This is a genomic window from Pseudomonas sp. XP1 (assembly GCF_053557675.1).
Genome location: NZ_JBNRIJ010000021.1, coordinates 1 through 53,726 on the forward strand (window position 1 = coordinate 1; position 53,726 = coordinate 53,726).

Sequence of the window (53,726 nt, forward strand, 5' to 3'; positions counted from 1 at the left end):
GTGACCGTTACCGGCACCACCGGTGGTGACTTCGAGAAGCTGAACGTCAGCAGCACTGCAGCTGTGACCAAAGTTACCGACACCCTCGATAGCACCGGTCTGACCCTGACTGCCACTCCTACCGTCCAGGAAGGTGGCCAGATCACCTACACCGCCGCCTTGACCAACAAGGCCGGCACCGACATGACCATCAAGCTCAGCAATGGTGCCGTCATCAGCATCGAAGCGGGCAAGCTCTCCGGTAGCGTTACCGTTCCGGCGCCGACCGATGACGTCTATATCGATGCAGGCAACGTTTCGGCGAAGATCACCGAAACCAGCGGTGGCAACTTCGAGAAACTGAACGTCAGCGATACGGCGGCGGTCACTGCGGTGACGGATACCATCCAGACCACCACCCTGAGCATCAGCGGCACCGCCGCGGTTGCTGAAGGTGGCGATGCCACGTACGTGCTGAACCTGACCAACAAGGCCGAGACCGACGTCACCGTCAAACTGACCTACACCGGCACCGCGGCCGATGGCACTGACTACACCGGCGTGGCCACCGTGGTAATCAAGGCCAACAGCACGCAGGCAACGTTCACCATCCCGACCTTCAAGGACAGCGTCACCGAGGGCACCGAGCACTTCACGGTCAAGATCGATTCGGCCACCGGTGGCAACTTCGAGAAGCTCGACATCAGCTCCAGCGCCGGCAGCGTGACCACCCAGATCTTCGAGCCGGCCCCGGTTCTGGACCTGGATGGCAACGACTCCAGCGGCAAGACCGGTGCCGACTACCAGACCACCTTCACCGAGAACCAGCCGGGCAGTGGTGTGTCGATCGGTGATGTGGACGTCACCATCACCGACTTCGACAGCTCGAAGCTGACTGGCGCGACGGTCACCCTGACCAACCGCCAGCCGGGTGACGCGCTGAACCTGGGTAACAGTGTCAACGGCATCACGATCAACGCCAACAGTACCGACGGCAAGGTAGTCCTGACTCTGAGCGGCGCTGCATCGCTGGCCGACTATATCCAGGCGATCAAGAACATCACCTTCATAAACAGCAGCGAGAACCCGAGCACCACGCCTCGCATCATCACCGTGACGGTGACCGACGGCGTGAATACCTCGAACACCGCCACGACCACGGTGAATGTGATCGCAGTCAACGACGCACCGGTTGCCGCCGGCGGCGTCGTCACTGGCGTCGAAGACACGCCGCTGGTGCTGACCTGGAAGGACTTCAACATTTCCGACGTCGACAGTGCCCTGTCGAGCCTGGGTGTGACCTTCACCCAGCTGCCAGCAGGTTCCCTGCAGCTGTTCAACGGCACCGCCTGGGTCAACGTCGCCCAGAACCAGACCGTCAGCCAGGCCGACATCGCTGGCGGCAACCTGCGGTTCGTGCCGAAACCCAACGAGTCGGGTATCGACGGATATGGCGGAACGGGCGTCGGCAACAAGCAGGCCGACTATGCCCAGATCAAGTACAAGCCTACCGACGGTACCGCTGCTGGTAACGAGGCCACGCTGAAGGTCGATATCACGCCTGTAGCCGACAAGCCTGGCCTGAACATCGGCAGCAATACCCCAGATTCGCTTGGCCTGACCAAGGAAACCTGGAACAGCCTCACGGGCCTGGGCACCAACGGCAACGGCATTAGCGGTACTGCGCTGAAGAACGTGTTCGCCAACTCTGGCAGTGCCAGCAAGACCGAGCAGGTTGTCAGCGCCGACTCGGGCGGCAGCGTTGCCGCCGGAACTGGCTCCAAGACCTCCGGCCTTATCTACCTGGAAGCCGGCCAGACCTACACCTTCAGCGGCACAGCCGATGACAGCCTGCAGGTCTACATCGGCAAAACCAGCGTGGTCGGCGCCACTTGGGGGGCGGGCGGTACGATCTCCGGCAGCTTCTCGCCGCCTGTCAGCGGCTACTACACCCTCGAGATCTACCATGCCAACCAGTCCGGCCCGGGCAGCCTGGATATCAACGTCAAGGTCGGCAACGGCTCCGTGACCGACCTGAGCAGCTCGGCCATCCCGATGTACCCGAACGTTGCGGCGATGGGTAACGCCGGGCTTTCCGTATCCGATTTCCATGGCAGTGACGGCCAAGGTTACTACGACGGCTACAAGCTCAACGAAGGGCCGGAGAACGGCACCGTCAAGCTGGTTGGCATTTCCACCAACCTGACCGACACCGATGGCTCCGAGAGCCTGAGCGTCAAGCTGGACGGCATTCCGGCAGGTTCGGTGATCAGCGATGGCGCCGGCCATACCGTAACCGTCGGCGCCACTTCGGTTGACGTCACCGGCTGGAACCTCAACGGCCTGAGCATCAAGCCACCGGCGTACTACCAGGGCAGTTTCGATGTGAAGGTCACCTCGACCGCTACCGAAAGCGTGGGCGGCAGCAAAGCCTCCACCGAAGGTACGATCAAGGTAACCGTTTATCCGGACACCTACACCGCCAGCAACCTGACCACCGACAGCGACAGTTTCACCGGCACCGCCACCAGCGACATCATCGTTGCCGACATCAGTGGCTTGCACGTGACGCCGGGCCAGGACTACAACATTGCGTTCATCGTCGATACCTCAGGCAGCATGGGCAGCGCTGTCGATGCCGCGCGCAACTCGCTGAAGTCGGTGTTCGATACCTTGGCCAACAGCGTCAAGGGCGCACAGTCCGGCACAGTGAACATCCTGCTGGTGGACTTCTCCACCCAAGTGAACAGTACGGTTTCGGTCAACCTGGGCGACAAGAACGCGCTGAGCTCGCTCTACACTGCGCTCAATACGCTTTATTCCAGCGGCTCGACCAACTACGAGGATGCCTTCAAGACCACCGCCAACTGGTTCAAGCAATTGATGGACGCGGGCAACACCGGCAGCCGCCAGACGTTCTTCATCACCGACGGCCAGCCGAACGTGTACCAGACCGGCGAGTATGACCCCACGCTCATGAACTCAAGCTACACGCTGGATGCTGTGCTGAAGTCGATCAACTACAAATTGGGTGATGTGGTCACTAACAAGCTCGTGGGGAACAACAACCGATTCAGCATCGACGCCGCTGGCAACATGACCGCCGAGTACAAAACCGGAAGCGGCAACAACTGGAAAACCGACAGTTATGCAAGCGGACAGTTGCATGCTCAGGGAGATGGTACTTATGAGTTTTCCTACGCCACTTCCGACCGCTGGACCGACTACTATGCGGACCTCAATTCCCAGCAGAGCTTCCTATTGTTGTCCAAGCTGTCTGGCGTGGAGGCCATTGGCCTCAACAGCGCGGTCAACTTCAACGACCTGAAGCCTTACGACACCGATAGCAAGCCGCAGACCAATATCGACCCGAGCAAACTGGCGGAAGCGATCCTGGGCCACACCGAAGCCACCGTGCCAGGCAATGACACCGTCAACGGTGGTGACGGCAACGACATCATCTTCGGTGACCTGGTGAGCTTCGGTTCGGTCGCCGGCAACGGTGTCGAAGCCATACAGGGATATGTCGCAGGCCAGCTGGGTGTGGCCCTGGGTGATGTCGACGGTCGCGTGCTGCACAAGTACATCGTCGAGCATGTAAGCGAATTCGATGTCTCGCGCAGTAACGATGGCAACGACATTCTCAACGGTGGCGCGGGCAATGATCTTCTGTTCGGCCAAGGCGGCGACGACACTCTCGACGGTGGCAAGGGCAATGACATCCTGATCGGTGGCCTGGGCAAGGACACTCTGCTCGGCGGTGAAGGCAATGACATCCTGCTTGGCGGCAAGGGCGATGACACCATGACCGGTGGCAGCGGTGCCGACACCTTCGTATGGAAGGCTGGCGATACCGGCAAAGACGTGATCAAAGACTTCAAGGTGGCCGAAGGCGACCGTATCGACCTGAAGGACCTGCTCCAGGGAGAGAAGGGCAGCACCATCGACAACTACCTGAAGCTCACCACGGTGGAAGGCACGACGACGCTGCAGGTCAGCAGCGAAGGCAAGCTCAACGCCGCCGGTGGTATCGCCAACGCCGACGTGACCATCAAGCTGGAAGGGGTGAACTGGTCCAACACCACAATCAACTCGTTGATCAGCGGTGCTGACCCGACCATCATCATCCACAACAAGGACAGCTGATTGCTGATGCGCTAGCGGGCTGCTCTGCAGCCCGATCGCCGGCAAGCCAGCGATTGGCCGCTCAGCGGCCATGGCACTTTCCTGACATCCTGCGACAGCGCATACTCTGGCGCCGGGCCTGCGTGCCCGGTGATCTTTGCCTATGCTGCTGTCTACCACCAAGGAACCAATGTGACGAGGGACACTGCCATGTTCTACGTGCAACGCGACGACGCTGGCCAGTTGCTGCGGGTAGAAGCAGCCGCTTTTGACGAGTTCACCGAAATACTCCCCGCCGACCATGCCGATATCCAGGAATGGTTTGCCAATGACGATGTGGAAAACAGCCTCAACCAGCTCAAGCAAAGCGACCTCGACATGATCCGCGTGCTCGAGGACCTGATCGATGTGCTGACCGCCAAGGGTGTGTTCAAGATCACCGACCTGCCCGCTGGTGCGCAGGCCAAGCTGCTCAACCGTTCTAAAGCGCGCAAGGCGCTCAGCAGCCTGAACAACCTCATCGATGAAGAAGAGCAGAGCGGGTTGATCTGATTCGTACTGCCCGTGACAGCAGTGCTATGGTTATTCTTTATCGGTATTTAAAATAATTTTCTTATGACTATATAGTCGCCTCCACTGCGTACCCGTCGACCAATCGATGCGCCGCACGACTTGAACCCACACGGGAAATCCCCGTGCGTTTCTGATCGTTGCGCGCCGTTGAAGTCGCGCACTGCGTGGGAGTGAATAATGTCAGCCGCCTCGAACGCCTTGTCGATCACCGACAGCGCCCAGCCGCAACACTTCGAAATCCGCCCCTTCTCCGGTGCCGTAGGCGCCGAGATCATCGGCCTGGACTTGGCCAGACCGGTCAACGCCGAGGATTTCGCCCGTATCCATCGCGCCCACCTCGATCACCATGTGCTGGTGTTCCGCGACCAGCGCATCAGCCCCGACCAGCAAATCGCCTTCAGCCGCCGTTTTGGCCCATTGCAGATCCATGTGCTCAAGCAGTTCCTGCTCGCCGGCCACCCCGAGATCCTGATCGTTTCCAACATCATTGAAAACGGCCAGAACATCGGCCTGGGTGATGCCGGCAAGTTCTGGCATTCGGACCTGTCATACAAGGAACTGCCCAGCCTCGGCTCCATGCTGCATGCCCAGGAACTGCCCGACGAGGGCGGCGATACTCTGTTTGCCGACATGCACAAGGCCTGGGACGCCGTACCTGCAGCCCTGCGCAAGGTGATCGAGGGCCGTGATGCTGCGCACTCCTACACCGCCCGCTATGCCGAGACCAAATTCGAAGGCAACTGGCGCCCGACCCTGACCGCCGAGCAGCTGGCGCAGGTACAGGAAGTCATCCACCCGGTGGTGCGTACCCACCCGGAGAACGGCCGCAAGGCGCTGTTCGTCAGCGAAGGCTTCACCACTCGTATCGTCGGCCTGCCAAGCGACGAAAGCCGCGATGTGCTGCAACAGCTGTATGCCCTGAGCGTGCTGGAGCAGAACATCTACCGCCACCAGTGGCAGCCCCACGACCTGGTGTTCTGGGACAACCGCTCGCTGATCCACCTGGCAACCGGCTGCCCCGCACATCTGCGACGCAAGCTGTATCGCACCACCATCCAGGGCGATGCCCCGTTCTGACGACTGAGGAAACCCACCATGCGTAAATCCATCAGCCGCCTGGCGGCAAGCATCGGCTTGGGCGCAAGCCTGGTCGTAGGCAGCCTGGCGGCCCCCGCCGCGGCGCAAGCAGAAGGCAAGATTCGCATCGCCGAACAGTTCGGCATCGTGTATCTGCTGCTGAACGTAGTGCGTGACCAGCATCTGATCGAAAAACATGGCAAGGAGCAGGGCATCGACATCGAAGTCGATTGGGCTCAGCTGTCGGGTGGCTCGGCCATCAACGATGCACTGCTGTCCGGTTCGGTGGACATTGCCGGTGCCGGTGTTGGCCCATTGTTGACCGTGTGGGACCGCACCAAGGGCCGACAGAACGTCAAGGCCGTGGCCTCGCTGGGCAACTTCCCGTACTACCTGGTCAGCAGCAACCCCAACGTGAAGACCATTGCCGACCTCTCCGACAAGGACCGCATCGCCGTGCCGGCGGTAGGCGTTTCGGTGCAGTCGCGCTTCCTGCAGTATGCCGCTGCCCAGCAATGGGGCGACAAGGAATACAACCGCCTCGACAAGTACACCTTGGCCGTGCCGCACCCGGATGCCACTGCCGCGCTGCTGGCCGGCGGCACCGAACTTAACGGGCACTTCTCCAACCCGCCGTTCCAGGACCAGGTATTGGCCAACAAGAACGTGCACGTGGTGCTCAACAGCTACGACCTGCTCGGCCCCAACTCGCCGACCTTGCTGTTTGCCACCGAAAAATTCCGCAAGGACAACCCCAAGACCTACAAGGCCTTCGTCGATGCGCTGGCCGAAGCCGCGGACTTCGCCCAGAAGGACAAGGCAGCCGCCGCCGACACCTACATCCGCGTGACCAAGGCGAAGATCGATCGCGACACGCTGATCAAGCTGATCGACAACCCGCAGTACGAATTCACGGTCACGCCAAAAAACACCTACAAGCTGGCCGACTTCCTCTATCGGGTAGGCGCCATCAAGCACAAGCCGGAGTCGTGGAAGGACTACTTCTTCCAGGATGAACGGCCGCTGCAGGGGAGCTGACCGATCATGACCGCCCCATTGCCAGGCCACACGGCCAGCAACCTGAGCCGTGTCGCAACGCCACCTTTGCTCAAGGTGGATAACCTCAGCCTCGAGTACCGCACCGCGCAACGCGTGGTGCGGGCCACCCACCAAGTCAGCTTCGAAGTCGACCGTGCCGACCGCTTCGTGCTGCTCGGCCCTTCCGGCTGCGGCAAGTCCACCTTGCTCAAGGCCGTGGCCGGGTTCATCTCGCCCCAGGAGGGGCAGATACTGCTGCAAGGTCAGCCAGTCAGCGGCCCTGGCCCCGACCGCATCGTGGTGTTCCAGGAGTTCGACCAGCTGCCGCCATGGAAGACGGTGAAACAGAACGTCATGTTCCCTCTGCTGGTGTCGGGCCAGCTGAAACGCGCCGAGGCCGAGGAGCGGGCACTGCACTACCTGGACAAAGTCGGCCTGGCCGCCTTCGCCGATGCTTACCCGCACACCCTGTCGGGGGGTATGAAGGCGCGCGTGGCGATCGCCCGTGCCCTGGCCACGCAGCCGAAGATCCTGTTGATGGACGAACCGTTCGCAGCACTTGATGCGCTGACCCGGCGCAAGATGCAGGAAGAACTGCTGCTGCTGTGGGAGGAGGTACGTTTTACCCTGCTGTTCGTTACCCACTCCATCGAAGAGGCTCTGGTGGTCGGCAACCGCATCCTGCTGTTGTCCCCCCACCCGGGGCGGGTGCGTGCCGAAGTGCACAGCCACCAGTACGACCTGGGCAGCCTGGGTGGTAGCGAATTCCAGGCCAGTGCCCGACGCATCCATCGTTTGCTGTTCGATGAGGTGGGTGCCCCCGAACAGCCCGACGATCTTGGTTTCAACGATATCCGTATCGCCTACTGACAGGAGCTTCAGCCATGACCACTACACCTGTACGCCAGGAATACGAGGTGCAGCTGGAGCCTTTGCTCAGTGTGCCTGTGGAGCGCAACCTGCCGCTGGCACAGCGCCTGTGGCAGCACGGCTGGTTGCGCAAGGCGGTCATCCTGCTGGTGATCGCCGTGCTGTGGGAGGCCATTGCCCGCTACCAGGGCAACGATCTGTTGCTACCGACCTTCCTGCAGACGGCCACGGCGCTGTGGGACGGCATGGTCAGCGGTGAGTTGCCGGCCAAGGTTGGCGTGTCGCTGGTGATTCTGCTCAAGGGTTACCTGCTGGGGATCATTCTGGCCTTTGGCCTCACCAGCCTGGCGGTGTCGACCCAGCTTGGGCGCGATCTGTTAGGCACCCTGACCTCGATGTTCAACCCGTTGCCGGCGATTGCCTTGTTGCCGCTAGCCCTGCTGTGGTTCGGGCTGGGCGACAACAGCCTGATCTTCGTGCTGGTGCACTCGGTGCTATGGGCGCTGGCGCTGAATACCTATGCGGGCTTTCTTGGGGTGTCGGAAACCTTGCGCATGGCCGGGCGCAATTACGGCCTGAAGGGGCTGCGGCTGGTGCTGCATATCCTTGTACCTGCGGCGCTGCCGTCGATCCTGTCGGGGCTGAAGATCGGCTGGGCATTTGCCTGGCGAACCCTCATCGCTGCCGAGTTGGTGTTCGGGGCCAGCAGTGGCAAAGGCGGGTTGGGCTGGTACATCTTCCAGAACCGCAACGAGCTGTACACCGACAAGGTGTTTGCCGGGTTGGCGGTGGTGATCCTGATCGGCTTGCTGGTGGAAGGGCTGGTGTTCAATACCCTGGAGCGGCTGACGGTACGGCGCTGGGGAATGCAGCGTTGACCTGCACTGGCCTCATCGCCGGCAAGCCAGCTCCCGCAGGAAAGCCACAGCTTTCAAGGCTTGTGCATTACCTGTGGGAGATGGCTTGCCGGCGATAGGGCCGGTACAGGCTAAAAATTCTGGTACTGCGCCGCCGCATTGCTCAGGATCTTGCCGATCTCCTCACGCAAGCCGCCCGGCTGCTCCACCACCACCCCATCGCCATGGCTCAACAGCCACCAGCGCAGTGGCCAGCCGTCACTTACCGTGGCCTGCAACCGATGCCCGTGCTCCAACGCCGTCAGCTGCATGTCGCTACTCAACGGCGCAACCCGCAACTGCCGCGCCAGCGTATCGCTGATCCGCGCCACCAACTCCACCCCCTCACCCCGAGCCGGTTGCAGCGCATCGCCGCGCAGGTGCGTCAACAAGTCGAAATTGCCGCGCAAGTCGCCCACTGCGCTCGCCGACCAGTGCCAGCCAAACGGGATGCTCTTGTCATTGCGCTCCAGCGGAAATATCAGCGACAGCTCGTTGAGATCACGCTCGACAGTGCGTTTGCTGACAGTGAAGCCCACGTCACGCAGGCGCCAGACCAGTTCGGCGCTGGTAATGCCTGGGGAACGGCTGGGCAGCTGGCGCAGCAGCGCCCACTGCCGACTGAGGGTGGCGCGAGTGGTGGCGAACGGCAAAAGATAACGTCCTTGTCTAGGCTTGCCGCAATAGGATGGCGGCAGGCGTGGGTCATGGCAATTGGCCACAGCCTGCTCAGATCAAGGAAGTCGCATTTGGTTGCCTGGTGCCGAATCGTTCGCGACAGGTTTTGACGTTACGTCACGCAGAATCACGCCTCATCACAGCCGAAGGTTGGGGTTGTGTGTCGTTCAATGAGGATGAACATGTCTGCTGCCAGCAATATCCATTCGCTGCTTGCCCGCCTTCTGCCCGAGCGGGTCATTGCCCCGCCGGCCGCTGTCGGGAGGCGACAGCGACTGTTTGCCGGGATAGGGTTGCCCAGCCAACGTTCGCTGCTTGTCACCCGTCTGGACGAAGCCAGCGACTTGCAGGCGGTGTACGTCGACCTGCGCCGCCAGGCCTTGCAAGGCAACGTGGCGGCGCTCAACGACCTTGGCTGGATCTGGCTCAACGGCAAATACTGGCGTGCTGACACCGTGTTGGCCGGCCACCTGTTGCGCATGGCGGCCCTGCAAGGCAATGCCGCGGCGTGGTTCAACCTAGGGCAGCAACATTACTTCGGCAAAGGTATCGACCCCTCCTATGTACAGGCGGCGGAGTGCTACCGGCAGGCATTCGAGCGGGGCATGTTGCATGCTGCTGCCGCGCTGGGTGACCTGTACGAGGAAGAGGTGTGTGATGGCGGCCTGCAATGGCAAGTCGACCTGATACAGGCTTACCAGTGGTTCCTGCGCGGGGCTGAGCAGGGCGAAGCACGCTGCCGTTTCGAGGTGGGTTACCGGTTGATGCACGGGCTGTACGTGGAGGCTGATTTAAAGGCCGCGCTGTACTGGCTTGAGCTGGCGGCAGCTGCGGGGGTGGTGCAGGCGGCAGAAGAGCTGGCGGTGCACTTCAGCAGCCGTGACGAGGGCCGCTACCAGGAGTGGCGTGACCGGGCGGTGCAGATGGGCAGCACATTGGCCTTGACCATGAAGCTGGAAGACCAGATACAGCCCTGAATGCGCTGCTGCTTGTCCGGGCCCTTCGCGGGCTCGCCCGCTCCCACAGGTACCGCGCATGGCTTGAATCGTATGCATCACCTGTGGGAGCGGGTTTACCCGCGAAGAAGCCGGCACAGGCGGACCAAAAGCCCCAGCATGAAAAACAATTCATCCATCCCCACGGTTGACGACAGGGGGAGGCACAGGCGTATATTGATAGTTAGCAAACTATGAATATCCTTGGTTCCTTTCATGTCCCTTGATCTCCTGCGCCTGCAAGTGAGCAGTGGCGTGGTGGTTGCCGCTCGCCATTGGCGGCGCATCTGCCATACCGCGCTGACCGGTTACGGTATTTCCGAGGCCTGCGCCACGCCGTTGCTGATGATCGTGCGCCTGGGTGACGGTGTGCATCAGGTGGCCGTGGCCCAGGCCTCCGGCTTGGAAAGCCCTTCGCTGGTGCGTCTGCTCGACCAACTGTGCAAGGCTGGCCTGGTATGCCGCAGCGAAGACCCGCTGGATCGCCGCGCCAAGGCCCTGAGCCTGACCGCCGAAGGCCGCACCCTGGCCGAATCCATCGAAGCCGAACTGGTGCGCCTGCGCCGTGAGGTGCTGCATGGCATCGACCAGGCCGACCTGGAAGCCGCCTTGCGCGTGCTGCGTGCCTTCGAAGCCGCCGGCCTGGGCAACACAGGCGGGGCAGCATGAACGGTTTCTTCAGCTCGGTGCCCCCGGCCCGCGACTGGTTCTATGGCGTGCGTACCTTTGCCGCCTCCATGATCGCCCTGTACATCGCCCTGCTCATGCAGTTGCCGCGCCCGTATTGGGCCATGGCCACGGTGTACATCGTCTCCAGCCCGTTCCTTGGCCCCACCAGCTCCAAGGCCCTGTACCGTGCCTTAGGCACACTGCTCGGCGCTGGCGGGGCGATTTTCCTTGTACCACCGCTGGTGCAGTCGCCGTTGCTGTTGAGCATCGCCATCGCCCTGTGGACCGGCACCTTGCTGTTTCTTTCGCTGAACCTGCGCACCGCCAACAACTATGTGCTGATGCTGGCTGGCTACACCTTGCCGATGATTGCCCTGGCGGTGGTCGACAACCCGCTTGCTGTGTTCGACGTGGCGTCTTCCCGCGCCCAGGAAATCTGCCTGGGGATCGTCTGTGCGGCGGTGGTCGGAGCGATCTTCTGGCCACGCCGGCTGGCGCCAGTTGTAGTCGGTGCCACTGGTAGCTGGTTCACCGAGGCGATCCGCTACAGCGACACCTACCTGGCCCGCCAGGCCAGCGCAGACCAGGTTGGCGGCATGCGCGGGGGGATGGTCGCCACCTTCAACTCGCTGGAGCTGATGATCGGCCAGCTCGGCCATGAAGGTGCCGGTCCGCACACCCTGAAAAACGCACGCGAGTTGCGCGGGCGGATGATCCACCTGCTGCCCGTGATCGATGCCCTCGACGACGCCTTGGTCGCCCTCGAAGGCCGCGCCCCGGCACAGTTTGCCCAGTTGCAACCGTTGCTCGATGCCGCCCGCGAATGGCTCAAGGGCACCGTCGACAGCGCCTCCGTCGCCCGCTGGGCCGCCCTGCACGAACAGATCGAGCGCTTGCAGCCCGGCGCCGCTGCCCTCGACCAGCGTGCCGAACTGCTGCTGTCCAACGCCCTGTATCGCCTGACCGAATGGGCCGACCTGTGGCAGGACTGCTGCAGCCTGCAACATGCCCTGCGCAGCGACGATTCCAAACCCTGGCGCGCGGTGTACCGCCACTGGCGCCTGGGTCGTCTGACGGCGTTCTTCGACCGTGGCCTGATGCTGTATTCCGTGGCCTCCACCGTGCTGGCGATCATTGTCGCCTGCGGCCTGTGGATTGGTCTGGGCTGGAACGACGGCGCAAGCGCCGTGATCCTCGCCGCCGTGTCGTGCAGCTTCTTTGCCGCCATGGACGACCCGGCACCGCAGATCTACAAGTTCTTCTTCTGGACGCTGATGTCGGTCATTTTCTCCAGCCTGTACCTGTTCCTGGTGCTGCCCAACCTGCACGATTTCCCGATGCTGGTGCTGGCCTTCGCCGTGCCGTTCATCTGCGTCGGCACCCTGACCGTGCAGCCGCGCTTCTACCTGGGTACCTTGCTGACCATCGTCAACACTTCGACCTTCATCAGCATCCAGGGCGCCTACGATGCTGACTTCTTCACCTTCCTCAATTCCAACCTCGCCGGCCCCGTGGGGCTGCTGTTCGCCTTCATCTGGACCTTGGTGATGCGCCCGTTCGGCGTGGAGCTGGCAGCCAAGCGCATGACCCGCTTCGCCTGGCGCGACATCGTCGAAATGACCGAGCCGGCCACCTTGGCCGAGCACCGCCAGGTCGGCGTGCAGATGCTCGACCGCCTGATGCAGCATCTGCCGCGTCTGTCGCAAACCGGCCAGGACAGCGGCGTAGCACTGCGCGACCTGCGCGTGGGGTTGAACCTGCTCGACCTGCTGGCCTATATGCCGCGTGCCGGGCAGCAGGCTCGCGAGCGCCTGAACACGGTAGTCGAGGAAGTCGGCGCGCACTATGCCGCCTGCCTGCGCGCCGGCGAGCGCCTGCACGCCCCGGCCGCACTGCTGCGCAACATGGAGCGCGCGCGCCTGGCGCTGAACCTGGATGAGCTGTACGAGCGCGGCGATGCCCGTACCCACCTGCTGCACGCACTTAGCGGTCTGCGCCTGGCGCTGCTGCCGGGCGTGGAAGTGATGCTCGAACCAGCCGAACAACCGCAACTGCCCCCCGGCCTCGACGGAGCACCCCTGTGATTGGTGAACTGGATATCAGCGGGGTATTCCTGCCCACGCTGCTGGTGATGATGTTTGGCACCTACCTGCTGTTCCTCGGGGTGCACGCGGTGCTGGTGCGCCTGCATTTCTACCGCCTGGTCTGGCACCGGGCGTTGTTCAACGTTGCCCTGTATGCCGTGCTGCTTGGCGCGGTAGACCACTTTTGCCGAAACCTGATGCTGCCATGAAAAAACCTTTGCTGACCTTGGGCCGTGTGGTCCTGACCTTGCTGGTAGTGACCTTCGCCGCCGTGCTCGTGTGGCAGATGGTGGTGTATTACATGTTCGCCCCCTGGACTCGCGACGGCCACATCCGCGCCGACGTGATCCAGATCGCCCCGGACGTCTCCGGGCTGATCCAGAAGGTCGAGGTGCGTGACAACCAGACCGTCAAGCGCGGCGATGTGCTGTTCACCATCGATCAGGACCGTTTCACCCTGGCCCTGCGCCAGGCCAAGGCGACCCTCGGCGAACGCCAGGAAACCCTGGCCCAGGCTACCCGCGAAGCGCAGCGCAACCGCAAGCTGGGCAACCTGGTGGCCGCCGAGCAGCTGGAAGAAAGCCAGTCTCGCGAGGCCCGTGCCCGTTCCGCCGTCAGCGAAGCGCAGGTGGCCGTCGATACCGCCCAGCTCAACCTCGACCGCTCGGTGGTACGCAGCCCGGTGGACGGTTACCTGAACGACCGAGCACCGCGTAATCACGAATTCGTCACCGCCGGCCGCCCGGTGCTGTCGGTGGTCGACAGCGCCTCGTACCACGTCGATGGCTACTTCGAGGAAACCAAGCTTGGCGGTATCCACATCGGCGATGCCGTCGACATTCGTGTCATGGGCGACAACACCCGCCTGCGTGGTCATGTGCAAAGCTTCGCCGCCGGCATCGAAGACCGCGACCGCAGCAGTGGTGCCAACCTGTTGCCCAACGTCAACCCGGCATTCAGCTGGGTGCGCCTGGCCCAGCGTATTCCGGTGCGCATCGCCTTTGATGAGGTGCCGCAAGACTTCCGCATGATTGCCGGGCGAACCGCCACGGTGTCGATCATCGAGGGCCAGCGCCCATGAAACAGCTGATCCTGGCGGGGCTGTGCCTGTCGTTGGGGGCCTGCATGATGGTCGGCCCCGACTATGAACTGCCGAAGGACGCGGCGGTGCAACGCAGCGACCTCAACGGCCCGCTGCGCCAGGATGCCGACAGCGTGGTGTCGGCACCGGTGCCCGAGGACTGGTGGCAGCTGTACCAGGATCAACGGCTGAACGAGCTGGTGCGCCAGGCGCTGAGTGCCAACACCGAACTGCGCGTGGCTGCCGCAAATATTGCCAAGGCACGCGCCCAGGTCGAAGTGGCTGAGTCGCAAGGTGGCTTCAACGGTGGCGTCAAACTTGGCGCCCAACGCCTGCAGGAGTCGGGCGAGGCGTTCCTGCTGCCAGAGAAAGTGCCGGTGGCCAACATCGGCGAGGCTATCATCAGTGCCTCGTACCAGTTCGACCTGTGGGGTACCTTCAAGCGTGGCACCGAGGCGGCCAAGGCGAATGCCGACGCAGTGCAGGCCGCCGCCGATACTGCCCGCATCACCCTGGTGGCGGATGTGGTCAAGGCTTACACCCAGGTGTGCTCGGCCAACGAGGAATACCACATTGCCCGCGAGTCGCTCGATCTGCAGGAGCAAAGCGTGAAGCTCAACCAGCGCCTGCGTGATGCCGGGCGCGGCGATGAAACCCAGGTCACCCGCTCGCAGACCCAGTTCAAATCCTTGCGCGCAGAGCTGCCACGCTTCAAGGCCGAGCGCGAGACCGGCCTGTACACCCTGGCCGCTTTGTTGGCCAAACCGGTTGGCCAGCTACCTGCCGGCACTGCCGATTGTGCCGAGCTGCCGCACCTGAACCAGCTGGTCCCTGTTGGCGATGGCGCGGCGCTGCTCAAGCGCCGTCCCGACGTGCGCCAGGCCGAACGGCAGCTGGCCGCCGCCACCGCCTACATTGGCGTGGCCACCGGCGCTCTGTACCCTGACATCAGCATCGGCGCCCAGGTTGGTACGATTGGTATCCTCGAGAACCTTGGTGAGCCGTCGACCAACCGCTGGGGCTTCGGCCCGCAGATCAGCTGGACCATCCCCACCAACGGCACCCGCGCCCGCATTCGCATGGCCGAAGCCTCGACTCAGGCAGCCCTGGCGAATTTTGATGGAGTGGTGCTGAACGCAATTCGCGAGACCCAGACCCGCCTGGCGCAGTACAGCGCCCTGTTGGACCGACGTGACGCGCTGGCCGAGGCTGAGAAATCGGCCAAGGAAGCAGCGGACCAGACGCACCGCTATTACCAGGCTGGGCGTGAATCGTTCCTGGCCGACCTGCAGGCGACGCGCACCTACACCGACATGCGCGCGCAGCTGGCAGCGGCCAATAGCCAAGTGGCTCAGGGGCAGATTGGTGTGTTCCTGGCGTTGGGTGGGGGGTGGAAGGACACCGCCAAGCCTTGAGGCCCAATCGCCGGCAAGCCAGCTCCCACAGGTACTCCACCGCTTTTGAGACCTGTGGTCCACCTGTGATAGCCGGCTTGTGCATGCCTTGAAATTGGTACGGACCATGTGGAAGCTGGCTTGCCGGCGATCGGGGGCAAAGCCCTCGCCTAGGTTCTAGAGCTGTAAGACATTTCCGAACCAGAAAGCAAATGCTTCAGTTCGGACGCCCTGTCGAATTATCCTACAGCACCTGTCGGAAGGTGCTGTCTTGGCTGGAAAGTGTTCCCGGAATACTGTCGCGGGGTCGCCTCGCAAGGCGATCGGGCGTGAGACACCCGGATTTCATTCGGTAGCACCGCTTTATGGCGGTCGTGTGCGGACAAGCTTCGGCCTGGCCGGGGTTACCGTATGTCCCGTGTCTCACACCGTACACGACTGCCACCCAACTTCGTGAGACAAGGAGGAGAGCAGTTCAATCCCCCATACGGAGTTCCGCCATGAACAAGCTCGTCCCCGATCCACCAGTTACCGATCTGCTTCTGCTCGATCCTCCCGCACTCTCACTAATCGATCCACTCAGCCCCAAAGACTGCGAAGAGCTGATCAGCGCCATCACCCTGACCATCGACCACACCACCACAGTCCTGCTCGACAACCCTCCCGGCGACATGCGCAATGCCATGGGCATGAATATTCGATTGCTCTGCCGCCTGATCAATGCCGTGTGCGACCGCACCCATGCAACCCGCCACGATCAAAGAGCGACCCGATGAGCGATGATCCAAGAGACTCTGCAACCGCAGGTGTGGAAACCTTCGACTTGTTCCGCCTGCAGCCAAATGTGCCGTTCAGCCATGCTTTCTCGCAGCTATCTGTGCTGCTGGGCTGTATTCGCCACCTGACCACCGAAGCGGAAATGGAAAACGACCGCATTGCCGGTAGCGCTGCGCGGATACTAAGCGAGATGGCCAAGGCCTTGATCGATGATATGGAGCGGGGGATGAACAAGGTTCTTCAATAACCCTAAAAACCCCGGGGCCGCTGTGCGGCCCATCGCCGGCAAGCCAGCTCCCACACTTGTACGCCACTGCTATCGAGTCCTGTGACTTACCTGTGTGGCTTGCCGGCGATGAGGCCCAGACAGGTCAGCGCCTGCCACAGGCCTGATGAGTACTCTGTGGGAGCTGGCTTGCCGGCGATAGGGCCCTGACAGGCAAAGCCCCATCAAAGCCAAATTGCATCCCAATGCGGATAATCCCCCACCCTCGCGACCAATCCTGCCCGCTTCGGATTCATGACAATGTACCGCGCCACCGCCAGCACATTCTCCTCCCGGCGCAATGCTCGGTCATGAAATCCCTTCTGCCAGAGCTGGCCGCTTCGCCCTTGATACCTGTTGATCATCATGGTGCTGCGAGATTTCACCCTGCGCATCAAGCGCTTCAGGTTGCCCGGTCCAAGCTCGACCAGCCAATGAAAGTGATCAGGCATCACCACCCAGGCCAGCGATCTTACGGCACCTTCCTCTTCAGCCTGGCGCAACTCGGCAACCAGCAAGCGGGCCGAGTGAAAGTCATTGAATATTGGGGCCCGGTCAAGGGTTGTGCTGGTAAGCAGATACAATCGACTGGTTTCCGAAAAACGGCCAAGCCGTAACTGATCTGAGTGGGGGCGATCCATGTTCCCTGTCTCCTGATGGTTTGCTCCTCAGGCTAGTGGCTATGGATCTGCGAATAACCAATCAATTGGTACCCGGTGTTTCCAGTGACATCGGCGCAGCCTTCATCGCCGGCAAGCCAGCTCCCACCACGAGCGCATCTCCCTCAAGCCATGTGCAATACCTGTGGGCAGGCAACACAAGACAGAATCTCCCACAGGTTCAGCGCATTCCCCCTCTTCATCTGATTTGTAGCAAGATTTTTCATGAAATCCGCCCGGCACCCTTGAGCGAAGCTAAGTGGAAGTGAACAATGTTCTCTTTCGCATTCCCTTCGAGACTGGCCATGAAAACCCGTTCCCGTCTGCTTGCCTGGCTGCCGGTTATATTGCTCGGCCCGGTGCTGGCGCTGTGCAGCACCTTGGCGCAGGCCGAAGCCTCCGCCGAGGCCACCAAGGCCCTGCACCTGCTGGACTACATTGGCGCCGACTACCCGCCGACCGTACAAGACGGCAAGGTCATCGACGATGGCGAATACCGCGAGCAGCAAGAGTTCAGCGCGGTATTGGCCGAGCTGGTCAAAAGCTTGCCTGCAAACGCCGAGCAAGCTGCTCTGGAGCAAGGCATCCAGGCGTTGCGCCACGCCATCGACCAGCGTCAGGACGGCCCGGCTGTCGCCAAACAGGCCCGCCAATTGGGCGCTCGTCTGGCGGTGGCCTATGAGGTCAGCCAGGCTCCGGTGATTACCCCGGACCCGGCCCGCGGCGCTTCGTTGTACGCGCAAAACTGTTCGATCTGCCACGGCGACACCGGCGCTGGCGATGGCCCGGCCGGCGTGGGCCTTGAGCCTGCACCCGCCAACCTGCGCGATGTCTCCCGCCTCGACCAGTTGAGCCTGTTCGACCTCTACAACACCCTGGCCCTGGGCATCGATGGCACCGAGATGCCGTCCTTTGCCGACCAGTTGGACGACCGCCAGCGCTGGGACGTAGCCGCTTACATCGCCAGCTTCACCGCCAAGCCAGAAGCCGGCAAAGGCGACAAGACCTGGAACATTGGCGACTTGGCCCGCCAGACCCCGGCCGAAGTCGCCGCCAACGAAGGCCCTGCGGTCGTAGAAGCGTTTCGCGCCCAGCGCTCTCAACCGCCACAGGTCAAACGTGGCCCGGCGCAATTGCTCGAGTACACCGCGAGCACCTTGGACAAGAGCCTGGCGGCCTACCGCGCAGGTGATCACGACCAGGCTTATGACCTGTCAGTAGCGGCCTACCTGGAAGGCTTCGAACTGGTGGAAAGCTCGCTGGACAATATCGACACCCAGGCGCGCAAGGACACCGAAAAATCGCTGATGGCCTATCGTCAGTCGCTGCAGGACGGCATGCCCGTGGCCCAGGCCGAGCAACGCCTGAGCGAAGCCAAGGCCAAGCTCGAGCAGGCTTCCAAACTGCTCGGCAGCGATGGCCTGAGCTGGTCGCTGAGCTTTGTATCCGGCTTGCTGATCCTGCTGCGCGAAGGCCTGGAGGCGATTCTGGTGCTGGCGGCGATCCTGGCCTTCCTGCGCAATACCGGCCAGCAGTCGGCGGTGCGCAGCGTCAACATCGGATGGGGGTTGGCACTGGTGGCCGGTTTTGCAACCTGGGCCCTGGCAGCCTATGTGATCGACGTTGGTGGCGCTCAGCGCGAACTGCTGGAAGGTTGCACGGCGCTTTTCGCTGCGGTGATGGTGCTGTGGCTTGGCGTGTGGATGCACGACCGCCGCCATGCGGCCGCGTGGCAGGACTACATCAAGAGCAGCCTGGTCAGTGGTGGCGGACGTTTCGGTTTTGCCGTGCTGGCGTTCTTCTCGGTTTACCGCGAACTGTTCGAAGTGATCCTGTTCTACGAAACCCTGTGGCTGCAGGCCGGCCCAGCCGGGCACCAGGCGGTGCTGGCGGGCGGTGCCACGGCGCTTGTGCTGCTGGTGGGGTTGGCCTGGGTAATTCTGCGTGGTTCGGCCAAGCTGCCGCTGTCGCTGTTCTTCAGCATCAACGCAGCGCTGCTATGTGCCTTGTCGGTGGTGTTTGCCGGGCATGGCGTGAAGGCACTGCAAGAGGCCGGGGTACTTGGCACACGGCCGGTGGCGTTCTTCGAGTTCGACTGGCTGGGGATTCATGCTGACGCCTACTCGCTTTCGGCGCAGGCGCTGGCCTTGCTGGCCATCGTGTTCCTGTACGGGCGCTCGCGCCTGGCGGAAAGGCGCAGGGCAACGGCTAACTGATCGCCTGACAGGCTGGCGCGGCCCCCTGTGGCAGCGGGTTTACCCGCGAAGCAAGCGGCGCGGTGTATGGCACCGGCTTCGCCGGTATTCGCGGCTAAAGCCGCTCCCACAGGGACCGCGCGAGTTTCAAAGTTTGAGCAAGACCGCCATTCAAGCCGGCTGTGGCGCCTTGAGAATGTTCTGCAGCAGCTGGACACTTTCGACAGCGTCATGACCCAGGCTGGTCAGGTAGCCGCCATCGGGTTGATCGGTCAGCCCCTTTTCATGCAAGCGTTGCGCAGCAGCAACCAGAGCAGGGGAGGCGTTCTTGTGAATCTTGATGCCTTCCTGGCTGCTGTCGTGCTTGAACAGCGAAAGTACTTCCAGTTCAGCGATCAGATCGGGGGTAAAAGGCATGGCGACTCCTGACTTCCAGACAAGGATGACGGCACCGTTCTACGGTGCCTGATCTTCGAGTGTAGCCGGGTTATTCGTCCTCGCCTTGATCCATCTCAGGCGGCAGCTCCGGCAGCGCGCGCAGGGCATTCTCGTACCATTCGCCATTGAACGCGCGGTCCTCCACAAGCATGTTATCGATCTCGAAGGCCAGCACGTGGGCCATCAGGTTGAGAATGTCTTCACGCTCATAGCCAACCAGGGTCAGCTTGTTGAAGGTGGCCTTGGCCGCTGGCGGCTCGCCGCTTTCTATCTGGTTTTCGATGGCCTGGGTCAGCGTTGCCTCGGCGAAGGCTTCGTCGTCGTCATTGTCGATGTCGGTGGGCTCGCTCATGGCGGTACTCCTGTGATGTGGAGGCACAGTGTGCCACGCCCGTGGCGGCAATGCCCGGGCATTGACGGGGCGCATGACGCTGGTCAGGGGCGGGCGTACGGTCTATAAATGCCGGGCCAACCCCTTACGGCCTGGAGGCTGTTACCTCATGCTCAAGCTTCATGGATTCTCGGTCAGCAACTACTACAACATGGTCAAGCTGGCCCTGCTGGAAAAAGGCCTGCCCTTCGAGGAAGTCACCTTCTATGGCGGCCAGGCGCCACAGGCGCTGGAAGTGAGCCCGCGAGGCAAGGTCCCGGTGCTGCAGACCGAACACGGCTTCCTCAGCGAAACAAGCGTGATCCTCGACTATATCGAGCAGACTCAAGGCGGCAAGGCGCTGCTGCCGGCCGACCCGTTCGGGCAAGCCAAGGTGCGCGAGCTGCTCAAGGAAATCGAGCTGTACATCGAGCTGCCGGCGCGTACCTGCTATGCCGAGTCTTTCTTTGGTATGCAGGTCGAGCCACTGATAAAGGAGAAAGCCCGTGCCGACCTGCTGGCCGGTTTTGCCACGCTCAAGCGCAACGGCCGCTTCACGCCCTATGTGGCGGGTGAGCAACTGACCCTGGCAGACCTGATGTTCTGCTTCTCGGTCGATCTGGCCTGCGCGGTGGGCAAGAAGGTGCTGAACATCGACTTCCTGGCAGACTTCCCGCAGGCCAAGGCGTTGCTGCAGCTGATGGGCGACAACCCGCACATGGCGCGGATCGTGGCGGACAAGGAGGCGGCGATGCCGGCCTTCATGGAGATGATTCGCAGCGGTAAACGCTAAAAGCAAGGGCTGCTTCGCAGCCCATCGCCGGCAAGCCAGCTCCCACAGGTACAGTGCTTACCTTGAGGGTCACGCTATACCTGTGGGAGCTGGCTTGCCGGCGATCGAGGGCAAAGCCCTCGCCTTGAGGCCTTAACGCGAAGCCAGCAGCGCCTTGCCGCGGGCGACGGCCGCACGCACCTGCGCCGGCGCGGTACCACCAATGTGGTTACGGGCATTCACCGAGCCTTCCAGGGTCAGCACGGCAAACACGTCCTGCTCGATCTGGTCGCTGAACTGGCGCAGTTCGTCCAGGCTCATTTCGGCCAGGTCCTTGCCGGTGTCCACGCCATATTTCACCGCATGACCCACGATCTCGTGGCAGTCACGGAACGGCAGGCCACGGCGTACCAGGTAGTCGGCCAGGTCGGTGGCGGTGGAGAAACCGCGCAGGGCCGCTTCACGCATGATGGCGTGCTTGGGCTTGATTGCCGGGATCATGTCGGCAAAGGCACGCAGCGAGTCGCGCAGGGTGTCGGCGGCGTCGAACAGCGGTTCCTTGTCTTCCTGGTTGTCCTTGTTGTAGGCCAGCGGCTGGCCTTTCATCAGGGTCAGCAGGCCGGTCAGGGCACCAAACACGCGGCCGCTCTTGCCACGTACCAGTTCCGGCACGTCCGGGTTCTTTTTCTGCGGCATGATCGAGCTGCCAGTGCAGAAGCGGTCTGGCAGGTCGATGAACTGGAACTGCGCGCTGGTCCACAGCACCAGCTCTTCGGAGAAGCGCGACAGGTGCATCATCGCCACGCTGGCGGCGGCGCAGAATTCAATGGCGAAGTCGCGGTCCGACACGCCGTCCAGCGAGTTGCCGGCCACGGCTTCGAAGCCCAGCAGCTTGCAGGTGAGTTCGCGGTCGATCGGGTAGGTGGTGCCTGCCAGCGCGGCGCTGCCCAGGGGCATGCGGTTGGCACGCTTGCGGCAGTCGACCAGGCGCTCATAGTCGCGGCTGAGCATCTCGAACCAGGCCAGCAGGTGATGGCCGAAGGTGACCGGCTGGGCCGTCTGCAGGTGGGTGAAACCGGGCATGATGGTTTCGGCTTCACGCTCGGCCTGCTCCAGCAGGCCCTGTTGCAGGCGGGTGATTTCGGCCAGGATCAGGTCGATTTCATCGCGCAGCCAAAGGCGAATGTCGGTGGCCACCTGGTCGTTGCGGCTACGGCCGGTGTGCAGCTTCTTGCCGGTGATGCCGATACGGTCGGTCAGGCGTGCCTCGATGTTCATGTGCACATCTTCGAGGTCGACGCGCCAGTCGAAGGTGCCGGCCTCGATCTCGCCCTGGATGGTTTTCAGGCCATCGATGATGGTGTCGCGCTCGGCATCGCTGAGCACGCCGACCTGCGCCAGCATGGTGGCATGGGCGATCGAACCCATGATGTCGTGGCGGTACAGGCGCTTGTCGAAATCGACCGAGGCGGTGAAACGGGCGACGAAGGCGTCGACGGGCTCACTGAAGCGGCCGCCCCAGGACTGATTGGTCTTGTCGGTGCTCATGGATTCACTCATTGCAGGCGTGAACGAAAAAGTGCCGCCGATGATAGCAGGGTTGGACTGGCCGCCGCAGGGCGCTGGTCGATAGAAATGCTCGGAAAACGACAGAGAAGGATTTGCAGGAATGAACGGCAGTGTTCCACGGACCGTCTACAGTTGGACAGAGGACTGGCAGTGAATCTGCCGGCCGAGTGAATCTTTGGCCATCGCACCGGTCTAGAGCGTGACCTCAGTGTCGCTCGAACCATACCTGTCTACGCTATACCTGTGCGAGACTCATTCAGGAATCCAGCGCAATTATGAATGTCCTGATCGTTGATGACGAACCCCAAGGCCGTGAGCGCCTCAGCCGGCTGCTCGGCGAACTGGAGGGCTACACCGTGCTGGAGCCTAGCGCCACCAACGGCGAAGAGGCCTTGGCGCTGATCGAAAGCCTCAAGCCCGATGTGGTCCTGCTGGACATCGGCATGCCTGGCCTGGACGGCCTGCAGGTTGCTGCTCGCCTGTGCGAGCGCGAGGCGCCGCCGGCGGTGGTGTTTTGCACCGGGGACGATGAATACGGTGCCGAGGCTTTCAAGGACAGTACCCTCAGCCATGTGACCAAACCTTTCCAGGCCCAAGCCTTGCGCGATGCCTTGCGCAAGGCTGAAAAGCCCAACCGGGCCCAGTTGGCGGCGCTCACCAGGCCAGCCAATGAAGGTGGCGGCCCGCGTAGCCACATCAGTGCCCGCACGCGCAAAGGCATCGAGCTGATCCCTTTGCCACAGGTGATCTATTTCATTGCCGACCACAAGTACGTGACCTTGCGCCATGAGGCCGGGGAGGTCCTGCTCGACGAGCCGCTCAAGGCCTTGGAAGACGAGTTTGGCGAACGCTTCGTGCGTATCCACCGCAATGCGCTGGTCGCCCGTGAGCGTATCGAACGCCTGCAGCGCACGCCGCTGGGACATTTCCAGCTATACCTGAAAGGCCTGGACGGAGACGCCCTGACCGTCAGCCGGCGCCACGTGGCCGGTGTGCGCAAGATGATGCAGACCCTCTGAGCCTGGACCGGCCCAATCGCTGACAAGCTCCACAGGTATAGCGTCAGCGTTGAGCCTTGCACGGCTTCTGTGGGAGCTGGCTTGCCGGCGATTGGACGGTACAGGTGAGCACAGGATCCTGATCCACATCTGCTAGCGATACCGGCGATGCTGTTATCATCGGCAGCATTTCTCTGGATCGGGGCGTTCCATGTCCACTCGCGAAATCCGCATTGCCACCCGTAAAAGTGCCTTGGCCTTGTGGCAGGCCGAATACGTCAAAGCCCGCCTCGAGCAGGCCCACCCCGGTCTGCTGGTGACCCTTGTGCCCATGGTCAGCCGTGGCGACAAGCTCCTCGACGCGCCGCTGGCGAAGATCGGTGGCAAGGGTCTGTTCGTCAAGGAACTGGAAACCGCCCTGCTGGACAATGAAGCCGACATCGCCGTGCATTCGATGAAGGACGTGCCCATGGACTTTCCTGAAGGCCTGGGCCTGTACTGCATCTGTGAGCGCGAAGACCCGCGCGATGCCTTCGTTTCCAATACCTTCGACAACCTCGAAGCGCTGCCTGCCGGCAGCATCGTCGGTACCTCCAGCCTGCGCCGCCAGGCTCAGCTGCTGGCGCGTCGCCCGGACCTGGAAATCCGCTTCCTGCGTGGCAACGTCAACACCCGCCTGGCCAAGCTGGATGCCGGTGAGTACGACGCTATCATCCTTGCCGCTGCCGGCTTGATTCGCCTGGGTTTCGAGGACCGCATCACTTCCGCCATCAGCGTCGATGACAGCCTGCCGGCAGGCGGCCAGGGTGCGGTGGGTATCGAATGTCGCAGTGCCGACCACGAAATCCATGCACTGCTGGCGCCGCTGCACCATGCCGATACTGCCGACCGGGTGGTGGCCGAGCGTGCCCTGAACAAGCGCCTGAATGGTGGCTGCCAGGTACCGATTGCCTGCTATGCGGTGCTTGAAGGTGACCAGCTGTGGCTGCGTGGCCTGGTAGGCCAACCCAGCGGCGGTACCCTGTTGGTGGCCGATGCCCGCGCACCACGTACTGCCGCCGAAACCCTGGGCGTGCAGGTGGCCGAGGACCTGCTGGGGCAGGGCGCCGAGGCCATCCTCAAGGAAGTCTACGGCGAGGCCGGCCACCCGTGAGTTCGTGGCGCCTGTTGCTGACCCGGCCTGCCGAGGACTGTGCGGCACTGGCGCAAAGCCTGGCAGCGGAGGGGATAGCCAGCAGCTGCCTGCCGCTGCTGGCTATCGAGCCCGTCGTTGTGAATAACCAGCAACGCCTGTTGCTGGAAGGCCTGCAGGGCTTCCAGGCGATCATCGTGGTCAGCAAGCCGGCAGCCCGGTTGTTGCTTGAGCAACTGGCCGATGCCGGCCTGCAGCCCCCGGTGCAAGGCTGGTTCACCGTGGGTGAAGCGACCGCCGCCGTGCTGCAGGGTGCGGGCCTGGCGGTGAGCTTCCCCCCACGTGGCGATGACAGCGAAGCGTTGCTGGCGCTGCCGGCCCTGCGCCAGGCAGTTGCCGTGCCGGCACCACGGATCTTGATCGTTCGTGGTGTGGGAGGTCGCGAACTGCTGGCAGAGCGTCTTGCAGAGCAAGGTGCTAGTGTCGATTATCTGGAACTGTATCGTCGCTGCCTGCCGGCTTACCCGGTGGGCACCCTGATGCGCCGCATCGAAGCGGAACGCCTCAATGGCCTGGTGGTCAGCAGTGGGCAGGGTTTTGAACACTTGCAGCAGATGGCCGGCGCCGATTGGCCGCAGCTCGCGCGTCTGCCGCTGTTCGTGCCCAGCCCTCGGGTTGCCGATCAGGCAAGGGCCGCCGGAGCCCAACAGGTTGTGGATTGCCGTGGCGCCAGTGCCACGGCCTTGCTGGCAGCCGTGCAGCGCAGCGCTGCACCTGCCTCTTAAGGCGCTAAGCTGAACGCGATGCGCCCCCATGCAAAGGATGGATACGTGAGCGAGACTGTCTTGTCCAATAACGATCAGCCGTCGGCACAGGCGCCGGCGGAACCCGTCACCGCTCCACCTGCCAAGCGCTCCGGCAGTGGTCTGGCAACGCTGGCCCTGCTGTTGGGCGCGGCCGGGGTAGCGGTAGGTGGCTGGGGTGTCTGGCAGGTACGTCAACTGCAAGGCAGCGAATTCAACCAGGGCCAGCACATCGAGGCGCTCAACCAGCGCGCCGAGGCGCTGCAGCAGCGTGAACAGCAGATCAGCGCGCAACTGGCCAGCCTGCCGGCGGCCAGCGAGCTGGAGGACCGCCGCCGCCTGGTGGCACAACTGCAAGGCGATCAGCAACGCCTCAGCCAGCGGTTGGAAACCATACTGGGCGAAAGCCGCAAGGAATGGCGCCTGGCCGAGGCCGAGCACCTGCTGCGCCTCGCCACCCTGCGCCTGTCGGCGCTGCAGGACATCACCAGTGCCAAGGCCTTGGTAGAGGGTGCCGACGAGATCCTGCGCGAGCAGAGTGATCCGGGTGCTTTCGCCGCCCGTGAGCAACTGGCGCGCAGCCTGGCCACGCTCAACAGCACCCAGCAACCGGACCGTACCGGCCTGTTCCTGAAACTGGCGGCTCAGCGCGAGCTGGTGCAGCAACTCAGCGCCCAGTCGCCGGAGTTCGACACCAATGCCGATGCCCTGGGCGCGCTAACCGCCGATGGTGATGGCGCCAGTCGCCTGTCCCAGTGGTGGGCCGAGATCTCCAAGTACTTCCAGATCGACTTCAACGCCGATGACAACGTGCGCCCGCTGCTGGCCGGGCAGCAACTGAACCAGCTGCGCCTGGCCCTGAGCCTGACCATCGAGCAGGCCCAGTGGGCAGCGCTCAATGGCGATAGCAAGGTCTACACCCAGGCGCTGGACGACGCTCGCAGCGTGCTGCTGGCCAACTTCAACGCCGACAACCCGCAAAGCAAGGCCATGCTTGACAGCCTCAATGCCCTGGCCGAGCAGCCGGTGTCGGTGGTAACCCCTGACCTCAGTGAAAGCCTGGCCGCAGTGCAGGCCTATATACAGCGCCGCCACCTGCCGGCCGAGGCTGAAGGGGGCAAGCCATGAAGCGTGTCTACCTGCTGGCCGTGCTGGCGATCGTGGTCGCCGCGGCGCTGGGTATCGCGGTCGCCAAGCACAGCGGCTACGTGCTGATCTCGTATGGCAGCTTCCGCTACCAGTCGGGGCTGTGGGCGGCACTGGCCGGCTTGCTGGCTGTGGTGTTGCTGCTGTGGCTGGTGCGCTATCTGGTCGGCCTGGTGCTGACCTCCAGCGGCGTGGTCAACCCGTGGTCCCGGCGTAATCGCAGCCGGCGCGTTCGTCTGGCCATCGAGCAGGGCCAACTGGACCTCGCCGAGGGCCGTTGGGCCAGTGCCCAGCGGCATCTGCATCGTGCCGCCGAGGCCGAGCGCCAGCCGTTGCTGTACTACCTCGGTGCCGCGCGTGCTGCCAACGAGCAAGGCCGAACCGAGGACAGCGACAACCTGCTTGAACGTGCCCTGGAGCGCCAGCCGCAAGCGGAACTGGCTATCGCCCTTACTCATGCACAGTTGCAGATGGACCGTGGCGAAAGCGACGGCGCCCTGGAAACCCTGCTGGCCATGCAGGAGCGCCACCCGCACAACGGTCAGGTGCTGCGCCTGCTGCAGCGCCTGTACCTGGAGCGCGGCGACTGGTCGGCACTGATTCGCCTGCTGCCCGACCTGCGCAAGGGCAAGGTGCTGCCTGCCGCCGAGCTGGCTGCCCTGGAGCAACGTGCCTGGGGCCAGAACCTGAGCCTGGCCACCACCCGTGGCGAGGACGCGCAAGGTGCCCGTCAGGCCCTGGAGCGCGCCTGGCAGCAGCTGACCGCAGCCCAGCGCCAGGAGCCACAGCTGGTGCTGGCCTATGCCGAGCAATTGCGCCAGGTGGGCGCCCAGAGCGAAGCCGAACAAGTGCTACGTACTGCCCTGAAGCGTGAATACGAAAGCCACTTGGCCCGCCTGTATGGCTTGGTGCGCGGCGATGACCCTGCGCGCCAGCTGCAAACTGCCGAAGGTTGGCTCAAGGCCCACCCGCAAGACGCCAGCCTGCTGCTTACCCTGGGCCGTCTGAGCCTGCAGAACCGCCTGTGGGGCAAAGCGCGCGACTACCTGGAAAGCAGCCTGCGCATGGAGCGCAATCCCGAGGCCTGTGCCGAGCTGGCGCGCCTGCTCGCCGGCCTTGGCGAAACAGAGCGCAGCAACCAGCTGTTCCAGGAGGGCCTCGGCCTGTTGGACGAGCGCCTGCTAGCCCTGCCTTTGCCCGAAGGCGTACGCGCCTGACCTACCCTGGGGCCCGCGCAAAGGTGCGGGCCCCGGGGGCGGGTAACTTTTCTTTCGATGTAAGTTAGATCTGCAGTCCATTTCTTCAGATATTTCCTACTTCATGATTGGAAATTTCCTTCGCGATTCAGCGACTTGTCGTTGCTGTCGCGCCTTGAAACAAAGCGCGTCTTTCCTCTACCGTTTCAAGCCACTTCATTATCCCGGGACCTTCACCGCCCATGTTGCCGGCCCGTTTACGCACCTTTTTCCTACCTGCCTGCCTTGCTGCATTGGCGGTACTGGCCGCGTCCTTTCACCTGGAAAACGTTCTGGGCCTGGTGCCCTGCCCGTTGTGTTTCAGCCAGCGGCTGCTGCTGGGCGTATACGCGCTGCTGTGCCTGGCGGCGGTGCTGCACGCACCGGGTACGGCGGGCATTCGCTGTTACGCGCGGGCAACGCTGGGGTGTTCCCTGGCTGGGGCGTTGCTGGCAGCGCGACATGTCTGGTTACAAGGGGATGACGGGGCCATCTCTGTCTGCCCTGTGCCGCTCGGGCGGCTGTTCGAGCAATCCTGGGGCGAGGCGGCTCGGCAATTGTTGTTCGGTGGGCCGGATTGCAACTCGCTGACCTGGAGCTTTCTCGACCTGACCCTGCCCGAGTGGAGCCTGCTGGCCTTCCTGCTGCTGGCGGTACTGCCCTTGAGTTGCCTGCTGGCGTATCGTTTCCGCACACTGGCGAGAACATGACCTGGCGCAAGGTTGCACCATTGGCACGACCAATGGCCGTGTAACAGGGTATTAAACACTTGTATGAACTTTGTCCGCTGCGTACCTTGAAGGGCAGCACGCGCGGGAATAATCTCCCAGCACGCATACCGAAAACACAACTGCTCGATGCCGCCTGCTGATGTCACCTTTGTGCTGCACGGTCGTGGTGCGAGGTGCAGCGGCATCTACCCAGAAGGGAAGAGATCGCCATGCTCGATAGTTGTCAGAACGCTCAGGAACGCTGGGGTGGGGTTCACAAACTGATCGACCGCTGGCTGGAGGAGCGCCAGGAACTGGTGCAGGCTTTCCGCGCACTGCGCGATGCCAGGCCGGCCTTCGCCGACAAGGACACGAACGGGGAGTTTTGCGCGCTCCTTGTGGACTACGTTTCGGCGTGGCATTTCGAAGTCTGCGAGCAGTTGGTCAGTGAGGCCAAGGCCTTCGGCGACCAGAAGGCGCTGAAGCTGGCGGAAGAGATCAACCCACGGATCAACGACAGTACGCAGATCGCCCTGGCCTTCAATGACCATTGCGCCAAGGGTGAGTGCAAGGACACCGAACGCTTTGCCGAAAAGCTGGGCAAGCTGGGTGGCCTGCTGCACGAGCGCTTCGAACTGGAAGACTGCCTGATCGAAGTGTTGCACAACGCGCACAAGGAAGAAGGCGCGGTCCAGGCCTGAGGGTTGGCGTCAGTCGCCAACCGCCAGCAGTTCGATCTCGAACACCAAGGGTGTATAGGGTTCTATAAGGTCGCCCGCGCCCTCGGCGCCATAAGCTTGCGCTGAGGGAATCACCAGGCGCCATTTGGCGCCGGTGCGCATCTTTGGCAAGGCCACCTGCCACCCTTCGATTACCGAGTCCAGGCTGAACCACTGGGGCGTCTGGTTCTGGTCGAACACCGAACCGTCTGGCAGCCTGCCCACGTAGCGCACCTGCACCTTGCCACCGGCTTTGGGCTGCGCGCCCATACCTGCTTGCAGTTCGCTGTAGAGCACGCCCTCCGGTAGTTCATGTACGCCATGGCGACCACGCTCGTTGGCCATGAAGCGTGTTTCGGCAGCTTGAAGTTTCTGGATGGCGGCATCGCCTTCCTGCGCTTCCTGTTGCTGGAGCAAGGCCTGCATGCGTGCCTTTTCGAGTTTCAGCGGTTGCCCCTGGTAGGACTGGCGCAGGCCTTCTACCAGCGCATCCAGCTGCAGGCCCGGCATATCCTGGCGCAGCCGCTCACCCAGGCTGGCGCCGATGCTGTAGGCGAGGTCATGTTCTTCGCTGTCGGCCAGGGCGATGGGTGCCAGCAGGCATAAACCTAAAACAAGATATCGAGGCATGGTCAGTTCCTGCGCCAATGAGCGGGGAAGTATGCCAGTGTTCAGTTTTGTATTGTGTGCTCGCTGTCCTTGTAGGAGCGGCCTTTTGTCGCGACAGGGCTGCGAAGCAGCCCCGGCAATATCTGCGGTGGTGCTGAAACCCAGGGGCTGCTCCGCAGCCCATCGCGACACAAGGCCGCTCCTGCAGACGGATGTGCAATACAGATAATTGCCAAATATCAGCAATGATTTATTCAGCAACTACACTTGCTCGGAGCTGCAAGATAACAACTTTGCCCAGGCATGCAACGCGGCGTAAACAATACTGTCAACATGCCCTAGCGGCGGTAGCAGCAGAAGCATAGTATGAGCCGCAATCTCGTCAGCCAGGAGGTAAACCATGTCGGCTAAAAAGAAGCCAGTAAGCACGCCGTTACACCTGCTCCAGCAACTTTCGGGCAGCTTGCTCGAACACTTGGAAGATGCCTGCTCGCAAGCGCTGGCTGATGCGGAAAAACTGCTGGCCAAGTTGGAAAAGCAGCGTGGCAAGGCCCAGGAAAAACTGCACAACGGTCGCCTGAAACTGCAAGACGCGGCCAAGGCAGGTAAAGCCAAGGCGCAGACCAAGGCGCAAAAAGCCATTGGCGAACTTGAAGAACTGCTCGATTCCCTCAAGGAACGTCAAACCCAGACTCGTTCTTATATTCAGCAACTCAAGCGCGATGCGCAGGACAGCCTCAAGCTGGCCCAAGGTGTAGGCAAGGTTCGCGAAGCTGCAGCCAAGGCGCTTGACCAGCGTGCTGCCAAGACCTCCAAACCGGCAGCCGCCAAACCCGTCACCAAGGCTGCTGCAGCGAAACCTGCAGCCAAGCCAGCCGCCAGGGCCACTGCCGCTGCCAAACCTGCAGCCAAGCCAGCCGCCAGGGCCAGTGCCGCCGCCAAACCTGCAGCCAAGCCAGCCGCCAAGGCCAGTGCTGCTGCCAAACCTGCAGCCAAGCCAGCCGCCAGGGCCACTGCCGCTGCCAAACCTGCAGCCAAGCCAGCCGCCAAGGCCAGTGCTGCTGCCAAACCTGCAGCCAAGCCAGCCGCCAAGGCCAGTGCTGCTGCCAAACCTGCGGCCAAGCCAGCCACCAAGGCCACTGCTGCTGCCAAACCTGCAGCCAAGCCAGCCGCCAAGGCCACTGCCGCAGCCAAGCCTGCAGCCAAGCCCGCTGCCGCCAAGCCGGCCGCGAAACCCGCTGCTGCCAAGGCCCCAGCACGTACGGCTGCCAAACCAGCAACTGCCAAGCCTGTTGCCAGCAAGCCAGCCGAAGCCAAACCAGCTACGCCAGCCGCCAGCACTCCAGCCGCTGCGACCAACTCGGCCACGCCGGCAGCTTCGGTAGCGCCATCGGCACCTGCCAGCAACCCGGTTCAGGCACCGTCTTCGGCGTCCTGAAGCGCTGCCGCCGCGACGCGCAACTCAACCAGCGCGTCGTGGTGGCGGGCCTGGTCCGGCGCCAGCCGGGCCAGCCAGCCATCCGTGGGCTCATGGGCGCCAACCGGCCACTGTCGCGAACGCTCCTGCAGGCGCTCCAGCAAGGCCTTCTCGGCCTGTAATTCCAATACCTTCACCTGCTCACGCAACACCGCCAGCTGCGCATCACTTTGCGCTGCTGCTTGCCACTGTTGGCGCAAGCAGCGCAATGGCTTGATCACGTCGCGCTGCCAGGGCTCGGTAATCTCGCGCAATACTGTCACGCGTTGCTCTCGCACGGCCACGCCACGCACCTGCAGCCAGGTTGCGCACAGCAGCAGACAGACATCGCCACCCAACGCCTGCAGTTCTAGGCAGGCGGCTTCTACGCCGGGCCTGGCGTACAGGGCCAGGGCGTGATTCCACAGGTCGGTGTGCATGGTTCCACTCGCGCTATGGGCCGAGGAAGCTGGTAGACTCCGCGACCATCATGATCAGACTATCCAACCTCACTTTACAGCGTGGTCCGCAGCGCTTGCTAGAAGGCGCCGAGATGACCCTGCACACCGGTCACAAGGCCGGCCTGATCGGCGCCAACGGCGCCGGGAAATCCAGCCTGTTCGCCTTGCTGCGCGGTGAGCTGTCGCCCGATGCCGGCGACTGCCAGCTGCCCGGTGACTGGCGCATCGCCCACATGCGCCAGGAGGTCGATACCCTCGACCGCCTGGCCGTGGACTATGTGCTCGACGGTGATGTGCGCCTGCGCAAGGTCCAGTCCGAGCTGGCCGCGGCCGAGCAGGCCCATGATGGTACCGCCCTGGCACGCCTGCACATTGAGCTGGATAGCGCCGACGGCTATACCGCCGACGCCCGCGCCCGCAAGTTGCTGGCCGGCCTTGGTTTCACCAACGAACAGATGGACCGCCGCGTCGGCGACTTCTCCGGTGGCTGGCGGATGCGCCTGAACCTGGCCCAGGCCCTGATGTGCCCGTCCGACCTGCTGCTGCTCGACGAGCCCACCAACCACCTGGACCTGGACGCTATCCTGTGGCTGGAGGACTGGCTCAAGGGCTACCCCGGCACGTTGTTGCTGATCTCCCACGACCGCGACTTCCTCGATGCCGTGGTCGACCATGTGCTCCATGTCGAGCAGCGCAAGCTGAACCTGTACAAAGGCGGCTACACCGCCTTCGAGCGCACCCGGGCCGAGCGCCTGGCGCAACAGCAGCAGGCCTACGAGAAGCAGCAGGCCCAGCGTGCGCACATGGAAAAGTACATTGCCCGCTTCAAGGCCCAGGCCACCAAGGCCCGCCAGGCACAGAGCCGGATCAAGGCCCTGGAGCGCATGGAAGAGCTGTCGGCGGCGCATGTCGATTCGCCGTTCGACTTCGTTTTCCGCGAGTCGCAGAAAATCTCCAGCCCGCTGCTCAGCCTGTCCGAAGGCCGCCTGGGTTACGGTAACAAGGCGATCCTCGACAAGGTCAAGCTGCAGCTCACCCCCGGTGCGCGCATTGGCCTGCTCGGCCCCAACGGCGCTGGCAAGTCGACCCTGATCAAGAACCTCGCTGGCGAGCTCGAGCCATTGTCGGGCCGCCTGGTGCGGGGTGAGAACCTGGCCGTGGGCTACTTCGCCCAGCACCAGCTGGATTCGCTGGATGACAAGGCCAGCCCGCTGTTGCACCTGCAGCGCATTGCCCCCACCGAGCGTGAGCAGACCCTGCGCGACTTCCTGGGCGGTTTCGACTTCCATGGCGACCGCGTCGACGAGCCGGTGGTGAACTTCTCCGGTGGTGAGAAGGCTCGCCTGGCGCTGGCCTTGATCGCCTGGGAGCGCCCGAACCTGCTGCTGCTCGACGAACCGACCAACCACCTCGACCTGGAAATGCGCCTGGCGCTGACCATGGCCCTGCAGGAGTTTGCCGGTGCCGTGGTGGTGGTATCGCACGACCGTCACCTGCTCAAGAGCACTACCGACGACTTCCTGTTGGTGGCTGACGGCAAGGTCGACATCTTCGATGGTGACCTGGACGACTACAGCCGCTGGCTGGTCGAGTACCGCCAGCGCAGCGCGCCGGCCAGTACAGCCCCGGTCAACCCGGACAAGACCGACAAGAAAGCCCAGCGCCAGGCTGCCGCGGCCTTGCGCCAGCAACTGGCCCCGCACAAGAAGGCCGCCGACAAGCTTGAAGCCGAGCTTAACCAGGTGCACGCGCAACTGGCCGAGATCGAGACCGCATTGGGTGATGGTGGCCTCTACGACGCGTCGCGAAAGGACGAGTTGCGTGACCTGCTGGCGCGCCAGACCAAGCTGAAGCAGCGCGAAGGTGAACTGGAAGAGGCCTGGATGGAAGCGCTGGAAACCCTCGAAAGCATGCAGGCCGAGCTTGAGGCGCTGTCCTGATGGAGGAACTGCGTTCGCTGCTGCCAGGGCAATGGATGGACACTTTCTGGTTGGGCTTGCAGATCCTGTTGATCCTGGTAGCGGCCTTCGTCCTGCAGCGCATCGTTGCACGCGGTCTGAGTCGCCTGAGCCAGCGTTACCCGTTGCCGCCGGAGCTGCTGGTACCGGTGCGTGGCGGCCTGCGCTGGCTGATCATGGGCAGCGCGTTGCTGTTCGTGCTGGAGCGCCTGGGTGTGTCGGCGACTGTGCTGTGGACAGCACTGTCCGGCTTCGTCGCGGTGGCGGCGGTGGCCTTCTTCGCCATGTGGAGCGTGCTGTCCAACCTGCTGTGCGCCGTGCTGATCTTCACCGTAGGGCCGTTTCGTATCGGTGACGTGGTCGAACTGGTCGACACCCTGGACAAGCCGGGCGTCAAGGGCCGGGTGATTGCCATCAACCTGCTGTTCACCACCCTGATGGAAATGCCCGAGGCGGGCGGGGCGCTGGTGCAGGTGCCCAATAGCCAGTTCTTCCAGAAGTCGGTACGGCGCTGGCGCGGGGCTGAGGTGCAGTCCATGCACAAAGAGTCGCCTGTCGAGGTTGACTGAATTTGCAACGGCCTCTTCGCGGGTACAGGCAGAACAAAACCTGCAAAATTTACTGGTTATTTTTTCACCAACACCTTAGCTTAACGTTTTGCAACATATGTTCGAGCGAGGTGTGTGATGTCGATGGAAGTGTGGTTGGGCTTCTTTGCCGCCTGTTGGGTGATCAGCCTTTCACCCGGTGCCGGGGCGATTGCCTCGATGTCCAGCGGCCTGCAATACGGCTTCTGGCGTGGTTACTGGAACGCCCTGGGCCTGCAACTGGGCCTGATCGTGCAGATCGCCATCATTGCCGCCGGCGTCGGCGCCATCCTGGCCGCCTCGGCCACGGCCTTCCAGATCATCAAATGGTTCGGCGTCGCCTATCTTGTCTACCTGGCCTACAAGCAATGGCGAGCCTTGCCGATGGACATGAGTGATGAATCCGCCGTGCGCCCGATCGGTAAACCGCTGAGCCTGGTGTTCCGTGGCTTCCTGGTCAACGTCAGCAACCCCAAGGCACTGGTGTTCATGCTGGCGGTGCTGCCGCAGTTCATCAACCCGCATGAACCGCTGCTGCCGCAGTATGTGGCGATCACCGTGACCATGGTCACCGTGGATATGCTGGTGATGGCGGGGTATACCGGGTTGGCTGCGCGGGTGTTGCGCTTGCTGCGTACGCCCAAGCAGCAGAAGCGTTTGAACCGGACGTTCGCCGGGTTGTTCATTGGTGCCGCCACCTTCCTGGCGACCCTGCGCCGCGCGCCTGTCTGATAGGCCCGAGGGCTGCTTTGCAGCCCATCGCGATACAAGGCCGCTCCTGCAGGGATTGCGTAGCGGCCTGCCCTATTTCTGCTTGTCCACCAACCCCTTGAGCAAATCCACCGGCAGCGGAAAGACGATAGTCGAGCTCTTGTCCCCGGCAATCGTCCCCAACGTCTGCATGTAACGCAACTGCATCGCTCCCGGCTCCTTGCTCAGCATCTGCGCTGCCTGCATAAGCTTTTCCGACGCCTGTAACTCACCCTCGGCATGGATCACCTTGGCTCGCCGTTCACGCTCAGCCTCGGCCTGGCGGGCGATGGCACGCACCATCGATTCGTTGAGGTCGACGTGCTTGATCTCGACGTTGGCCACCTTGATACCCCAGGCATCGGTCTGTGCATCCAGCACCTGGCGAATGTCCGAGTTCAGCTGCTCGCGTTCGGCCAACAGTTCATCCAGTTCGTGCTTGCCGAGCACCGCGCGCAGTGTGGTCTGGGCCAGCTGGCTGGTCGCCACGAGGAAATCCTCGACCTGGATGATCGCCTTCTGCGGGTCGAGCACGCGAAAATACAGCACGGCGTTGACCTTGACCGAGACGTTGTCGCGGGTGATCACATCCTGCGGCGGTACGTCCAGCACCACGGTGCGCAGGTCGACCCGCACCATTTGCTGGATCACCGGGATCAACAGGATCAGCCCCGGTCCCTTCACCTGCCAGAAGCGCCCCAGTTGGAACACCACGCCGCGCTCGTATTCACGCAGGATGCGGAACGCCGACAGCAACAGCATCATCAGCACGATCAGCACCGCGCCGAAGCCCAATTGCATGAACATGGTCATTCTCCTTGCGCCGCGGGCGCGGCGGCGCTCACTTCCAGCATGACGCCATGGCGCGCGGTCACCCGCACGTTCTGGCCCGCTTGCAGTGGCGTTGCACACTGCGCCTGCCATTGCTCGCCCTGGGCCAGCACAAAGCCACAGAACGGATTGCCCGCCATTACTTGGGTGACGGTGACCAGGCTCCCGACCAGGCCGGCGTCACCGCTGACCAGCGCCCGTCGGCGGGCCTTGAGGGCCATGCTCAGCACACCACCGATCAGCAGCGCCGATAGCACCGCTAGTGTGCCGATCAGGGCCAGCGGGATGCCGAAACCAGGCGCATCAGTGTCGATCAGGATCAGCGCACCGACCACAAAGGCGACGATGCCGCCAAAGCCGACCACGCCGAAACTGGGCAGGAAGGCTTCGGCGATCATGAAGGCGATACCGAGCAATATCAGCGCCACGCCGGCGAAGCTCACCGGCAGTAGTTGCAGGGCATACAGCGCCAGCAGCAGGCAGATGCCGCCGACCACGCCGCCTACCGTAGAGCCGGGGTTCATGAATTCGAACAGCAGGCCGTACACGCCGATCATGATCAGGATCAGCGCCACGCTGGGGTTGGTGATGACCGCCAGTACCCGTGTGCGCCAGTCCGGTAGATGTTCGACCAGGCTGGCGCCGGCCGTCTGCAGTTGCAAGGGCTGGCCAGCGACAGTGAGATTCTTGCCATCGAGTTTGCGTAGCAGGTCGGGCAGGTCATCGGCCACCAGGTCGATAACGTCGAGCCGCAATGCCTCGCTGGCGGAGAGGCTGACCGCCTCGCGCACGGCCTTCTCCGCCCAGTCGGCATTTCGTCCACGCAGCTGCGCGAGGCCACGAATGTAGGCCGCCGCATCGTTGACCTGCTTGCGCGCGAGGGTTTGGTCACCACTGCCTTTGGCCTTGTCGTCCTTGGGGGTGCCTGGTGGGGCGCCGATCTGCACGGGCGTGGCGGCACCTAGGTTGGTACCGGGCGCCATGGCCGCGACATGGCTGGCATAGAGAATATAAGTACCGGCGCTGGCGGCGCGGGCCCCACTGGGGGCGACGAAAGTTGCGACTGGCACGGGGCTGGCGAGAATCGCCTTGATCATCTGGCGCATGGCGCTGTCGAGGCCGCCTGGAGTGTCCATGCGGACTACCACCAGCTGCGCGCCCTGCGCTTTGGCCTGGTCGAGGCTGCGCACCAGGTAGTCAGCGCTCGCCGGGCCGATGGCGTCATCGATGCCCAGCACCCAGACTGAGCCGGGCGCTCCCTGACCACCTGGCGTGATACCAAGCAGCAACAGCAGCAACAGCCAGCGCCAGCAGCGGGTGATCACCTGTCGTCACCTCGTTTGCCTCTATTGCACAAGTTTAGCCCTGCCTGCTGGTACCCGGCCTAAAATTGGAAATTGGGGGGCGAAACCGGAGGTGCATCATGCGTATGGCAAAGACCCTGCAGGATCGCCTGGACAAGGCCAACTGCGATTACGACATCATTCCCCATCCCCATTCAGCCACCAGCCTGGAGTCGGCCCGTACGGCCGGCGTACCCGCCGAGCGGGTCGCCAAGTCGGTGATGCTCGATGACCGTCATGGCAACTACATCATGGCCGTGCTACCGGCCAACCGGCATCTGGACATGACCAAGGTGCGCATGTCCGGGGCCTGGCAACTGACCCGTGAAAGCGGCCTGCCGAGCCTGTTCGGTGACTGCGAGCGCGGTGCCGTGCCGGCGCTCGGCGATGCCTACCAGATAAAGATGCTGCTTGATTCGAGTCTTACCCGCCAAGGCGATGTCTATCTGGAGGCAGGTGATCATGATCATCTGATTCACATGAGCATGGAGCAATATCTGAAGCTGGTGCCGCGCGCCGAAGTGCGTGAGCTCAGCTGATGCTCTCAACCCATGCCGGGCCGGCATCGTCGACGACCGGTCTGGCGACGAGGAGGAACCATGGAAAAGCCGATTCATCCTTTGTCCGAGATTTTCAAACAGCTGGGGCTGTCTGACGATCCGGTCGAAATCGACCGTTTCATCAGCACCCATTCGCCGCTCGACGATGATGTAAAGCTGGTTGATGCACCTTTCTGGAACGATTCCCAGCGCGCTTTCCTGAAAGAGAAGTACATCGCTGATGACGACTGGATTCCAATGATCGACCAACTGAACGAGGCGCTGCACCTGCGTAAAAAATAAAGCGCCGAGTGGTGCCTGACGAGTGATTGGCCGTTGCTATGCTCAGGAAAACAACAAGGGGATAGCGCGATGAAAGATCCCTACGCACCAGGTTTCTGGTGCTCCGTGACGATCCTGGGCACCTTGACGGCCAGTTATTTCTACGGCATCAGGCAAACGCAACAGATGAACCAGGCAGTGCACTTCCTGTACGCCGCTGCCGCTGTCACTGTGGCGGTTGCACTGGTCGCGCTGGCCTGGATCGCCTGGCAGCAACTGCACCTGAACAAGCGCGAGGTGGTGCAGGGGCGAACATTGCTGACCATCTGGAACACCAAGGTCGCGCTGCGCCGCGTCGAGACGGTGTTCGACCGCTACTTCTGGGGCAGCTACTGGCATTCGGGGCGCACCTTCGAAGAGGTCATGGGCGAGCTCAAGGGCACCCCGCTGGAGCAGAGCCTGGATGCCCTGAAACGCCAGTGCCGCTTGCTCGACCGCGAAGTTCACGACCACCATCACCACTGGCTGGCCAATGCCCGTGACCTGTCCAGCGTGGCCCAGGCCATGGCCCGTGAACGCTACCAATTGGATTTGGGCGAGCCAACCCGCAGCGGCCATGGCAACACCGCCGTACTCAACCGGGACCTGGAAGTGCTGGTATACACCTGGTCGGCGCGCCTGCGCAGCTTCGACCATCAGCTGGACGAACTGGAGCGCGCCTACCATTGAGGCGCTTCATTCACCGCGGATGTATTGCTCCAGTTTCAGAATCAGGTTTGCTTGTTCAGCGATGGTTTCCTTTACCAGGTCACCGATCGACAGCAGGCCCAGCAGCTCGCCATTGCTGACCACCGGCAGGTGGCGCAGGTGGCGGTTGGTCATAAGGTTCATGCAGTACTCGAGGTTCTGCTTCGGTTCCACGGTGACCACCGGAGCACTCATGATCTCGCGCACGGGGGTAGCGGCAGACGAGCGGCCTTTGAGCACCAGCTTGCGCGCATAGTCCCGTTCACTGACGATACCCACCACCTGGTTGGCCTCGACCACCGGTAGCGCACCGACGTTTTTCTCCGCCAGCAGCTTCAGGGCGTCGAGTACCGAGTCATCCGGGCCGATGGTGTATACGGTCTGGTGCTGGGACTTGGTCTTGAGGATTTGTTCGACGGTCTTCATACGGGCCTCTGCTGGGGAAAAAGCGATGTCTCGGAGTAAATAAAGCATCCGGCACGGCGCTCTGCACGGCAATGCAGGAAACGGCATCGAGTCGATTGAAAAACGTCATTGGTGATCGCCTGTACCGGCCTCTTCGCGGGCATGCCCGCTCCCACAGGGATCGCACCGCCCTCGATCGTTGCGTAATTCCTGCGGGAGCGGGCGTGCCCGCGAAGAGGCCGGTAACAGTCAATCAGAGCTTCGGCATCTGCCCGATCCGCGCCACCATCTCGCTCACCACCTGCAAGTCCAGCATGAACTGCTCAACGGTCTTGAACTCGTTGTCGTTGTGCCCGGTGTACTTCACATCCGGCATGGCCAGGCCGAACTGCACGCCGTTAGGCAGGTCGTGTACCGATGTAGCACCCGCCGAGGTGCCGAACTCGTGCTTCATGCCCAGGTTCTCGGTGGCAACATCCAGCAGGGCCTTGACCCATTCGCCCTCGGGGTTGCGGTACATCGGCTCGTCCAGGCTGTAGTCGAAGGCCACCGAGGTATGGCTCTGCCGGGTCCATTTGCCCAGTTTGTCAGCCAGCTCGTCCTTGATCGTGGCAATTGGCTTGCCTTTCGGAATGCGCAGGTTCACCGCCAGTTTCAGGCCTTTTTCATCCACCCCGACAAAGGTCAGCGAGGCGGTAAGCGGGCCCATGAACGAATCCTTGAAGGCCACGCCGAGCTTGTTGCCCAGGTAGTCCAGGCCCCAGTTGTCGTCGGCATAGCGGGCGGCATCGGTGAAGTGGTTGTGCTTGAGTGGTACATCCTTGCCCAGGCCGTTGATGAAACCAAGCATGCGCGCCACCGGGTTGACCCCGGACTCCGGCTCCGAAGAGTGGGCGGAAACGCCGGTCACGGTGAGCAATACCTGCTTGCCATCGGCCTTGGCAGCGATGCTGAAGTCGCCGCCATTGCGCTTCACGTAATCGGCGCCGGCTTTTTCCAGCTGGCTGGCCAGCTTCGCTGGGTTGTCGGTGACCAGGGTCGCGACCGAGGTGGTCGGGATCTGGTTGGTGGCCAGGCCGCCGGTCAGGTTGACGATCTCGGCACCCTTGCCACTGGCCTGGCGCTTGCTGAAGCTGGCCATGATCGTGCCGTAGCCTTTCTCGGCGATGACCACCGGGTAGCCGCCATCGAGGGCCAGGTTGTAGTCGGGCGTGGGGTTGCGCTCGAAGTAGTAGGGGATGGCATCACCGCTGGTTTCTTCAGTGGTGTCGATCAGCAGCTTGAACTGACGAGCCAGAGGCAGGTTCTCGTCCTTGGCCACTTTCAGTGCATACATCGCCACGACAATGCCGTTCTTGTCGTCTTCGGTGCCGCGGCCGTACATGCGGTCGCCGACCAAGGTAACCTTGAACGGGTCCAGGCGCGTGCCATCGGCCAGTTTCCAGTTGTCCGGGTTGACCGGCACCACGTCGGCGTGAGCATGGATGCCGACCACTTCCTTGCCGCTGCCCAGCGAAATCTCGTATACCCGATTGTCGATGTTGCGGAATGCCAGGCCGAAGCTCTCGGCAAGGGCCTTGATCTTGTCAGCGATCCTGAGGAATTCGGGGTTTTCGTGCTGAGGTGTGCCTTCGACGTTGAAGGTGGGGATGGCCACCAGTTCACGCAGGGTTTCGCTGGCGGCCTTGCCGTACTTGATGCGGGTGTACAGGCCGAGTAGGCGGTTGATTTCGTTCTGCTGCTCGGCGGCCAATGGCTTGCCGGCCAGGTAGGCATCGAGCGTTGCCTCGAGGTTGTCGGCCTTGGCCAGGTCGCTGCCTTTGAGCTTGCCGAGGAACTGCTTGAAGTCGCTTGGGTCGCTGCCGTCGAAGGCTTTGACGATGGCCGCGGACTGCTGCTGGGTAAGGTTGGCCTGTGCCGGTTGGGTGAACAGGCCGATGCTGGCCAGCAGCAGGGTGGTGGCGGTAAGTTTTTTCAGGTGCATGGTTGTGCGCATTCCTTCGCCAATCATTGTTGTGGGTTACCCGTTGGGAACGGGAAGACGCCCACGCTAACACCAATGACCCATGGCACGGGAGTGCCAGAAACGCGACATGTCGCACAAACGAAAAAGCCCCGGGCACAGGCCCAGGGCTTTTTGATATGGCGCACTCGGCGGGATTCGAACCCACGACCCCTGCCTTCGGAGGGCAGTACTCTATCCAGCTGAGCTACGAGTGCAACGCGCACGCATGATACCCATCTGATCCGATGGCGTCCATCGCCTTGATCTGTAGCCGTTTTTACCTTTCGCCGAGAGCTGCCGACAGCAGCAATCACAAACGCATCTATCCATATGCGATATCGATATTTCCACGGAAGTTATTATGCCCCCTATTCTCTGGTCACAACTTGTTATAACAAGTAAATCGATCAGCGAAGAGACCTATGGCCGAACTGCTCCCCCTGTCCCCGGTACCGCTTTACACCCAGCTCAAGGAATTGCTGCGCGAGCGCATCCTCGACGGCACTTATCCATCGCATAGCCGCATGCCCTCGGAAAGCGAACTGGGCAAGGCTTTCGACGTCAGCCGCATCACCGTGCGCCAGGCGCTGGGCGATCTGCAGAAGGAAGGGCTGATTTTCAAGATCCACGGCAAGGGTACCTTCGTCGCCAAGCCCAAGGCATTCCAGAACGTCAGCACTCTGCAGGGGTTGGGCGAGTCGATGACGCAAATGGGTTACGAGGTGATCAACCGCCTGCGCAGCTTCCGCCATGTGCCAGCCAATGCATTGGTAGCCGCGCGGCTGCAGGTCGAGGAGGGCAGCCTGGTCACCGAGATCCGCCGGGTGCGGCTGATCAACCGCGAGCCGGTGTCGCTGGAGCTGACCTGGTTGCCCAAGGCCGTCGGCGAAAAACTGGAAAAGGCCGACCTTGTCACCCGCGATATTTTCCTGCTTCTGGAAAACGACTGCGGCATTGCCCTCGGCCACGCCGACCTGGCCATCGATGCCGTGCTGGCTGACAGCGACCTGACCCAGGCCCTGGATGTTGAAGAAGGCTCGCCGATCATGCGCATCGAGCGCCTGACCCATGCCGCCGACGGTACACCACTGGACTTCGAACACCTTTACTACCGCGGCGATGCTTTCCAGTACCGCCTGCGCATCGACCGCCAGAAGGGGAGCAAGGCATGAGCATCCAGACCCAGGATTACGACATCATCGTTATCGGTGGCGGTACCGCCGGGCCGATGGCGGCGATCAAGGCCAAGGAGCAGGACAAAAACCTGCGCGTGCTGCTGCTGGACAAAGCCAACGTCAAGCGCAGCGGTGCCATCAGCATGGGCATGGATGGCCTGAACAACGCGATCATCCCAGGCCACGCCACCCCCGAGCAGTACACCAAGGAAATCACCGTGGCCAATGACGGCATCGTCAACCAGGCCACGGTGCATGCCTACGCTACCCACAGCTTTGAAACCATCGAGCAACTCGACCGCTGGGGGGTGAAGTTCGAGAAGGACGAGACCGGCGACTACGCGGTGAAAAAGGTTCACCACATGGGCGCCTACGTGTTGCCCATGCCCGAAGGCCACGACATCAAGAAGGTGCTGTACCGTCAGCTCAAGCGTGCCCGGGTCGAAATCAGCAACCGTATGGTCTGCACCCGTGTGCTGCTCGATGGTGAAGGCGCGGCCGCTGGCGTGCTGGGTTTCGATTGCCGTAGCGGAGAGTTTCGGGTGGTGCGGGCCAAGGCGGTGATCCTTGCCTGCGGTGCGGCCGGGCGCCTGGGCTTGCCGTCGTCGGGTTATTTGATGGGCACCTACGAGAACCCGACAAACGCCGGTGATGGCTACGCCATGGCCTACCATGCAGGTGCCGAACTGGCCAACCTCGAGTGCTTCCAGATCAACCCGCTGATCAAGGACTACAACGGTCCGGCCTGTGCCTACGTCACCGGCCCACTGGGTGGATATACCGCCAACAGCAAGGGTGAGCGCTTTATCGAGTGCGACTACTGGAGCGGCCAGATGATGTGGGAATTCCACCAGGAGCTCGAAGGCGGCAATGGCCCGGTGTTCCTCAAGCTCGATCACCTGGCCGAGGAAACCATCCAGAACATCGAAGAGATCTTGCACAGCAACGAGCGCCCCAGTCGTGGCCAGTTCCACGCCGGGCGTGGTACCGATTATCGCCAGCACATGGTCGAGATGCATATCTCGGAGATCGGTTTCTGCTCGGGGCATTCGGCGTCGGGGGTGTGGGTCAATGAAAAGGCCGAGACCAGTGTCAAAGGGCTGTATGCCGCGGGCGATATGGCAGCGGTGCCGCACAACTACATGCTCGGGGCCTTCACCTATGGCTGGTTCGCCGGTGTGAACGCTGCCCATTACGTGATCGGGCGTGAATTCGCCGAGGTCGATGCCGAACAGGTCGAGCGCGAGCGCGCGCGGGTGTTTGCCCCGCTGCAGCGTCAGCATGGCCTGCCGCCGGCGCAGGTCGAGTACAAGCTCAGGCGCATGGTCAACGATTACCTGCAGCCGCCCAAGGTGACCAGGAAGATGGAAATCGGCCTTGAGCGCTTTGCCGAGATCGAACGTGACCTGGACCAGATGAAGGCCAGCAACCCTCATGAACTGATGCGTGCGATGGAAGTTTCGGTGATTCGCGATTGCGCCGAGATGGCGGCGCGGGCCTCGCTGTTCCGCGAGGAAAGCCGCTGGGGGCTTTACCACCATCGAGTGGACTTCCCCGAGCGCAACGATGGCGAGTGGTTCTGCCATTGCCATTTGAAAAAAGGCGAGAACGGTGAAATGACCAGCTTCAAGAAAGCGGTCGAGCCTTACCTGATTGCTTTGGATGCAGAAGAGCAGACCGCCTACGACCAGCTGCGGGTAAAGGCCGACGCAGCCTAGGCGACCCTGTGTCCTGTGAACACTTTGAAGAACGTGGGCCGCAGGCCCCGAGGACTCCGTGAAATGGCCTACCAGCCGCAAGAAATCTTCTTTCGCAGCAGCGCCCCGGTCACCATCGACGAAGACAAGTGCATCGCCGATAAAGGCTGCACCGTCTGCGTGGAGGTTTGCCCCATGGACCTGCTGGCGATCAACCCGGCCACGCAGAAGGCCTACATGGCCTTCGACGAATGCTGGTACTGCATGCCCTGCGAAAAGGACTGCCCCACGGGGGCGGTGAAAGTCGACATCCCGTACCTGCTGCGCTGATTCATCCTGCCATCCGGCGCACCACCGGACGCCCTCCCGCTGTGCCCCTCGTTTCCCACCACCCAAGCCGGGCGGCGGAGACGATCCAACTCTTATAACGACTCGAGGGGAAACACCCATGCGCCTTGTTGCAACCGTGGCCGGCCTCGCGCTGGCGCTCACTGGCCTGAATGCCAGCGCCGAAACCATCCGCATCGCCATTGGCACACAGGACACCACCATCAACTGCGCCACTGGTGGCTTGCTGATACGCGAGCTTGGCCTGCTGGAGAAGTACCTGCCGCATGACGGCAAATACAAGGATGCCAAGTATCAGGTGGAGTGGAAGAACTTCACCAGCGGTGCGCCACTGACCAATGAAATGGTCGCTGGGAAACTCGACTTCGGGGCAATGGCCGACTTCCCTGGGTCGTTCAACGGCGTTGCTCACCTGGACGCCGGCAAGCGCAGCCTGTTCGTAAGCGTGCTGTCGGGCAGCGTGCACGGCAGCGGCAATGGCATCGTCGTACCCGCAGCATCCAGCGTGCAGTCGTTGACTGAACTCAAGGGCAAGACCATTTCCGTGCCATTCGCTTCCACCGCCCACGGAATGCTGCTGCGTGCCGTAGCAGCCCAAGGCTGGGACCCGCAGAAGGATATGCGAATCATCGCCCAGGCGCCGGAAATCGCCGGTTCCGCCCTGCGTAGCAACCGCATCGAGGCCCATGCCGACTTTGTGCCGTTCGCCGAACTGTTCCCCAACCGCGGCTTCGCCCGCAAGATCTATGACGGCGCCCAGGCCAACGCACCGACCTTCCATGGCGCTTTGGTCGATGCCGATTATGCGAAGAAATACCCCGAAGTGGTCACCGCCTACCTGCGCGCCAGCCTGGAAGCCGATCGGCTGATCGCTGCGGAACCTGAGAAGTACAGCGAGTTGATCGAGAAAGTCACCGGCATCGAAGCCGAGGTCAATTACCTGTTCCACGGCCCGCTCGGCCTGCAGACCCGCGACCTGACCTGGAAGCCTGAATACCGTCAGGCAGTCGCAACCTCCATCGATACGCTCAAGCTGCTCAAAAAGACCGACCGTGGCCTCGACACCGACAAGTTCATCGACGACCAATACATCCGTGCGGCCTTCAAGGAGGCTGGCCTGGACTACGACAAGGCGCTGAAAGACTACGATCCGCAGCCACTCAAGGCCAATGACGCGCTGACAGGCAAACCGATCACCGACTTCAGCCGCCTGGCACAGATCTGGGTGCGCGGTGAAGGCAAGGTCCGCCACTACGCTTCGCCGGAGGCCGCGCTTGGCGCCTTGGCCCAACTGGAGCAGGAGGGCAGGGACATCCGCGCCATCTACGCCCAGGCCGCCGACAGCGGAATCAAGTTGCTGGCCAACCAGGCCTGGTTCGTGCGCAACGCAAAGGGTGAGCTGGCGGCGTTTCTGCTCAAGGACCAAGCCGAGCAGTATGCCAAGGCCCATGGCGGTGAAGCGCTGGACTTCGTCAGCGCCAACCAGAAGCTTGTCGCTCAGCGCTGACCGGGAGGCACCGACATGACCTGCAACCTCAAGCGCTGGCCGGTGCGCCTCGCTTCGCTGCTGGCCTGCCTGCTGTTCTGGCAGGTCGCGGCGAGCATGAAGCTGGACCTCGGGCTGCTGACGTTCACCTATGTCCCCACACCGAAGGCGGTGCTGGAAGCTGCCTGGCAGCTGCTGACATCCAGCACCCTGCTGGCGCACCTGGGCAGCAGCTTGTCACGGGTGTTTGCCGGTTATGCCGCCGCAGCGCTGATTGGCGTTGCCCTGGGGTTGTTGATCGGCCGCTCGAAATGGGCGGAGGACACCTTGCTGCCGCCACTCGAAGTGCTGCGGCCGATTCCGGCAGTGGCCTGGATCCCGCTGGCGATCCTGATGTTCCCCTCGTCGGAACTGTCGATGGTGTTCATAACCTTCACTGGTGCGTTGTTCCCGATCCTGCTGAACACCGTCCACGGCGTCGAGGCCATCGACCCGCGCCTGGTAGCATCGGCGCGCAGCCTCGGTGCAGAGCGTTGGTCGATCCTGCGCGAAGTGGTGTTGCCTGGAGCGTTGCCGAGCATCGTCACTGGCCTGGCCATCGGCATGGGGACTTCATGGTTCTGCCTGGTCACCGCCGAGATGATTTCCGGACAGTTCGGTATCGGCTACTACACCTGGGAGTCGTACACCTTGCAAAACTACCCGGACATCATCGTCGGCATGCTGCTGATCGGCGTGCTGGGCATGGGCAGCAGCGCCCTGGTCAAGCGACTTGGGGACTTGGCCACGCCTTGGTACCGCACGCGGAGGGCCAGCTGATGAATAGTTATCAACCAGCGCCAGGGCGTATCGACGGGCGTGGCCTGTCGATACGCCTGGGGCACGGCAGCGAAACATTCGAGGCTGTGCAGCGTCTGGATTTTGCCGTAGAGCCTGGCGAATTCGTCTGCATCCTTGGCCCCTCCGGTTGTGGCAAGTCGACGTTGCTTGGCGCCTTGGCCGGGCACCTGGTGCCCAGCAGCGGCCAGTTGAGCGTGGATGGCCAGACCGTTTCCGGGCCGTCACCGCAGCGCGGCATGGTGTTTCAGCACCACACCTTGCTGCCTTGGCGTAGCGTGCTCGACAACGTGGCCTTCGGCCTGAAGATGCAAGGCCAGGGCCGCGCCGAACGTCGCCAGCAGGCTCGTGAAATGCTGCAACTGGTGGGGCTGGCCGACTTTGCCGGGCGCTGGCCCAGTCAGTTGTCCGGCGGTATGCAGCAACGGGCCGAGATTGCCCGGGTGCTGGTCAACCGCCCGCGCCTTTTGCTCATGGACGAACCCTTCGGTGCCCTGGATGCGCAAACCCGTGCACGCATGCAGGAGCTGTTGCTGGATATCTGGGCAAGCATCCGCACCACCGTGGTGTTCGTCACCCACGATATCGACGAGGCGCTGTTCCTGGCCGACCGTATCCTGGTGATGAGCCCGCGACCTGGCCGCTTTATCGAAGACCTGCACCTGGAATTTCCGCGCCCACGCCGCGCCAGCCTGCTGACCAGCCCTGAATTCACTCACCTCAAGCGTCACTGTCTGGCCTTGCTCCGTCACGAGGAAGGCCGCGAACTTCCGCGCCTGACCCCGCTGGGCCTGCCGGACACTGAGCACCCACCGCTACGGATCGCACTATGACTGAACGAACGACTGACAACCCCGACATCCTTGCTCTTCTGCCTCGCCTTGGTGCCGCTGATGCAGGCGTGCGCCGCATCGCCCTGATCGAACTGGCCGACCTGGAAGACCCGGATGGCTTGCCATGGCTCACCGATGCACTGCTGGTGGATGCCGCCGACGAGGTGCGAGCCGAGGCCGCGCGCCTGCTCGAGGCCTGGGAAGAACCCGAAGTCGTGCAGGCCCTGTGCGCTGCGCTGGCCGATGCTGCCGAGCCGGTACGGCTGGCTGCCGCGCAGAGCCTCAGCGAACTCAAGAGCCTTGAAACCGGTCAGCTGATCCTGCCATGGGTCAAGCATGCCGATGCCTTCGTCCGTGCCAGCGCCCTGCGTGCCTTGCGCGAGTTGCGCCTGGAAGATGCTGCAGAGCCCGCACTTCTGGCCCTGGCCGATGGCGACGCCGCGGTCCGGCGTGAGGCCGTGGGTATTCTTGGCTGGCTCAAGCACCAGCCGGCGTTGCCAGCATTGGCAAAGCTTGCCGCAGACGAGCCGGACACCGAGGTGCGCCGCGCGGCCATCGGTGCGCTGGGCCTCGCACGAGACAGCGCTGTGGTGCCGGCATTGGTGGCTGCATTGGCTGACAAGGCCTGGCAAGTGCGCGAAGAAGCCGCCACCACGCTAGGCAAGGTGGGCCTGGCCCCGGCAGGCCCGGCTCTGGTAAATGCTCTTGCCGATGACTTCTGGCAAGTCCGTCTGCGTGCGGCGCGGTCCCTGGGGCGGCTGCGTCATGTTGCGGCCCTGGACTCGCTTGGCGAGTTGCTCGGCCACCGCATTGCCAACCTGCGCAAGGAGGCGGCTCTGGCCCTGGGTGAGCTGGGCCAGGCGCGTGCCTTGCCGGTGCTGCAGGCCGCCGAGACCGATAGCGACCCCGAGGTGCGCAAGGCTGTGCGGATCGCCATGGCGCAACTGCGCGGGGCCTCCTGATGAACGCCCCGCAAGCTATTCGCAACATGCGCGGGCCAGGGCAACTGGTGCTGCAATGGCAAGACGGCGAACACAGCCTCAGCCATGCCCGCCTGCGCGGTGCCTGCCCCTGTTCGCAATGCCGAGCGGCACGGTTGCAGGGGGGCATCAGCCTGGTTCGCGATGATGTGCGCGTGGTGCAGATCGAGCCGCAAGGGTATGGCGTGCAGCTGGTGTTCAGCGACGGGCATGAGCGGGGTATCTACCCCTGGGCTTACCTGCATGACCTGATTGCCCAGTCCTGAATTCGCAAGCGGTCCGCGTACCCTGTGGGAGCGGCTAATTCAATGAGTTATGTGCAGTTCTATGAGTACGGGCATGCCCGCTGTCACAGGCTCAGAGCGCAATCAGCTCCGGCCTGAGCCCTTCGACCCTTCGCACCGGCGGCGCCAGGTAGCCGCCATCCCCGGTAATCTGGTGCAGCACCTTCTCCCGCAGCTGGTGAAGTGCAACGCCCGTACGCAAGCGTGGGTGGGGCAGGTCGATCTCCACCACCGACTTGATCCGCCCCGGGCGCGGCTCCAGAACCACCACCCGGTCGGCCAGGTAGGTGGCCTCTTCAGCGTCATGGGTGACCAGCAGCGTGGTGATGCCGGCACGTTCGCGAATGGCCAGCAGCTCGTCCTGCAGTTGCTGGCGGGTCAGCGCATCCAGCGCGCCGAACGGTTCGTCGAGCAGCAGGATACGCGGGCTGGCTACCAGGCCTCGGGCGATCGCCACGCGCTGGGCCATGCCGCCGGACAGCTGGTGTGGGTAGGCCGACTCGAAGCCGACCAGCCCCACCAGTTGCACGAACTCGTGTACCCGCCGCGCGCGTTCACCCTGGGTTAGCGGTTCGTTGACCAGGCCCAGGGCAATGTTCTGTTCCACGCTCAGCCAGGGGAACAGCCGGTGTTCCTGAAACACGATGCCGCGTTCGCTACCAATGCCGCTGACAGTGTGGCCGTCGACACGGATGTTGCCGCTGTAGTCGGTATCCAGCCCTACCAGCAGGCGCAGCAGGGTGGACTTGCCACAGCCGGAAGCGCCGACGATGGCGATGAATTCGCCTTGGTTGATCGACAGGTTGAAGTTGCGGATGGCTTCCAGCGGCTGGCCATCGACGCTGAACACTTTGCCGACCCCCTCGAAACTGACCAGAGGCGGAGTGGCATCGGGCTGGTTGGCCGCGTGCAGGTGCGAGGTGTTGAAGGCGTTCATGCGGTTCTCCAGCGCGTGGCGCGTAATTCGAGGCGTTGTCCAAGGGTGCCGAGCAGGGCGCCGACCAGGCCGATCAGCAGCATGGCGGCCATTACCTGGTCCATGCGGAACAATTGCTGGGCGCCGATCATCAGGCTGGCGATGCCACCGTCCGAAGGCATGAAGTATTCGGCACCGATGGTGCCCAGCCAGGCGTAGATCAGCGACAGGCGCAGGCCGGCAAAAATGGCCGGGGCTGCGCCGGGCAGCACCAGCAGGCGCAGGCGTTGCCACAGGTTCAGGCGCAGGGTGCGCGCGGCTTCACCCAGCTGGGGCGAGAGGCTGGCGATACCGCGCTGGGTGGCGATCAGCAACGGGAAGAACGCAGCCATGCCGACGAATACCTGCTTGGCCCCTTCACCCAGGCCGAACCAGGCTGTGAGCAGCGGCACCCAGGCAAACAGCGCCACCTGACGCAATGCCGACAGGCTGGGCCCGAAGATACGTTCGGCATTGGCCGAAAGCCCCAACAGCAAACCGACCAGCAGGCCAGCGCTACCGCCCAGCAGCAAGCCGGCCAAAGCGCGCTGCAGGCTCAGCAGCAAGGCTTGCGGCAGCGAACCATCGGCCAGGCCGGTCAGCAGGGTGCGCAACACTTCTAGTGGCGAGGTCAGGATGTTGCTGTCGACCCAGCCAAAGCTGCTGCTGGCCTGCCACAGGGCCAACAGTGCCAGTGGCAGCAGCAGGCTTTGCCAACCCCGCGGCACGGGGCCACGGTGCTGCTCCCCTGTGGCCGCTTGCGGCCAGTACAGCAAGCGCTTTTCCAGAGCCGAGAAGCCGTGCTCCAGCAGTGCGCCGACCAGGCCGATCACCAGGATGCACAGCAACACCAGGTCGAGCATGAACAGCTGCCGTCCCCACACCATCAAGTAGCCAATCCCTTCGCTGGAGGCCAGCAGTTCGACTGCCAGCAGCGAGGTCCAGCCGGTGGCCAGGGCCAGGCGTACGCCGGTGAGGAAGGCGGGCAGGGCAGCCGGCAGCAGCAGGCGCAGGAACAGTAGATGGCGAGGCAGGCGCAGCACCGCAGCGGCCTCTCGCAGCTTGGGCTGGGCATCCCGTACACCGACCAGCGTGTGCAAGGTAACGGGGACCACCACGGCTTTCACCAGCACCACCAGCTTGAGCAACTCGCCGATCCCGAAGAACAGCATGAACAACGGGATCCAAGCCAGGGTAGGAATCTGTGCCAGCGCCACGAAGGTCGGCAGCACCAACGTCTGCGCCCGCCGCGAAGCACCCAGCCAGACCCCCAGCAGCAACCCGCTGCCGATGCCGACCGCCAGCCCCCAGAACAACCGCTGCAAGCTTATCCACAGGTGCCCCCACAGCTCGCCGGAACCAAACTCCACCGCGCTCTGCCATACCAATGCTGGCGCCGGCAGAATCTGCTCGCTCATCCAGTGCTCCCGGCTGGCCACTACCCACAGCAGCGCAACCAGCACAGGCAAGACCCAGGGCAACAAGCGGGCGCGATTCTTTTGGGAGCGGCCTTGCGTCGCGAAAGGGTCGCGTAGCGACCCTCGGAGCCATCCACGACTTCTGCTCAGAATTCCATTCATCGGCCATCTCTCGAAGCGTTGTTAGGTTATTCATTTATGGAATTAAAAATTCTTAAAAATGACTTTCAAGAGATAAGAACATGCGCTTCATGCATACGGAAGCCCCTCGCCGTTGCGTTTTCCTCATATTTTCCATGCATTTTCCGCAAGCCGGCCGCAGAACCGCATGCCGCCTGATTTATGCCTTCCAGTTACTGAAGAATGAAGTTTTGATCTTTGTAGGTTCTAACCAGACCTGCCTAGCTTCTGGCCAAAGCGCCGGCCATCGCCGGTGGCAGCCTGCCAAGGAGCCTTGCCATGAAAACCCCGCTGCGCCACCTGATCACCGCCCTCGGGCTGGCCTTCACCCTCAGCGCCCACGCAGTTGAACCGGCCAAGCCAGCAAGCATCCGCATCGCCGTGCCCGACCTCAGCGCGGGCAGCAAGCCCAGCGCCGGTGGAGTGGTCGACGTGCTGCGTGACCAGCAACTGCTGGAGAAGGAGTTCGCCAAGGACGGCATTCGCATCGACTGGCACTTCTTCAAGGGCGCCGGGCCGGTGGTGAACGAAGCGTTGGCCAACGGCCAGGCCGATTTCGCCTACCTCGGCGACCTGGCCGCCATCGTCGGCAAGGCCAACGGCCTGGACACCCGCGTGCTGTCGGCGGGCGTACGTGGGGTGAAGAGCTACCTGGGCGTGGTGCCCGGCTCTGGCATCAAGACCCTGCACGACCTCAAGGGCAAGCGCGTGGCGGTGTTCCGTGGCACCGCCAACCAGCTGTCGTTCGCCAGCGCCCTGGCCAGCCAAGGGCTGAGCGAGCGCGAGTTGAAGGTGATCAACCTGGACTTCAACGCCGCCAATGCCGCGCTGGCCGCCAAGCAGATCGACGCCACCTGGGGCCTGTCCAACCTGCTGTCGCTGCGCGAGCGCGGGCTGGTCGAGCTACCCGTCAACTCGCGTGACCTGGCAGGTGCCGGCAGCACCCAGGCAGTGCTGCTGGGCACTGGCGATTTCATCCGCAAATATCCCGAACTGGTGCAGCGCCTGGTCAATACCCAGCAACAGGCCAGCGCCTGGCTGCGTGACGAACACAACCGCGAGGCCTACGTCGAGCTGGTGGCCAGCAATGCCAACTGGCCGCGCAGCATCCTCAGCGACGACCTGGCCACGGAAGACCTGGCCCATTACTTCGATCCACGGCTGGACGCCGAATTCGTCGCTCAGCTGCAACAGGGCGTGGACCTGGCCGCCAAGGAGCGCCTGATCCGCCGTGGCTTCCAGGTGGCCGACTGGATAGAACCCCGCTTCCTCGATGCCGCCCTGCAACAGAGTCAGGCCGTGCAGGCCGCCCGCTGAATCCCAAAGACCCGACAATGACCGCAAGGACACGACCATGAGCAACGCTGCCCTGGCCTCCGCGCCACAAACCCTCGAACTCGACATCCACCCGGTTGCCGGCCGTATTGGCGCCGAAATTCGCGGGGTGCAATTGTCCGCCGACCTTGATGCCGCCACCCTCGATGCCATCCAGGCCGCGCTGGTGAAGCACAAGGTGATCTTCTTCCGTGGCCAGACCCACCTGGATGACCAAAGCCAGGAAGCCTTCGCCAAGTTGCTCGGCGAGCCGGTCGCCCACCCCACCGTGCCGGTGGTGGATGGCACCAGCTACCTGTTGCAGCTCGATGGCGCCGAAGGCCAGCGGGCCAACTCCTGGCACACCGACGTGACCTTCGTCGACGCCTACCCCAAGGCCTCGATCCTGCGCAGCGTAGTGGCACCGGCATCCGGTGGCGACACCGTGTGGGCCAATACCGCCGCGGCCTACCAGGATCTGCCTGAGCCGCTGCGCGAGCTGGCGGACAAACTTTGGGCGGTGCACAGCAACGAATACGACTACGCCAGCGTGAAGCCCGATGTGGACCCGGCCAAGCTGGAGCGCTATCGCAAAGTGTTCACCTCAACGGTATACGAGACCGAGCACCCGGTGGTGCGCGTGCACCCGATCAGCGGCGAGCGGGTACTGCAGCTGGGGCATTTCGTGAAGCGCATCAAAGGTTATTCGCTGGCTGATTCACAACACCTGTTCGCGGTGCTGCAAGGGCATGTGACGCGTCTGGAGAACACCGTTCGCTGGCGCTGGCAGGCGGGGGACGTGGCGATCTGGGATAACCGCGCGACGCAGCATTATGCGGTGGATGATTACGGGACCCAGCCGCGGGTGGTGCGGCGGGTGACCCTGGCGGGTGAAGTGCCGGTCGGGGTGGATGGCCAGTTCAGCCGCACCACGCGTAAAGGCTGATATCGCTGGGGCCGCTTTGCGGCCCTTTCGCGACACAAGGCCGCTCCTACAGG

53 protein-coding genes and 1 tRNA gene are annotated in these 53,726 nt (G+C 62.9%); 40 read left to right on the top strand and 14 right to left on the bottom strand.

Annotation, left to right across the window (positions count from 1 at the left end; translation table 11 throughout):
* From ACK1U9_RS17680 to ACK1U9_RS17705, 6 genes are all read left to right on the top strand, one after another.
* The coding region (locus ACK1U9_RS17680) for an immunoglobulin-like domain-containing protein (protein ID WP_449110067.1) at positions 1-4,125 on the top strand (4,125 nt) is incomplete at its 5' end.
* Between the two features lie 189 nt (positions 4,126-4,314).
* A complete protein-coding gene (locus ACK1U9_RS17685; protein WP_046616445.1) occupies positions 4,315-4,656 on the top strand; it encodes a hypothetical protein in 342 nt (113 codons plus the stop codon).
* A 198-nt stretch (positions 4,657-4,854) separates the two neighbouring features.
* The gene (locus tag ACK1U9_RS17690; protein WP_135002987.1) at positions 4,855-5,754 is read left to right on the top strand and encodes a TauD/TfdA dioxygenase family protein; all 900 of its coding nucleotides are present in this window, start codon (positions 4,855-4,857) and stop codon (positions 5,752-5,754) included.
* 18 nt (positions 5,755-5,772) lie between these two features.
* Entirely contained in the window at positions 5,773-6,792 is a 1,020-nt protein-coding gene (locus ACK1U9_RS17695) for an ABC transporter substrate-binding protein (RefSeq protein WP_025337262.1), read from the top strand.
* A 6-nt stretch (positions 6,793-6,798) separates the two neighbouring features.
* Positions 6,799-7,662 carry an ABC transporter ATP-binding protein gene (locus ACK1U9_RS17700; RefSeq protein WP_135002988.1) on the top strand — a complete coding sequence of 288 codons (864 nt, stop codon included), beginning with the start codon at positions 6,799-6,801 and terminating at the stop codon, positions 7,660-7,662.
* Between the two features lie 14 nt (positions 7,663-7,676).
* Positions 7,677-8,540, top strand: coding sequence for an ABC transporter permease (locus ACK1U9_RS17705; protein ID WP_015268522.1), 864 nt, complete (start codon positions 7,677-7,679; stop codon positions 8,538-8,540).
* Between the two features lie 110 nt (positions 8,541-8,650).
* On the opposite strand, the gene ACK1U9_RS17710 is transcribed toward ACK1U9_RS17705, so the two are convergent.
* The gene (locus ACK1U9_RS17710; protein ID WP_025337264.1) at positions 8,651-9,211 is read right to left on the bottom strand and encodes a WYL domain-containing protein; all 561 of its coding nucleotides are present in this window, start codon (positions 9,209-9,211) and stop codon (positions 8,651-8,653) included.
* 207 nt (positions 9,212-9,418) lie between these two features.
* Here ACK1U9_RS17710 and ACK1U9_RS17715 point away from each other — a divergent pair, with 207 nt between their 5' ends.
* From ACK1U9_RS17715 to ACK1U9_RS17750, 8 genes are all read left to right on the top strand, one after another.
* Positions 9,419-10,213 carry a tetratricopeptide repeat protein gene (locus ACK1U9_RS17715; protein WP_046616440.1) on the top strand — a complete coding sequence of 265 codons (795 nt, stop codon included), beginning with the start codon at positions 9,419-9,421 and terminating at the stop codon, positions 10,211-10,213.
* 234 nt (positions 10,214-10,447) lie between these two features.
* Entirely contained in the window at positions 10,448-10,900 is a 453-nt protein-coding gene (locus ACK1U9_RS17720) for a MarR family winged helix-turn-helix transcriptional regulator (protein WP_135002990.1), read from the top strand.
* The gene (locus ACK1U9_RS17725; RefSeq protein WP_153671311.1) at positions 10,897-12,984 is read left to right on the top strand and encodes an FUSC family protein; all 2,088 of its coding nucleotides are present in this window, start codon (positions 10,897-10,899) and stop codon (positions 12,982-12,984) included. Before ACK1U9_RS17720 ends, ACK1U9_RS17725 begins: the two co-directional genes overlap by 4 nt.
* The gene (locus ACK1U9_RS17730) at positions 12,981-13,193 is read left to right on the top strand and encodes a DUF1656 domain-containing protein (protein WP_003255905.1); all 213 of its coding nucleotides are present in this window, start codon (positions 12,981-12,983) and stop codon (positions 13,191-13,193) included. Before ACK1U9_RS17725 ends, ACK1U9_RS17730 begins: the two co-directional genes overlap by 4 nt.
* On the top strand, positions 13,190-14,065 hold the full coding sequence (locus ACK1U9_RS17735) for an efflux RND transporter periplasmic adaptor subunit (protein WP_039614279.1): 876 nt from the start codon (positions 13,190-13,192) through the stop codon (positions 14,063-14,065). The genes ACK1U9_RS17730 and ACK1U9_RS17735 overlap by 4 nt, the downstream gene beginning before the upstream one ends.
* Positions 14,062-15,480, top strand: a complete 1,419-nt coding sequence (locus ACK1U9_RS17740; RefSeq protein ID WP_108481343.1) for an efflux transporter outer membrane subunit — start codon at positions 14,062-14,064, stop codon at positions 15,478-15,480. Before ACK1U9_RS17735 ends, ACK1U9_RS17740 begins: the two co-directional genes overlap by 4 nt.
* Before the next feature lie 479 nt (positions 15,481-15,959).
* Complete coding sequence (locus tag ACK1U9_RS17745) at positions 15,960-16,235, top strand: hypothetical protein (RefSeq protein WP_449110068.1); 276 nt, start codon at positions 15,960-15,962, stop codon at positions 16,233-16,235.
* Positions 16,232-16,483, top strand: a complete 252-nt coding sequence (locus ACK1U9_RS17750) for a DUF3077 domain-containing protein (protein WP_023662451.1) — start codon at positions 16,232-16,234, stop codon at positions 16,481-16,483. Before ACK1U9_RS17745 ends, ACK1U9_RS17750 begins: the two co-directional genes overlap by 4 nt.
* Positions 16,484-16,686: 203 nt before the next feature.
* On the opposite strand, the gene ACK1U9_RS17755 is transcribed toward ACK1U9_RS17750, so the two are convergent.
* Positions 16,687-17,142, bottom strand: a complete 456-nt coding sequence (locus ACK1U9_RS17755) for an REP-associated tyrosine transposase (RefSeq protein ID WP_135002995.1) — start codon at positions 17,140-17,142, stop codon at positions 16,687-16,689.
* Positions 17,143-17,432: 290 nt separating this feature from the next.
* On the opposite strand from ACK1U9_RS17755, the gene ACK1U9_RS17760 reads away from it, so the two are divergent.
* Positions 17,433-19,376, top strand: a complete 1,944-nt coding sequence (locus ACK1U9_RS17760; protein ID WP_196188544.1) for an FTR1 family protein — start codon at positions 17,433-17,435, stop codon at positions 19,374-19,376.
* Between the two features lie 150 nt (positions 19,377-19,526).
* On the opposite strand, the gene ACK1U9_RS17765 is transcribed toward ACK1U9_RS17760, so the two are convergent.
* Both ACK1U9_RS17765 and ACK1U9_RS17770 read right to left on the bottom strand, forming a co-directional pair.
* A complete protein-coding gene (locus tag ACK1U9_RS17765) occupies positions 19,527-19,772 on the bottom strand; it encodes a TIGR02647 family protein (RefSeq protein ID WP_015268535.1) in 246 nt (81 codons plus the stop codon).
* A gap of 70 nt (positions 19,773-19,842) precedes the next feature.
* Positions 19,843-20,145 (bottom strand): hypothetical protein, encoded by a 303-nt coding sequence (locus tag ACK1U9_RS17770; RefSeq protein WP_046616433.1) that lies wholly within the window; start codon positions 20,143-20,145, stop codon positions 19,843-19,845.
* A gap of 148 nt (positions 20,146-20,293) precedes the next feature.
* Between ACK1U9_RS17770 and ACK1U9_RS17775 the strand changes: the two genes are divergently transcribed.
* The gene (locus ACK1U9_RS17775) at positions 20,294-20,956 is read left to right on the top strand and encodes a glutathione S-transferase (protein ID WP_046616432.1); all 663 of its coding nucleotides are present in this window, start codon (positions 20,294-20,296) and stop codon (positions 20,954-20,956) included.
* A 132-nt stretch (positions 20,957-21,088) separates the two neighbouring features.
* On the opposite strand, the gene argH is transcribed toward ACK1U9_RS17775, so the two are convergent.
* Positions 21,089-22,483: an argininosuccinate lyase gene (argH, locus tag ACK1U9_RS17780; RefSeq protein WP_025337274.1), complete on the bottom strand. Its 1,395-nt coding sequence runs from the start codon at positions 22,481-22,483 to the stop codon at positions 21,089-21,091.
* Between the two features lie 296 nt (positions 22,484-22,779).
* On the opposite strand from argH, the gene ACK1U9_RS17785 reads away from it, so the two are divergent.
* The 7 genes from ACK1U9_RS17785 to ACK1U9_RS17815 all read left to right on the top strand — a co-directional run bounded on the left by ACK1U9_RS17785 (position 22,780) and on the right by ACK1U9_RS17815 (position 29,229).
* Complete coding sequence (locus ACK1U9_RS17785; RefSeq protein ID WP_015268539.1) at positions 22,780-23,523, top strand: LytR/AlgR family response regulator transcription factor; 744 nt, start codon at positions 22,780-22,782, stop codon at positions 23,521-23,523.
* A gap of 190 nt (positions 23,524-23,713) precedes the next feature.
* Positions 23,714-24,655 (top strand): hydroxymethylbilane synthase, encoded by a 942-nt coding sequence (gene hemC, locus ACK1U9_RS17790; RefSeq protein WP_046616430.1) that lies wholly within the window; start codon positions 23,714-23,716, stop codon positions 24,653-24,655.
* Positions 24,652-25,419: a uroporphyrinogen-III synthase gene (locus ACK1U9_RS17795; protein WP_108481349.1), complete on the top strand. Its 768-nt coding sequence runs from the start codon at positions 24,652-24,654 to the stop codon at positions 25,417-25,419. The genes hemC and ACK1U9_RS17795 overlap by 4 nt, the downstream gene beginning before the upstream one ends.
* A gap of 45 nt (positions 25,420-25,464) precedes the next feature.
* The gene (locus ACK1U9_RS17800; RefSeq protein ID WP_046616428.1) at positions 25,465-26,565 is read left to right on the top strand and encodes a uroporphyrinogen-III C-methyltransferase; all 1,101 of its coding nucleotides are present in this window, start codon (positions 25,465-25,467) and stop codon (positions 26,563-26,565) included.
* Entirely contained in the window at positions 26,562-27,800 is a 1,239-nt protein-coding gene (locus tag ACK1U9_RS17805; RefSeq protein WP_046616427.1) for a heme biosynthesis protein HemY, read from the top strand. Before ACK1U9_RS17800 ends, ACK1U9_RS17805 begins: the two co-directional genes overlap by 4 nt.
* A 221-nt stretch (positions 27,801-28,021) precedes the next feature.
* Positions 28,022-28,528, top strand: coding sequence for a disulfide bond formation protein B (locus ACK1U9_RS17810; protein ID WP_135003044.1), 507 nt, complete (start codon positions 28,022-28,024; stop codon positions 28,526-28,528).
* A 230-nt stretch (positions 28,529-28,758) separates the two neighbouring features.
* Complete coding sequence (locus ACK1U9_RS17815) at positions 28,759-29,229, top strand: Rsd/AlgQ family anti-sigma factor (protein ID WP_046616425.1); 471 nt, start codon at positions 28,759-28,761, stop codon at positions 29,227-29,229.
* 9 nt (positions 29,230-29,238) lie between these two features.
* On the opposite strand, the gene ACK1U9_RS17820 is transcribed toward ACK1U9_RS17815, so the two are convergent.
* On the bottom strand, positions 29,239-29,877 hold the full coding sequence (locus tag ACK1U9_RS17820) for an FKBP-type peptidyl-prolyl cis-trans isomerase (protein ID WP_135003043.1): 639 nt from the start codon (positions 29,875-29,877) through the stop codon (positions 29,239-29,241).
* Between the two features lie 379 nt (positions 29,878-30,256).
* Between ACK1U9_RS17820 and ACK1U9_RS17825 the strand changes: the two genes are divergently transcribed.
* Positions 30,257-31,294 (top strand): AlgP family protein, encoded by a 1,038-nt coding sequence (locus ACK1U9_RS17825; RefSeq protein WP_449110069.1) that lies wholly within the window; start codon positions 30,257-30,259, stop codon positions 31,292-31,294.
* On the opposite strand, the gene ACK1U9_RS17830 is transcribed toward ACK1U9_RS17825, so the two are convergent.
* Positions 31,270-31,752 carry a TIGR02444 family protein gene (locus tag ACK1U9_RS17830; RefSeq protein ID WP_046616421.1) on the bottom strand — a complete coding sequence of 161 codons (483 nt, stop codon included), beginning with the start codon at positions 31,750-31,752 and terminating at the stop codon, positions 31,270-31,272. The genes ACK1U9_RS17825 and ACK1U9_RS17830 overlap by 25 nt on opposite strands.
* Before the next feature lie 50 nt (positions 31,753-31,802).
* On the opposite strand from ACK1U9_RS17830, the gene ACK1U9_RS17835 reads away from it, so the two are divergent.
* The 3 genes from ACK1U9_RS17835 to ACK1U9_RS17845 all read left to right on the top strand — a co-directional run bounded on the left by ACK1U9_RS17835 (position 31,803) and on the right by ACK1U9_RS17845 (position 35,050).
* Positions 31,803-33,713: an ATP-binding cassette domain-containing protein gene (locus ACK1U9_RS17835; protein WP_085599896.1), complete on the top strand. Its 1,911-nt coding sequence runs from the start codon at positions 31,803-31,805 to the stop codon at positions 33,711-33,713.
* The gene (locus ACK1U9_RS17840) at positions 33,713-34,300 is read left to right on the top strand and encodes a mechanosensitive ion channel family protein (RefSeq protein WP_046616419.1); all 588 of its coding nucleotides are present in this window, start codon (positions 33,713-33,715) and stop codon (positions 34,298-34,300) included. Before ACK1U9_RS17835 ends, ACK1U9_RS17840 begins: the two co-directional genes overlap by 1 nt.
* Positions 34,301-34,417: 117 nt before the next feature.
* A complete protein-coding gene (locus ACK1U9_RS17845) occupies positions 34,418-35,050 on the top strand; it encodes a LysE family transporter (protein WP_046616418.1) in 633 nt (210 codons plus the stop codon).
* Positions 35,051-35,122: 72 nt separating this feature from the next.
* Here the strand turns inward: ACK1U9_RS17845 and ACK1U9_RS17850 are convergent, their stop codons facing one another.
* Together ACK1U9_RS17850 and ACK1U9_RS17855 are read right to left on the bottom strand one after the other, a co-directional pair.
* Complete coding sequence (locus ACK1U9_RS17850; RefSeq protein ID WP_046616417.1) at positions 35,123-35,875, bottom strand: slipin family protein; 753 nt, start codon at positions 35,873-35,875, stop codon at positions 35,123-35,125.
* Positions 35,876-35,877: 2 nt separating this feature from the next.
* Positions 35,878-37,224 carry an NfeD family protein gene (locus ACK1U9_RS17855; protein WP_085599901.1) on the bottom strand — a complete coding sequence of 449 codons (1,347 nt, stop codon included), beginning with the start codon at positions 37,222-37,224 and terminating at the stop codon, positions 35,878-35,880.
* 98 nt (positions 37,225-37,322) lie between these two features.
* Here ACK1U9_RS17855 and ACK1U9_RS17860 point away from each other — a divergent pair, with 98 nt between their 5' ends.
* The 3 genes from ACK1U9_RS17860 (at position 37,323) to ACK1U9_RS17870 (ending at position 38,792) form a co-directional block, all read left to right on the top strand.
* A complete protein-coding gene (locus tag ACK1U9_RS17860; RefSeq protein WP_003260230.1) occupies positions 37,323-37,781 on the top strand; it encodes an aminoacyl-tRNA deacylase in 459 nt (152 codons plus the stop codon).
* 60 nt (positions 37,782-37,841) lie between these two features.
* On the top strand, positions 37,842-38,084 hold the full coding sequence (locus tag ACK1U9_RS17865; protein WP_085599905.1) for a DUF2789 domain-containing protein: 243 nt from the start codon (positions 37,842-37,844) through the stop codon (positions 38,082-38,084).
* A gap of 69 nt (positions 38,085-38,153) precedes the next feature.
* Positions 38,154-38,792 (top strand): hypothetical protein, encoded by a 639-nt coding sequence (locus ACK1U9_RS17870; protein WP_046616414.1) that lies wholly within the window; start codon positions 38,154-38,156, stop codon positions 38,790-38,792.
* A 6-nt stretch (positions 38,793-38,798) separates the two neighbouring features.
* Here the strand turns inward: ACK1U9_RS17870 and ACK1U9_RS17875 are convergent, their stop codons facing one another.
* From ACK1U9_RS17875 to ACK1U9_RS17885, 3 genes are all read right to left on the bottom strand, one after another.
* The gene (locus tag ACK1U9_RS17875) at positions 38,799-39,236 is read right to left on the bottom strand and encodes a CBS domain-containing protein (RefSeq protein WP_025337291.1); all 438 of its coding nucleotides are present in this window, start codon (positions 39,234-39,236) and stop codon (positions 38,799-38,801) included.
* A 232-nt stretch (positions 39,237-39,468) separates the two neighbouring features.
* A complete protein-coding gene (locus ACK1U9_RS17880) occupies positions 39,469-41,199 on the bottom strand; it encodes a dipeptidase (protein ID WP_085599909.1) in 1,731 nt (576 codons plus the stop codon).
* 159 nt (positions 41,200-41,358) lie between these two features.
* Positions 41,359-41,435: transfer RNA gene (locus ACK1U9_RS17885), tRNA-Arg, on the bottom strand.
* Positions 41,436-41,642: 207 nt separating this feature from the next.
* Between ACK1U9_RS17885 and ACK1U9_RS17890 the strand changes: the two genes are divergently transcribed.
* From ACK1U9_RS17890 to ACK1U9_RS17925, 8 genes are all read left to right on the top strand, one after another.
* Complete coding sequence (locus tag ACK1U9_RS17890; RefSeq protein WP_015268562.1) at positions 41,643-42,392, top strand: GntR family transcriptional regulator; 750 nt, start codon at positions 41,643-41,645, stop codon at positions 42,390-42,392.
* Complete coding sequence (locus ACK1U9_RS17895) at positions 42,389-44,113, top strand: fumarate reductase/succinate dehydrogenase flavoprotein subunit (protein ID WP_085599911.1); 1,725 nt, start codon at positions 42,389-42,391, stop codon at positions 44,111-44,113. Before ACK1U9_RS17890 ends, ACK1U9_RS17895 begins: the two co-directional genes overlap by 4 nt.
* A gap of 63 nt (positions 44,114-44,176) precedes the next feature.
* Positions 44,177-44,422: a 4Fe-4S dicluster domain-containing protein gene (locus tag ACK1U9_RS17900; protein WP_046616397.1), complete on the top strand. Its 246-nt coding sequence runs from the start codon at positions 44,177-44,179 to the stop codon at positions 44,420-44,422.
* A gap of 118 nt (positions 44,423-44,540) precedes the next feature.
* On the top strand, positions 44,541-45,947 hold the full coding sequence (locus ACK1U9_RS17905) for an ABC transporter substrate-binding protein (RefSeq protein ID WP_108480048.1): 1,407 nt from the start codon (positions 44,541-44,543) through the stop codon (positions 45,945-45,947).
* Between the two features lie 15 nt (positions 45,948-45,962).
* The gene (locus ACK1U9_RS17910) at positions 45,963-46,745 is read left to right on the top strand and encodes an ABC transporter permease (RefSeq protein ID WP_108480047.1); all 783 of its coding nucleotides are present in this window, start codon (positions 45,963-45,965) and stop codon (positions 46,743-46,745) included.
* The gene (locus ACK1U9_RS17915) at positions 46,745-47,596 is read left to right on the top strand and encodes an ABC transporter ATP-binding protein (protein ID WP_046616393.1); all 852 of its coding nucleotides are present in this window, start codon (positions 46,745-46,747) and stop codon (positions 47,594-47,596) included. Before ACK1U9_RS17910 ends, ACK1U9_RS17915 begins: the two co-directional genes overlap by 1 nt.
* Positions 47,593-48,558 carry a HEAT repeat domain-containing protein gene (locus ACK1U9_RS17920; protein ID WP_108480046.1) on the top strand — a complete coding sequence of 322 codons (966 nt, stop codon included), beginning with the start codon at positions 47,593-47,595 and terminating at the stop codon, positions 48,556-48,558. The genes ACK1U9_RS17915 and ACK1U9_RS17920 overlap by 4 nt, the downstream gene beginning before the upstream one ends.
* Entirely contained in the window at positions 48,558-48,842 is a 285-nt protein-coding gene (locus tag ACK1U9_RS17925; protein ID WP_085599919.1) for a DUF971 domain-containing protein, read from the top strand. The genes ACK1U9_RS17920 and ACK1U9_RS17925 overlap by 1 nt, the downstream gene beginning before the upstream one ends.
* A 91-nt stretch (positions 48,843-48,933) precedes the next feature.
* Here the strand turns inward: ACK1U9_RS17925 and ACK1U9_RS17930 are convergent, their stop codons facing one another.
* A complete protein-coding gene (locus tag ACK1U9_RS17930) occupies positions 48,934-49,797 on the bottom strand; it encodes an ABC transporter ATP-binding protein (RefSeq protein WP_108480045.1) in 864 nt (287 codons plus the stop codon).
* Positions 49,794-51,395, bottom strand: coding sequence for an ABC transporter permease (locus ACK1U9_RS17935; protein WP_258229911.1), 1,602 nt, complete (start codon positions 51,393-51,395; stop codon positions 49,794-49,796). The genes ACK1U9_RS17930 and ACK1U9_RS17935 overlap by 4 nt, the downstream gene beginning before the upstream one ends.
* A gap of 297 nt (positions 51,396-51,692) precedes the next feature.
* Between ACK1U9_RS17935 and ACK1U9_RS17940 the strand changes: the two genes are divergently transcribed.
* Both ACK1U9_RS17940 and ACK1U9_RS17945 read left to right on the top strand, forming a co-directional pair.
* Positions 51,693-52,730 (top strand): ABC transporter substrate-binding protein, encoded by a 1,038-nt coding sequence (locus ACK1U9_RS17940; RefSeq protein ID WP_108480044.1) that lies wholly within the window; start codon positions 51,693-51,695, stop codon positions 52,728-52,730.
* A gap of 37 nt (positions 52,731-52,767) precedes the next feature.
* On the top strand, positions 52,768-53,673 hold the full coding sequence (locus ACK1U9_RS17945; protein ID WP_108480043.1) for a TauD/TfdA dioxygenase family protein: 906 nt from the start codon (positions 52,768-52,770) through the stop codon (positions 53,671-53,673).
* Positions 53,674-53,726 lie beyond the last annotated feature (53 nt).

What these genes read in the sequence shown, in the direction of transcription:
- ACK1U9_RS17915 (WP_046616393.1), top strand. Translation starts at nt 46,745, where the DNA reads ATGAATAGTTATCAACCAGCGCCAGGGCGTATCGACGGGCGTGGCCTG.
- ACK1U9_RS17925 (WP_085599919.1), top strand. Translation starts at nt 48,558, where the DNA reads ATGAACGCCCCGCAAGCTATTCGCAACATGCGCGGGCCAGGGCAACTG.
- ACK1U9_RS17890 (WP_015268562.1), top strand. Translation starts at nt 41,643, where the DNA reads ATGGCCGAACTGCTCCCCCTGTCCCCGGTACCGCTTTACACCCAGCTC.
- ACK1U9_RS17870 (WP_046616414.1), top strand. Translation starts at nt 38,154, where the DNA reads ATGAAAGATCCCTACGCACCAGGTTTCTGGTGCTCCGTGACGATCCTG.
- ACK1U9_RS17700 (WP_135002988.1), top strand. Translation starts at nt 6,799, where the DNA reads ATGACCGCCCCATTGCCAGGCCACACGGCCAGCAACCTGAGCCGTGTC.
- ACK1U9_RS17825 (WP_449110069.1), top strand. Translation starts at nt 30,257, where the DNA reads ATGTCGGCTAAAAAGAAGCCAGTAAGCACGCCGTTACACCTGCTCCAG.
- ACK1U9_RS17875 (WP_025337291.1), bottom strand. Translation starts at nt 39,236, where the DNA reads ATGAAGACCGTCGAACAAATCCTCAAGACCAAGTCCCAGCACCAGACC.
- ACK1U9_RS17860 (WP_003260230.1), top strand. Translation starts at nt 37,323, where the DNA reads ATGCGTATGGCAAAGACCCTGCAGGATCGCCTGGACAAGGCCAACTGC.
- ACK1U9_RS17815 (WP_046616425.1), top strand. Translation starts at nt 28,759, where the DNA reads ATGCTCGATAGTTGTCAGAACGCTCAGGAACGCTGGGGTGGGGTTCAC.
- ACK1U9_RS17705 (WP_015268522.1), top strand. Translation starts at nt 7,677, where the DNA reads ATGACCACTACACCTGTACGCCAGGAATACGAGGTGCAGCTGGAGCCT.
- ACK1U9_RS17905 (WP_108480048.1), top strand. Translation starts at nt 44,541, where the DNA reads ATGCGCCTTGTTGCAACCGTGGCCGGCCTCGCGCTGGCGCTCACTGGC.
- ACK1U9_RS17685 (WP_046616445.1), top strand. Translation starts at nt 4,315, where the DNA reads ATGTTCTACGTGCAACGCGACGACGCTGGCCAGTTGCTGCGGGTAGAA.
- ACK1U9_RS17935 (WP_258229911.1), bottom strand. Translation starts at nt 51,395, where the DNA reads ATGAATGGAATTCTGAGCAGAAGTCGTGGATGGCTCCGAGGGTCGCTA.
- ACK1U9_RS17865 (WP_085599905.1), top strand. Translation starts at nt 37,842, where the DNA reads ATGGAAAAGCCGATTCATCCTTTGTCCGAGATTTTCAAACAGCTGGGG.
- ACK1U9_RS17785 (WP_015268539.1), top strand. Translation starts at nt 22,780, where the DNA reads ATGAATGTCCTGATCGTTGATGACGAACCCCAAGGCCGTGAGCGCCTC.
- ACK1U9_RS17945 (WP_108480043.1), top strand. Translation starts at nt 52,768, where the DNA reads ATGAGCAACGCTGCCCTGGCCTCCGCGCCACAAACCCTCGAACTCGAC.
- ACK1U9_RS17715 (WP_046616440.1), top strand. Translation starts at nt 9,419, where the DNA reads ATGTCTGCTGCCAGCAATATCCATTCGCTGCTTGCCCGCCTTCTGCCC.
- ACK1U9_RS17760 (WP_196188544.1), top strand. Translation starts at nt 17,433, where the DNA reads ATGTTCTCTTTCGCATTCCCTTCGAGACTGGCCATGAAAACCCGTTCC.
- ACK1U9_RS17765 (WP_015268535.1), bottom strand. Translation starts at nt 19,772, where the DNA reads ATGCCTTTTACCCCCGATCTGATCGCTGAACTGGAAGTACTTTCGCTG.
- ACK1U9_RS17930 (WP_108480045.1), bottom strand. Translation starts at nt 49,797, where the DNA reads ATGAACGCCTTCAACACCTCGCACCTGCACGCGGCCAACCAGCCCGAT.
- ACK1U9_RS17830 (WP_046616421.1), bottom strand. Translation starts at nt 31,752, where the DNA reads ATGCACACCGACCTGTGGAATCACGCCCTGGCCCTGTACGCCAGGCCC.
- ACK1U9_RS17910 (WP_108480047.1), top strand. Translation starts at nt 45,963, where the DNA reads ATGACCTGCAACCTCAAGCGCTGGCCGGTGCGCCTCGCTTCGCTGCTG.
- ACK1U9_RS17735 (WP_039614279.1), top strand. Translation starts at nt 13,190, where the DNA reads ATGAAAAAACCTTTGCTGACCTTGGGCCGTGTGGTCCTGACCTTGCTG.
- ACK1U9_RS17840 (WP_046616419.1), top strand. Translation starts at nt 33,713, where the DNA reads ATGGAGGAACTGCGTTCGCTGCTGCCAGGGCAATGGATGGACACTTTC.
- ACK1U9_RS17750 (WP_023662451.1), top strand. Translation starts at nt 16,232, where the DNA reads ATGAGCGATGATCCAAGAGACTCTGCAACCGCAGGTGTGGAAACCTTC.
- ACK1U9_RS17690 (WP_135002987.1), top strand. Translation starts at nt 4,855, where the DNA reads ATGTCAGCCGCCTCGAACGCCTTGTCGATCACCGACAGCGCCCAGCCG.
- ACK1U9_RS17845 (WP_046616418.1), top strand. Translation starts at nt 34,418, where the DNA reads ATGTCGATGGAAGTGTGGTTGGGCTTCTTTGCCGCCTGTTGGGTGATC.
- ACK1U9_RS17775 (WP_046616432.1), top strand. Translation starts at nt 20,294, where the DNA reads ATGCTCAAGCTTCATGGATTCTCGGTCAGCAACTACTACAACATGGTC.
- ACK1U9_RS17720 (WP_135002990.1), top strand. Translation starts at nt 10,448, where the DNA reads ATGTCCCTTGATCTCCTGCGCCTGCAAGTGAGCAGTGGCGTGGTGGTT.
- ACK1U9_RS17695 (WP_025337262.1), top strand. Translation starts at nt 5,773, where the DNA reads ATGCGTAAATCCATCAGCCGCCTGGCGGCAAGCATCGGCTTGGGCGCA.
- ACK1U9_RS17770 (WP_046616433.1), bottom strand. Translation starts at nt 20,145, where the DNA reads ATGAGCGAGCCCACCGACATCGACAATGACGACGACGAAGCCTTCGCC.
- ACK1U9_RS17940 (WP_108480044.1), top strand. Translation starts at nt 51,693, where the DNA reads ATGAAAACCCCGCTGCGCCACCTGATCACCGCCCTCGGGCTGGCCTTC.
- ACK1U9_RS17820 (WP_135003043.1), bottom strand. Translation starts at nt 29,877, where the DNA reads ATGCCTCGATATCTTGTTTTAGGTTTATGCCTGCTGGCACCCATCGCC.
- argH (WP_025337274.1), bottom strand. Translation starts at nt 22,483, where the DNA reads ATGAGCACCGACAAGACCAATCAGTCCTGGGGCGGCCGCTTCAGTGAG.
- ACK1U9_RS17725 (WP_153671311.1), top strand. Translation starts at nt 10,897, where the DNA reads ATGAACGGTTTCTTCAGCTCGGTGCCCCCGGCCCGCGACTGGTTCTAT.
- ACK1U9_RS17920 (WP_108480046.1), top strand. Translation starts at nt 47,593, where the DNA reads ATGACTGAACGAACGACTGACAACCCCGACATCCTTGCTCTTCTGCCT.
- ACK1U9_RS17755 (WP_135002995.1), bottom strand. Translation starts at nt 17,142, where the DNA reads ATGGATCGCCCCCACTCAGATCAGTTACGGCTTGGCCGTTTTTCGGAA.
- ACK1U9_RS17805 (WP_046616427.1), top strand. Translation starts at nt 26,562, where the DNA reads ATGAAGCGTGTCTACCTGCTGGCCGTGCTGGCGATCGTGGTCGCCGCG.
- ACK1U9_RS17900 (WP_046616397.1), top strand. Translation starts at nt 44,177, where the DNA reads ATGGCCTACCAGCCGCAAGAAATCTTCTTTCGCAGCAGCGCCCCGGTC.
- ACK1U9_RS17810 (WP_135003044.1), top strand. Translation starts at nt 28,022, where the DNA reads ATGTTGCCGGCCCGTTTACGCACCTTTTTCCTACCTGCCTGCCTTGCT.
- ACK1U9_RS17850 (WP_046616417.1), bottom strand. Translation starts at nt 35,875, where the DNA reads ATGTTCATGCAATTGGGCTTCGGCGCGGTGCTGATCGTGCTGATGATG.
- ACK1U9_RS17880 (WP_085599909.1), bottom strand. Translation starts at nt 41,199, where the DNA reads ATGCACCTGAAAAAACTTACCGCCACCACCCTGCTGCTGGCCAGCATC.
- ACK1U9_RS17835 (WP_085599896.1), top strand. Translation starts at nt 31,803, where the DNA reads ATGATCAGACTATCCAACCTCACTTTACAGCGTGGTCCGCAGCGCTTG.
- ACK1U9_RS17740 (WP_108481343.1), top strand. Translation starts at nt 14,062, where the DNA reads ATGAAACAGCTGATCCTGGCGGGGCTGTGCCTGTCGTTGGGGGCCTGC.
- hemC (WP_046616430.1), top strand. Translation starts at nt 23,714, where the DNA reads ATGTCCACTCGCGAAATCCGCATTGCCACCCGTAAAAGTGCCTTGGCC.
- ACK1U9_RS17745 (WP_449110068.1), top strand. Translation starts at nt 15,960, where the DNA reads ATGAACAAGCTCGTCCCCGATCCACCAGTTACCGATCTGCTTCTGCTC.
- ACK1U9_RS17895 (WP_085599911.1), top strand. Translation starts at nt 42,389, where the DNA reads ATGAGCATCCAGACCCAGGATTACGACATCATCGTTATCGGTGGCGGT.